Annotated in this window: 55 protein-coding genes (2 of these 55 only partly in view); 19 read left to right on the top strand and 36 right to left on the bottom strand. The window is 39.3% G+C overall.

Features of this window, described 5'->3' with window-relative positions:
* The 4 genes from GO593_RS10125 to GO593_RS10110 form a co-directional block, all read right to left on the bottom strand.
* A protein-coding gene (locus GO593_RS10125) for a hypothetical protein (protein ID WP_000209693.1) crosses the window boundary here: on the bottom strand, positions 1 to 955 show its 5' portion. 1,139 nt of this gene lie to the left of the window's left edge; 955 of the gene's 2,094 nt are visible here — the first part of the coding sequence; it begins with the start codon at positions 953 to 955; its stop codon lies off the left edge, out of view.
* 228 nt (positions 956 to 1,183) lie between these two features.
* Entirely contained in the window at positions 1,184 to 2,533 is a 1,350-nt protein-coding gene (locus GO593_RS10120; RefSeq protein WP_001248745.1) for a hypothetical protein, read from the bottom strand.
* Between the two features lie 296 nt (positions 2,534 to 2,829).
* The gene (gene dcd, locus GO593_RS10115) at positions 2,830 to 3,399 is read right to left on the bottom strand and encodes a dCTP deaminase (RefSeq protein WP_000985728.1); all 570 of its coding nucleotides are present in this window, start codon (positions 3,397 to 3,399) and stop codon (positions 2,830 to 2,832) included.
* Positions 3,400 to 3,513: 114 nt separating this feature from the next.
* Positions 3,514 to 4,107, bottom strand: coding sequence for a LysE family translocator (locus GO593_RS10110; RefSeq protein ID WP_000626777.1), 594 nt, complete (start codon positions 4,105 to 4,107; stop codon positions 3,514 to 3,516).
* Between the two features lie 355 nt (positions 4,108 to 4,462).
* Here GO593_RS10110 and GO593_RS10105 point away from each other — a divergent pair, with 355 nt between their 5' ends.
* Positions 4,463 to 5,029, top strand: a complete 567-nt coding sequence (locus GO593_RS10105; protein ID WP_000605097.1) for a DUF2062 domain-containing protein — start codon at positions 4,463 to 4,465, stop codon at positions 5,027 to 5,029.
* 30 nt (positions 5,030 to 5,059) lie between these two features.
* Here the strand turns inward: GO593_RS10105 and GO593_RS10100 are convergent, their stop codons facing one another.
* The 3 genes from GO593_RS10100 to GO593_RS10090 form a co-directional block, all read right to left on the bottom strand.
* A complete protein-coding gene (locus GO593_RS10100; protein WP_001159875.1) occupies positions 5,060 to 5,932 on the bottom strand; it encodes a 5'-methylthioadenosine/S-adenosylhomocysteine nucleosidase in 873 nt (290 codons plus the stop codon).
* A gap of 145 nt (positions 5,933 to 6,077) precedes the next feature.
* A complete protein-coding gene (apbC, locus tag GO593_RS10095; protein WP_000118710.1) occupies positions 6,078 to 7,307 on the bottom strand; it encodes an iron-sulfur cluster carrier protein ApbC in 1,230 nt (409 codons plus the stop codon).
* Between the two features lie 145 nt (positions 7,308 to 7,452).
* Positions 7,453 to 7,953, bottom strand: a complete 501-nt coding sequence (locus GO593_RS10090; RefSeq protein WP_000206133.1) for a hypothetical protein — start codon at positions 7,951 to 7,953, stop codon at positions 7,453 to 7,455.
* Positions 7,954 to 8,239: 286 nt separating this feature from the next.
* Here GO593_RS10090 and metG point away from each other — a divergent pair, with 286 nt between their 5' ends.
* Positions 8,240 to 10,303: a methionine--tRNA ligase gene (gene metG / locus GO593_RS10085; RefSeq protein ID WP_001226776.1), complete on the top strand. Its 2,064-nt coding sequence runs from the start codon at positions 8,240 to 8,242 to the stop codon at positions 10,301 to 10,303.
* Between the two features lie 127 nt (positions 10,304 to 10,430).
* On the opposite strand, the gene GO593_RS10080 is transcribed toward metG, so the two are convergent.
* On the bottom strand, positions 10,431 to 10,619 hold the full coding sequence (locus tag GO593_RS10080) for an NF038215 family lipoprotein (protein ID WP_000735804.1): 189 nt from the start codon (positions 10,617 to 10,619) through the stop codon (positions 10,431 to 10,433).
* Between the two features lie 162 nt (positions 10,620 to 10,781).
* Positions 10,782 to 11,405 carry a LysE family translocator gene (locus GO593_RS10075; protein WP_000463103.1) on the bottom strand — a complete coding sequence of 208 codons (624 nt, stop codon included), beginning with the start codon at positions 11,403 to 11,405 and terminating at the stop codon, positions 10,782 to 10,784.
* Between the two features lie 178 nt (positions 11,406 to 11,583).
* On the opposite strand from GO593_RS10075, the gene GO593_RS10070 reads away from it, so the two are divergent.
* From GO593_RS10070 to GO593_RS10050, 5 genes are all read left to right on the top strand, one after another.
* Positions 11,584 to 12,153: a TetR/AcrR family transcriptional regulator gene (locus GO593_RS10070; protein WP_000044601.1), complete on the top strand. Its 570-nt coding sequence runs from the start codon at positions 11,584 to 11,586 to the stop codon at positions 12,151 to 12,153.
* Positions 12,150 to 13,793: an MFS transporter gene (locus GO593_RS10065; protein ID WP_000047792.1), complete on the top strand. Its 1,644-nt coding sequence runs from the start codon at positions 12,150 to 12,152 to the stop codon at positions 13,791 to 13,793. Before GO593_RS10070 ends, GO593_RS10065 begins: the two co-directional genes overlap by 4 nt.
* 40 nt (positions 13,794 to 13,833) lie before the next feature.
* Positions 13,834 to 14,967 (top strand): HlyD family secretion protein, encoded by a 1,134-nt coding sequence (locus GO593_RS10060; RefSeq protein ID WP_001278635.1) that lies wholly within the window; start codon positions 13,834 to 13,836, stop codon positions 14,965 to 14,967.
* A gap of 65 nt (positions 14,968 to 15,032) precedes the next feature.
* Positions 15,033 to 15,914, top strand: a complete 882-nt coding sequence (locus GO593_RS10055; protein ID WP_000459530.1) for a 1-aminocyclopropane-1-carboxylate deaminase/D-cysteine desulfhydrase — start codon at positions 15,033 to 15,035, stop codon at positions 15,912 to 15,914.
* Between the two features lie 117 nt (positions 15,915 to 16,031).
* The gene (locus GO593_RS10050; RefSeq protein ID WP_000071496.1) at positions 16,032 to 17,231 is read left to right on the top strand and encodes a BaiN/RdsA family NAD(P)/FAD-dependent oxidoreductase; all 1,200 of its coding nucleotides are present in this window, start codon (positions 16,032 to 16,034) and stop codon (positions 17,229 to 17,231) included.
* Positions 17,232 to 17,243: 12 nt separating this feature from the next.
* On the opposite strand, the gene GO593_RS10045 is transcribed toward GO593_RS10050, so the two are convergent.
* The 3 genes from GO593_RS10045 to GO593_RS10035 form a co-directional block, all read right to left on the bottom strand.
* The gene (locus GO593_RS10045; protein WP_000742883.1) at positions 17,244 to 17,414 is read right to left on the bottom strand and encodes a hypothetical protein; all 171 of its coding nucleotides are present in this window, start codon (positions 17,412 to 17,414) and stop codon (positions 17,244 to 17,246) included.
* Positions 17,415 to 17,542: 128 nt separating this feature from the next.
* On the bottom strand, positions 17,543 to 19,219 hold the full coding sequence (locus tag GO593_RS10040) for a mechanosensitive ion channel (RefSeq protein ID WP_001001666.1): 1,677 nt from the start codon (positions 19,217 to 19,219) through the stop codon (positions 17,543 to 17,545).
* 227 nt (positions 19,220 to 19,446) lie between these two features.
* The gene (locus GO593_RS10035; RefSeq protein WP_000543705.1) at positions 19,447 to 19,674 is read right to left on the bottom strand and encodes a hypothetical protein; all 228 of its coding nucleotides are present in this window, start codon (positions 19,672 to 19,674) and stop codon (positions 19,447 to 19,449) included.
* Between the two features lie 292 nt (positions 19,675 to 19,966).
* On the opposite strand from GO593_RS10035, the gene GO593_RS10030 reads away from it, so the two are divergent.
* Entirely contained in the window at positions 19,967 to 20,386 is a 420-nt protein-coding gene (locus GO593_RS10030; RefSeq protein WP_002000170.1) for a hypothetical protein, read from the top strand.
* 46 nt (positions 20,387 to 20,432) lie between these two features.
* Here GO593_RS10030 and GO593_RS10025 read toward each other — a convergent pair whose 3' ends face one another.
* Positions 20,433 to 21,194, bottom strand: a complete 762-nt coding sequence (locus GO593_RS10025; protein WP_000021173.1) for a ferredoxin--NADP reductase — start codon at positions 21,192 to 21,194, stop codon at positions 20,433 to 20,435.
* Between the two features lie 86 nt (positions 21,195 to 21,280).
* Here GO593_RS10025 and gigC point away from each other — a divergent pair, with 86 nt between their 5' ends.
* Positions 21,281 to 22,168: a LysR family transcriptional regulator GigC gene (gigC, locus tag GO593_RS10020; protein ID WP_001242992.1), complete on the top strand. Its 888-nt coding sequence runs from the start codon at positions 21,281 to 21,283 to the stop codon at positions 22,166 to 22,168.
* A gap of 19 nt (positions 22,169 to 22,187) precedes the next feature.
* Here gigC and GO593_RS10015 read toward each other — a convergent pair whose 3' ends face one another.
* From GO593_RS10015 to ndhC, 15 genes are all read right to left on the bottom strand, one after another.
* Positions 22,188 to 22,481, bottom strand: coding sequence for a cold shock domain-containing protein (locus tag GO593_RS10015; RefSeq protein ID WP_000806835.1), 294 nt, complete (start codon positions 22,479 to 22,481; stop codon positions 22,188 to 22,190).
* A 116-nt stretch (positions 22,482 to 22,597) separates the two neighbouring features.
* Entirely contained in the window at positions 22,598 to 23,233 is a 636-nt protein-coding gene (upp, locus tag GO593_RS10010) for a uracil phosphoribosyltransferase (RefSeq protein ID WP_001007343.1), read from the bottom strand.
* Between the two features lie 100 nt (positions 23,234 to 23,333).
* Positions 23,334 to 24,830, bottom strand: coding sequence for an NADH-quinone oxidoreductase subunit NuoN (nuoN, locus tag GO593_RS10005; protein WP_001011955.1), 1,497 nt, complete (start codon positions 24,828 to 24,830; stop codon positions 23,334 to 23,336).
* A gap of 2 nt (positions 24,831 to 24,832) precedes the next feature.
* The gene (gene nuoM, locus GO593_RS10000) at positions 24,833 to 26,431 is read right to left on the bottom strand and encodes an NADH-quinone oxidoreductase subunit M (protein ID WP_000429844.1); all 1,599 of its coding nucleotides are present in this window, start codon (positions 26,429 to 26,431) and stop codon (positions 24,833 to 24,835) included.
* 1 nt (position 26,432) lies between these two features.
* Positions 26,433 to 28,322 carry an NADH-quinone oxidoreductase subunit L gene (gene nuoL, locus GO593_RS09995; RefSeq protein WP_000121135.1) on the bottom strand — a complete coding sequence of 630 codons (1,890 nt, stop codon included), beginning with the start codon at positions 28,320 to 28,322 and terminating at the stop codon, positions 26,433 to 26,435.
* The gene (gene nuoK / locus GO593_RS09990) at positions 28,319 to 28,627 is read right to left on the bottom strand and encodes an NADH-quinone oxidoreductase subunit NuoK (protein WP_000529822.1); all 309 of its coding nucleotides are present in this window, start codon (positions 28,625 to 28,627) and stop codon (positions 28,319 to 28,321) included. Before nuoK ends, nuoL begins: the two co-directional genes overlap by 4 nt.
* Positions 28,627 to 29,145, bottom strand: a complete 519-nt coding sequence (nuoJ, locus tag GO593_RS09985; RefSeq protein ID WP_014205902.1) for an NADH-quinone oxidoreductase subunit J — start codon at positions 29,143 to 29,145, stop codon at positions 28,627 to 28,629. Before nuoJ ends, nuoK begins: the two co-directional genes overlap by 1 nt.
* A complete protein-coding gene (gene nuoI, locus GO593_RS09980) occupies positions 29,145 to 29,687 on the bottom strand; it encodes an NADH-quinone oxidoreductase subunit NuoI (RefSeq protein ID WP_000276693.1) in 543 nt (180 codons plus the stop codon). The genes nuoJ and nuoI overlap by 1 nt, the downstream gene beginning before the upstream one ends.
* Positions 29,688 to 29,705: 18 nt before the next feature.
* Positions 29,706 to 30,722, bottom strand: coding sequence for an NADH-quinone oxidoreductase subunit NuoH (gene nuoH, locus GO593_RS09975; protein WP_001070989.1), 1,017 nt, complete (start codon positions 30,720 to 30,722; stop codon positions 29,706 to 29,708).
* Between the two features lie 3 nt (positions 30,723 to 30,725).
* Positions 30,726 to 33,410: an NADH-quinone oxidoreductase subunit NuoG gene (gene nuoG, locus GO593_RS09970; protein WP_000190957.1), complete on the bottom strand. Its 2,685-nt coding sequence runs from the start codon at positions 33,408 to 33,410 to the stop codon at positions 30,726 to 30,728.
* 11 nt (positions 33,411 to 33,421) lie between these two features.
* On the bottom strand, positions 33,422 to 34,753 hold the full coding sequence (gene nuoF, locus GO593_RS09965; RefSeq protein WP_001091095.1) for an NADH-quinone oxidoreductase subunit NuoF: 1,332 nt from the start codon (positions 34,751 to 34,753) through the stop codon (positions 33,422 to 33,424).
* Positions 34,750 to 35,259: an NADH-quinone oxidoreductase subunit NuoE gene (gene nuoE / locus GO593_RS09960; protein ID WP_000973142.1), complete on the bottom strand. Its 510-nt coding sequence runs from the start codon at positions 35,257 to 35,259 to the stop codon at positions 34,750 to 34,752. Before nuoE ends, nuoF begins: the two co-directional genes overlap by 4 nt.
* Positions 35,260 to 35,272: 13 nt before the next feature.
* Positions 35,273 to 37,060: an NADH-quinone oxidoreductase subunit C/D gene (gene nuoC, locus GO593_RS09955; protein WP_000852150.1), complete on the bottom strand. Its 1,788-nt coding sequence runs from the start codon at positions 37,058 to 37,060 to the stop codon at positions 35,273 to 35,275.
* Positions 37,061 to 37,144: 84 nt separating this feature from the next.
* Positions 37,145 to 37,822 (bottom strand): NuoB/complex I 20 kDa subunit family protein, encoded by a 678-nt coding sequence (locus tag GO593_RS09950; protein WP_000878003.1) that lies wholly within the window; start codon positions 37,820 to 37,822, stop codon positions 37,145 to 37,147.
* 6 nt (positions 37,823 to 37,828) lie between these two features.
* Complete coding sequence (ndhC, locus tag GO593_RS09945) at positions 37,829 to 38,380, bottom strand: NADH-quinone oxidoreductase subunit A (RefSeq protein ID WP_001274550.1); 552 nt, start codon at positions 38,378 to 38,380, stop codon at positions 37,829 to 37,831.
* Positions 38,381 to 38,807: 427 nt separating this feature from the next.
* On the opposite strand from ndhC, the gene GO593_RS09940 reads away from it, so the two are divergent.
* Both GO593_RS09940 and GO593_RS09935 read left to right on the top strand, forming a co-directional pair.
* On the top strand, positions 38,808 to 40,229 hold the full coding sequence (locus tag GO593_RS09940) for a GGDEF domain-containing protein (RefSeq protein ID WP_001147032.1): 1,422 nt from the start codon (positions 38,808 to 38,810) through the stop codon (positions 40,227 to 40,229).
* Positions 40,230 to 40,321: 92 nt separating this feature from the next.
* Positions 40,322 to 40,675 carry a hypothetical protein gene (locus GO593_RS09935; protein WP_001047855.1) on the top strand — a complete coding sequence of 118 codons (354 nt, stop codon included), beginning with the start codon at positions 40,322 to 40,324 and terminating at the stop codon, positions 40,673 to 40,675.
* Between the two features lie 21 nt (positions 40,676 to 40,696).
* Here GO593_RS09935 and bfmS read toward each other — a convergent pair whose 3' ends face one another.
* Genes bfmS through GO593_RS09920 form a run of 3 tightly spaced genes read right to left on the bottom strand, consistent with a single transcriptional unit; the run spans position 40,697 to position 43,298 of the window.
* Positions 40,697 to 42,346: a sensor histidine kinase BfmS gene (bfmS, locus tag GO593_RS09930; protein WP_000472465.1), complete on the bottom strand. Its 1,650-nt coding sequence runs from the start codon at positions 42,344 to 42,346 to the stop codon at positions 40,697 to 40,699.
* A gap of 32 nt (positions 42,347 to 42,378) precedes the next feature.
* Positions 42,379 to 43,095: a response regulator transcription factor BfmR gene (bfmR, locus tag GO593_RS09925; protein WP_000076440.1), complete on the bottom strand. Its 717-nt coding sequence runs from the start codon at positions 43,093 to 43,095 to the stop codon at positions 42,379 to 42,381.
* A complete protein-coding gene (locus GO593_RS09920) occupies positions 43,092 to 43,298 on the bottom strand; it encodes a hypothetical protein (RefSeq protein WP_000143214.1) in 207 nt (68 codons plus the stop codon). Before GO593_RS09920 ends, bfmR begins: the two co-directional genes overlap by 4 nt.
* A 329-nt stretch (positions 43,299 to 43,627) precedes the next feature.
* Between GO593_RS09920 and GO593_RS09915 the strand changes: the two genes are divergently transcribed.
* The 4 genes from GO593_RS09915 to GO593_RS09900 all read left to right on the top strand — a co-directional run bounded on the left by GO593_RS09915 (position 43,628) and on the right by GO593_RS09900 (position 51,832).
* Positions 43,628 to 46,462, top strand: coding sequence for a ribonucleoside-diphosphate reductase subunit alpha (locus GO593_RS09915; protein WP_000111540.1), 2,835 nt, complete (start codon positions 43,628 to 43,630; stop codon positions 46,460 to 46,462).
* Positions 46,463 to 46,517: 55 nt separating this feature from the next.
* Positions 46,518 to 46,652: a hypothetical protein gene (locus GO593_RS09910; RefSeq protein WP_000465010.1), complete on the top strand. Its 135-nt coding sequence runs from the start codon at positions 46,518 to 46,520 to the stop codon at positions 46,650 to 46,652.
* Positions 46,653 to 46,789: 137 nt separating this feature from the next.
* Entirely contained in the window at positions 46,790 to 48,073 is a 1,284-nt protein-coding gene (locus GO593_RS09905) for a ribonucleotide-diphosphate reductase subunit beta (protein ID WP_000025826.1), read from the top strand.
* A gap of 834 nt (positions 48,074 to 48,907) precedes the next feature.
* Positions 48,908 to 51,832 (top strand): beta strand repeat-containing protein, encoded by a 2,925-nt coding sequence (locus GO593_RS09900; RefSeq protein WP_000470108.1) that lies wholly within the window; start codon positions 48,908 to 48,910, stop codon positions 51,830 to 51,832.
* Between the two features lie 110 nt (positions 51,833 to 51,942).
* Here the strand turns inward: GO593_RS09900 and GO593_RS09895 are convergent, their stop codons facing one another.
* A complete protein-coding gene (locus GO593_RS09895; protein WP_000005239.1) occupies positions 51,943 to 52,542 on the bottom strand; it encodes a TetR/AcrR family transcriptional regulator in 600 nt (199 codons plus the stop codon).
* 121 nt (positions 52,543 to 52,663) lie between these two features.
* Here GO593_RS09895 and GO593_RS09890 point away from each other — a divergent pair, with 121 nt between their 5' ends.
* On the top strand, positions 52,664 to 52,993 hold the full coding sequence (locus GO593_RS09890; RefSeq protein WP_000091887.1) for a darcynin family protein: 330 nt from the start codon (positions 52,664 to 52,666) through the stop codon (positions 52,991 to 52,993).
* 107 nt (positions 52,994 to 53,100) lie between these two features.
* Here GO593_RS09890 and GO593_RS09885 read toward each other — a convergent pair whose 3' ends face one another.
* Positions 53,101 to 53,802 (bottom strand): hypothetical protein, encoded by a 702-nt coding sequence (locus GO593_RS09885; protein ID WP_000142788.1) that lies wholly within the window; start codon positions 53,800 to 53,802, stop codon positions 53,101 to 53,103.
* A 94-nt stretch (positions 53,803 to 53,896) separates the two neighbouring features.
* Here GO593_RS09885 and GO593_RS09880 point away from each other — a divergent pair, with 94 nt between their 5' ends.
* Genes GO593_RS09880 through GO593_RS09870 form a run of 3 tightly spaced genes read left to right on the top strand, consistent with a single transcriptional unit; the run spans position 53,897 to position 56,198 of the window.
* Positions 53,897 to 54,583 (top strand): type IV secretion protein Rhs, encoded by a 687-nt coding sequence (locus tag GO593_RS09880; protein ID WP_000897075.1) that lies wholly within the window; start codon positions 53,897 to 53,899, stop codon positions 54,581 to 54,583.
* Positions 54,584 to 54,604: 21 nt separating this feature from the next.
* A complete protein-coding gene (locus tag GO593_RS09875) occupies positions 54,605 to 55,378 on the top strand; it encodes a hypothetical protein (RefSeq protein WP_001279524.1) in 774 nt (257 codons plus the stop codon).
* Positions 55,379 to 55,397: 19 nt separating this feature from the next.
* A complete protein-coding gene (locus GO593_RS09870) occupies positions 55,398 to 56,198 on the top strand; it encodes a tetratricopeptide repeat protein (RefSeq protein ID WP_000837521.1) in 801 nt (266 codons plus the stop codon).
* Here the strand turns inward: GO593_RS09870 and GO593_RS09865 are convergent.
* The 3 genes from GO593_RS09865 to GO593_RS09855 all read right to left on the bottom strand — a co-directional run.
* Positions 56,181 to 56,720, bottom strand: coding sequence for a hypothetical protein (locus GO593_RS09865; protein ID WP_001031810.1), 540 nt, complete (start codon positions 56,718 to 56,720; stop codon positions 56,181 to 56,183). The two genes, GO593_RS09870 and GO593_RS09865, sit on opposite strands and share 18 nt — an antisense overlap.
* A gap of 77 nt (positions 56,721 to 56,797) precedes the next feature.
* On the bottom strand, positions 56,798 to 57,325 hold the full coding sequence (locus GO593_RS09860; RefSeq protein WP_000765187.1) for a hypothetical protein: 528 nt from the start codon (positions 57,323 to 57,325) through the stop codon (positions 56,798 to 56,800).
* A gap of 142 nt (positions 57,326 to 57,467) precedes the next feature.
* Positions 57,468 to 57,671: the final stretch of a TetR/AcrR family transcriptional regulator gene (locus GO593_RS09855; RefSeq protein ID WP_001142565.1), read on the bottom strand. 357 nt of this gene lie beyond the right edge of the window; 204 of the gene's 561 nt are visible here — the last part of the coding sequence; its start codon lies off the right edge, out of view; it ends in the stop codon at positions 57,468 to 57,470.

The following is a 57,671-nucleotide window of genomic DNA, read 5'->3' as shown; positions in this document are numbered from 1 at the left end:
ACGGAGAAGTAGTAGATCCTTCGGTTAGAGAACTTGTAGTAATAGCCTTAACATCCTTGCTGTCTCCGCTATTCAAACGTATAACTCCGGCAATCCCCAATGTATTATTATAAAAAGGACTCATGCCCCCACTAGTCGTCGCCCCACCTAAAGTTTGAAATACCTGTAGACGACTACCGTTTAAACTAAAATTATTCCAAATACCTTGCAAACGTAAACGATTCGCACGGCTCGCATCAGTACTTGTACCAATTAAACCATTAGAGTCACCATAGTTAAATTGATCTGCTGCCCCATTTATTTTATTAGGATTACGAACAAAAATATCTGACCATAAGCCTAATTTAAGCTTATATGCATCCAGACCTGCAGCATCTTTAGTCCCCATCTCATATAAAGGAGCTTCTAAAGCTAAATACGTCACCTGACAAGTTGGATCAGTAGCTCCAGTACAATTTGTTGCACTGAAGTTCGGTACTAAGTTTTCAGTTGCAACTTTAAATATCCACGGGTTAACAGCTGTACCCCAGCTTGATATTGCTGCTGCAGCCTCAGTGGGAGCTATACGTGTATTGGTATTATTATCAGATTTGGATAAAGCAAGGCCATAAAGATAAATATCAGCTTTACCCACTGCACGGTCACCCGAATCAATCGTACCGTTTTTATTGGTGTCTGCCGAAGTCATACTTAATGGACCAACAGGTACATAATTGATATAACCCGTATCTTTAGTGCGATCGGTTAAAATTTGGTTGGTGGTTTCATTCGCTCCAGCTCCACGAAATACCATATAAGTATTTTGAGGCAAAATAGCGATACCTTCACCAGTAGTTTCACTTAAACCTGCATCAGAAAGTTCTTCAAGAGCAAAACTTGGCTGGCTTATACAAAAGCCAATTAAACTTGCCAGAACGGTTTTTTGAAACCTTACCGTATAATTAAGTGTAGTCATCTTGACCTTCCTGTTTATACGATGCCGCGCACCATATTTATTTTTCTTTAACAATCCTTGATGCTAGGTGAACTTTTCCTTTTCACCCTAGACTAGAAGGCAAATCTAAATAGATATTGCCAACCCTTCCACATTTCCATTATGCGCAATATTTGCACAAATGCAAAAAAAAGAGCTTAAAAACTTACTTTTCCGATGAATGCAAAATTTAAAACTACACATTCATACTTAGCAAAACTTTAAACTTCCATAGCAGTTTGGAGCAAAAGACTGATTAGCTAATTGTAAATTCTGTAATTCTAATAATGCTGGTCTTGCATTTGATAAATCCCTTGTCCCAACATTAAAATCACCACCAATACAATTGACAGCCAAGAAACCACAATTTAATGGATTCTGGGTTAATTCTTTACTCACCTCAGTAAGTGCATCTCTAATAGTATCTGTTTTAATAACTACACTATTAGTCGGGTCAATTCGACCAATATCGATTGGATTTGATAACTCTAGCCACCAACCACGCATTGCTGTTGATACTGTTCCAGGCCAACGTATATCCTGTCCCTGCATCGATAATGATAATGGGCTACCACTCAAATTAATTTTATGGATATAACCTAAATTTTCTAACAATGGTACTGTTACCGGCAAATTATTAATGGTCCCACGAAGATTACCATTTAACGTAATTCCCCCAAGGATATCGACATCAGCTGCCAGTGTACCCGACAAATCAATACCATTAACTATAGCAGAGGCTAATAAATTTACACTGCTCATCCGTTGTCCGGATACAACTGATTGTGGTAATGATAACTGTGCTTTTTGTGTAGGAGTCAATGTTATATCATAGGACTTGGTCTGGAAATCAAGATTGAATCCAGCTCCTAATGCAATCTCGCCTCTAGCTTTACCTGTAATTGCTTGATTAACACCACAACCCGCAGGAGATGGATATACACCACAAGCAGGGCTACCCGTTTGCGTGATGCGTGCAGCATCAACAGTCGCCTCACCTACTTGCGGTGCTACTACCATATAACCACTTAAACTATTAATACCATTTGGTGTGGCTGAGTTTTCTGTACCAATAGTTAAAAGCCCTTCAACTGCTTCAGCACTTAAGCGAATACCAGCTACTTCACGAGTCGAAGCACTATTTGGATTCTTTATGGCAAATTCAAGAAAAGGATTTGTCAGCTTCGCATCGCTTGCTACGCGGCCCTCGCGTGTATCTGCTACACCACTTAAACTAACATTATCAAAATCTATATCACAGCCGCCTGCACCATTTACCCCACCACAACCTAGTTGGAGCTTACGAATATTGGCATTAATTTCTAACTCGGCCTCTAAACCTAATTTATAAAATCCTACATTACTACTACTATCACGCAATTTTTCCAGATTTGCCGAATCATTAGGCGCGATATAAGACATACTCATTAATGCCTGACCACGAGTAGCTGATAGCTCAGCATCTGACATTGGAACTAAAGTAGAATCAGCATAGGCTGTAGAAAAGCATAAACTTCCGAGTGCTAATATCGCAACCTGAAGAGACGTAAACTGTCGCATGACCGACCTCCGTATCCTTGGGGGCATAATCTAATTTCTTTTTATTTGGCTTCTTTTTCTTTAATGTACTCTTAAACTAAATACATAAGAAAAATACCGATATTTACGATTTCGCTTCTTTTTAATTTGTGTGATCCACATCAAAGAAAAAAATCAATTCTTGATCATTTTATATCATTTTTTACAAAAGAAAACGTACCTTATTAATATTCCGATAAACGTCACTTTTTAAGGTATATATAAAAAATAGGCCACTTAAAGTGACCCATTTTTAAAGCTCATCTATTTTTAACAATTTATGTCTTAGGAAGTGTAACCCCAGTTTGACCTTGGTATTTACCACCACGATCTTTATAAGAGGTTTCGCATACTTCATCACTTTCGAAGAATAGCATTTGTGCTACACCTTCACCCGCATAAATACGCGCAGGCAAGTTCGTGGTATTAGAAAATTCTAAAGTAACGTGCCCTTCCCATTCTGGCTCTAAAGGAGTGACATTTACAATAATACCGCAACGTGCATAAGTTGATTTACCAAGGCACACAGTCAAAACATTACGTGGAATACGGAAATATTCAATTGTACGCGCTAGAGCAAATGAGTTAGGCGGAATAATACAAACGTCAGACTCAATATCGATAAAACTTTTTTCATCGAAATTTTTTGGATCAACAATTGCAGAATGTACGTTAGTGAAAACTTTAAATTCGCGGGCACAGCGTACGTCATAACCATAGCTAGAGACCCCGTAGGAAATCAATTTTTCGCCATTCTTATCAAAACGGACTTGATTCTCTGCATAAGGTTCAATCATGCCGTGTTTTTCGCTCATCTCGCGAATCCAACGATCAGACTTAATAGCCATGTATTTTCTATCCAAAAGGTAATTTCATTGATTGCGACGTACTTTAACGTAAAAAAGCAATTATGAAAACAATGACGGCTACTCTTATCGCTAAGAATAGCCCGGAATAAATTTTTAAAGATTTAATAAAGCAGAATAGCTAATTGGAATTGAGAAACTAACTAAAACCAACGAGGCCGTTCTTTGTAAATTTGATTGATTTAACCAACGTACTTTATTTGCAGCCAAGACTGACCCTAAAAAAATCCAGAATAAGGCAATTGGGGTAATTAAAGCTAAATAAGCCAACATATGAATGAGATAAATATGAAAATTAGTCCACGCTGCAACAGGGAAAATCGCTGAAGCAAAAAGTAATGCCTTAGGATTTAGTAAAGTTGCACAAAATAATTCACGTGGGCGAATAGTTGGCTGATCTAGTTCAAGCTGTTGATTTGCCGTGTGCCATAATTTAATTGCTAAAAAAATAATATAACAAGCACTGAGCAATTTAAGTATAGGAGGTAATAAAGGAAGCGTTGCAGAAACTTTCCCGATTAACATTCCCCAAGCTGAAATCGAAATCACATACCCTAGAACTTCTGCCGGAATTAATTTAGCAGATTTTTTGAGGCCTACTTGTACTCCTGATGATGCAAGTAAAGTATTTGTTGGGCCAGGGGTAAGTAAAATAGTGGCAACCAAGCCAATAAAAAGCCATGAAATCATTGAATGACCTCACAATGTAGTCATCTCAGATTAATAGATATTATTCTAGAAGGCAAAATCTAATTGTAAGACAATTTTTTAACCTCTTAAGAAATAAAATTTAAAAATTATTTATAAACAATAATTTATTAAAATTTTATTAATTCTAAGCTAAAAAACTACAGAGTCAGTCACAGCGTTTTAGTACCAAATTGTATTTAAGTAATATAAGTATTTTTATTTTAAATCTATTTTTACATTAAAAAGGCCTATAATAAATTATTACCGTAGTAAGTTTAATTTTTAAGCTTTTAATAAGTTTCAATTAATATATTGTTTCTTTGTGTTTATATGAGCCCCTAAGCTCTACTATCCTATGATTATGGCAAAGCAATTTTTTCAATCTTGGCTTCCTTCTCCAGAGAAAGTTTCAAATATGAAATTTTTAAGGATTTTCGGGCAAAAAACCCTTAATCCTGTGCTTTGGTATGTCAACCGTAAATCTATTACTCGCGCTATTTTTGTAGGGACTTTTTTCGGTTTACTGCCTATACCCTTTCATAGTGTATTTATTGTTATGGCAGTTTTACTGTTTGAAGTTAATTTACCTATTAGCTTAATGCTTGCTTGGCTCAGCAATCCTCTTACATTAGCGCCTATTTTGTATATTGGTTTCTGGTTTGGTGCCCATATTTATCATGTGCATATGATAAATAAGAAAATGCTTTTAGGGGTGCTTCACCAGATTTCACGTTGGATTACGCATTTTGGTCATGGTCATATCGATTTGAGCCTCGCTAAAATTTTAATATCAGGTCTCATTGTCGAAGCGTTTGTATTTGCAACCATACTATATATAGTGACTGAGGTTTTCTGGCGTTGGATGGTCATTCGAAACTGGAAAAATAGAACAGGTCATAAAAAACAAGAAGACGCTCTATAAGAATTCATCTTCTTGCCTAAAATTAAATTGTTATTTTGGTAGTTTAGATTTCATATATACTTCAGCTACGTTAAGCACGTAGTCTTGGCAAGCTTCTCCTGTACCAGGGTCATAAGCCCCGTTATTTGTAATATTATTAGATAAAATTCGAATTCCTAAAAACGGAACATTAAACTGGCTTGCGATTTGCGCAACAGAAGCCGCTTCCATTTCTTCAACTGAGGTACCATAACGCTCATGGAAAAATTGAATTCGGTCAAGTTCATTATTCCACACATCTGCCGAGCCAATCGTTCCTTCAACCACTTCACCTTTATCATAACGTACTTTATGTGCCGCCATTAATAGCTCTTGGTCACCTTCAAATTTACGAATTGCAATAGGCTCAGGGTCAGATTCATCTGTTGGTAAAACATCAAAAGCCTCAACCCATGTAAGTGAGTTTGAACCTCCACCTAATGGCTGTTTAGGCGTTCTAAACGCACCAATATTGGTTGCATATTTTCCTAAAACAATATCATAAACATGAAGATCAGGATCGTGCCCCCCTGCTGTTCCCTGGTTAATAATGGCAATCGGTTTATACCGTTCAATTGCCAAAGCAGTCGCGGCAGCAGAGTTACTCATCCCCATCCGTGTTTTAGAAATAATCATTGGATAACCATTGTAGGTTCCTTTCCAAAAGGTCCAGCCACCTACTGTTTCAACAGTTTTATTTTCTAACTTTGAAGCTATTCTTTCTGACTCTACGGGTAAAGCCCCCTGAATAATAATCGGCTGTAACTTCTGTTTTTGCTCCTGAACGGTTGGTGTTTGTGAAACTGATGAGTTGTCATCATTACATCCAACTAAAAATAAAGCGCTACATAAACTAATTACGCCCAAACTATACTTAAATTGCATTTTCCACCTGTTTCTTTGAAAAAGAAGCGTAAAGTAGCAATCTGCATGCCAATTTCAAGTTTAGCTTTGTTATTTAGATTCAGTAATTTAAATTTTTCTTTTAACCAGCCAATAAAAAACCCGACTTAAAGTCGGGTCAGATGAATCAAAAGATTCGTTTGTCATCTCGTGTGCGCTGAGGAATTTTTTCAATCTGTTGCCAGACTGCTTTCGCAATATCGATATAACTATCAGCTGCATCATCCATTGCAATCACACTCGGTTTACCTTGATCAGCATGCTCACGTATTTGAGCATTTAGAGGTAAGCGTCCTAATAATGGAATATGGTATTGCTCGGAAAGCTTATCACCACCACCGATACCAAAAATTTGCTCTTCATGACCACAGTTTGAACAAATGTGGGTCGACATGTTCTCAACGACACCTAATACCGGAATACCAACTTTATTAAACAACTCGATTCCTTTAGTCGCATCAAGCAAAGCAACATTTTGTGGAGTAGTCACAATGATGGAGCCAGTCACTGAAATACGCTGAGCAAGTGTCAGCTGAATATCGCCTGTACCCGGCGGCATATCAATCATGAGTACATCTAAATCTGGCCAAAGCGTTTGGTTAAATAATTGCATTAGAGCGCCTGTAGCCTTCGGTCCACGCCATGCAACAGGTGTGTTGTTATCACCTGTTAAATGTCCAATAGAAAGCACTGCCATACCGTAAGCATCTAAAGGCACAAAATTTTCACTTTCAATCAGAGGAGTTTTACCAGCATTACCTAGCATGGTCGGGATACTTGGTCCATAGATATCAGCATCTAATACTCCAACCTTAAGTCCCATTTTTTGTAAGGCAAGCGCTAAATTGACCGTAGTTGTCGATTTACCAACACCACCTTTACCTGATGAAACTAAAATAACATTCTTGATTCGAGGATGAAGTGGCACATCTCTCTGTTGCGGCGCCGCTTTCTGAATTGGTGGGTTATTTGGATCCGGTTCAGACTTAGGTGAAGCATCAAGCACAGGAGGTAAATTCGAATTCTCTTTCGGTGCTTTAGATGAACAACCTTGACCTGAACTCTCTTGTGTAGGGCGCTTTTGTTGAACTACATGTAAATTAAGTTCTTCAATACCGCACTTTTGCAAAGCGCCAGCTAAATCATCATGAATTTGCTGCAAGTATTCTTTTTCGTCTGGGAAAGTATTAATGGTGAGTTGTAAAACACGACCTTGCACTTGAAGCTGACTAATGCGCTCTTTTAAAGCATCTTTTGAATGTGGCAATAAATAATTTTGGAGTACGGTTTGGATTTCCTCTTCTTTCACTTCTTGTGCGGGTGAAAAAACGGATTTTAATGAAGAAAGCCAAGACATATTGTTTACTCCAAAAACAGATCATTACAGCTTAATGGAGATAGTGTAACAGTATTGCTCCGCACTCGCTCACCTTGGGATGAATAATTACTAACTTCAGAACTCATCTTTTAGGTAAGGAGTACGGATTTTAGTTTAAATCAACTTATTCAGCAGAATCATGATTTTTCAATTTATTAAGTTTTTCGGTAGCTGTTTTCTTCAACTCATCAAATTTCGCAGTTGCTTGAGTTTTTAACTCATCAAATTTTGTAGCCGCCTCTTCCTTTAATTCTGCAGCTTTGGCTTTAGCATCATCAAGTTTATGCGCTGCTTCAGTACGTAAATGATCAAACTTGTCTTGCAGGCTATGCTGAGCATCATCAAGTTTGCCTTTCAAATCATTAGCTTTATCTTCAACTGCCTCTTTTGCAGCAGCTTGTTTTTCTTTTACATTTTCCTTTAAATCTTCCAAGGCTTTTTCACCTTGTACTTTTGCATCGGCCGCTTTGGTCTTTAGCTCATCTACTTTATCTGCAACTGCTTCTTTACCCGCAGTTTGTTTCTCTTTTACATTTTCTTTTAAATCGTCCAAAGCTTTTTCACCTTGTACTTTTGCATCAGCCGCTTTTGCCTTTAATTCACCTAATTTATTTTCAGTAGTCATCGTTGTTATCCTCATCGTTAATTAAAAAAATTACCTGAATAAGTTATTAGTTATACATCGTTATGGCTTATTTTCTGACCGTAACTGCAATTTGAAACAAAGACAATACAGGAAGATTCAAATACTTTTTGATTTGTTTATCTGTTCTAAAGAGAAATAACTTCTGGCTTTAAGTCCATTTTTGTAGATACCTCTTATATTTAGTCAAAGATTATTAATCTTTGCTTATCTCCCTGCATCAGTTAAAATCTTCCACCTTATAAATACGAATGAGAGAATGAGATCCGTGCGTAAAATTTTAGTCACCAATGCCCTCCCTTATGCCAATGGTCCAATTCATATGGGTCATTTACTCGGTTATATCCAGGCAGACATCTGGGTTCGTGCCATGCGGGCAATGGGTCATGACGTGACTTATGTATGTGCGGATGATGCTCACGGTACAGCAATTATGCTACGTGCCGAAGCAAATGGTATTAGCCCAGAAGAGCAAATCGCGAATGTTCAAAAAGAACACATCCGTGATTTTGATGGTTTTGGCGTACATTTCGATCATTATGATTCAACTCATAGTGATGCAAACAAAGCTCGTTCAACAGATATCTATATTAAAAACCGTGAAGCCGGAAATATTGCAGTTCGACCTGTAACTCAATTATTTGATCCGGAAAAAGGTATGTTCTTATCTGACCGTTTCATTAAGGGTACTTGCCCAAAATGTAAGTCAGAAGATCAATACGGCGACTCATGTGAAGTGTGTGGTACAACTTATAATGCGACTGAGTTACTTAACCCACGTTCGACTTTAAGTGGTGCAACACCAGTTGAAAAATCATCAGACCATTATTTCTTCAAGCTCCCAAACTTTGCTGAATATTTGCAAAAATGGACCCGCGATGAAGGTCGCTTACCTCTTTCAATTGCTAACAAATTGGATGAATGGTTTGAAGCAGGTTTAGCAGACTGGGATATTTCTCGTGATGCTCCTTATTTTGGTTTTGAAATTCCGGATGCACCGAATAAATATTTCTATGTGTGGGTAGATGCCCCAATCGGTTATATGTCTAGTTTTGAAAACTACATCAAAACTAAGCGCCCAGACTTAAACTTTGATGATTTCTGGAAGAAAGATAGTCAAAATGAGGTTTACCACTTTATTGGTAAAGACATTGTTTACTTCCATGCTTTATTCTGGCCTGCGATGCTTGAAGGGGCGAACTATCGCACTCCAACAGGCTTATTCGTAAATGGTTTCTTGACTGTAAATGGACAAAAAATGTCTAAGTCTCGCGGTACTTTCATTAAAGCCGAGACGTACTTACAACATCTAAACCCAGAGTATTTACGCTATTACTTTGCTTCTAAACTTTCAGATAAAGTTGAAGACTCTGACTTGAACCTTGACGACTTTGTTCAGAAAGTAAATTCAGATTTAGTCGGTAAAGTGGTTAATATTGCTAGTCGCTGTGCTAAGTTCATTAACAGCAGCTTTAACAATACGCTATCAAGTACATGTGCTGAATCTGACTTAGTACAAAGCTTTATTGATGCTGGTGATTCAATTGCTGCTGCATATGAAGCGCGTGAATTCTCTACGGCGATCCGTGAAATTATGGCGCTTGCTGACCGCGCAAACCAATATATTGATGAGAAAAAACCTTGGGCTCTTGCTAAACAAGAAGGTCAAGAACAACAAGTTCTTGATGTATGCTCTGTCGGTATCAACTTATTCCGTCAATTAGCAGTGTACTTAGCTCCAGTACTGCCAACTTTAGCTCAGCAAGTTCAAGATTTCTTAAAACTTGAAAGCTTCGATTTCGAGTCACGTAAACAAATTCTTGTAAGCCATGAGATTGCACAGTTCCAACCTCTTATGCAGCGTGTTGATCCAAAAGCTGTTGCAGCCATGGTTGATGCTTCTAAAGAGTCTTTAGGTGCTCCTGCTCCACAAGCGACTAAAGCAGCGAAAAAAGAGAAATCTGCCGAGAAAAAAGCAGCCCCTACTCCAGCAGTTGGTGAAGCTGAAATTATCGGTATTGAAGATTTCTTAAAAGTTGACTTACGTGTTGCTCAGGTCGTTGAGGCAGGTACAGTTGAGGGTTCAGATAAATTACTTCAACTTACTTTAGACGTAGGTGAAGCTGAACCACGTAATGTATTTAGTGGTATTCGTAGTCAATATGCGCCAGAAGACCTAAAAGGTAAATTGGTCGTGATGGTGGCTAACCTTGCACCACGTAAAATGCGTTTTGGTGTTTCAAACGGTATGGTACTTGCTGCCGGAAATGGTGAAGGCATTTTCATTATTTCACCAGATAGCGGTGCAAAACCTGGCGATAAAGTTTCTTAATCTAGATTCATAAAAAAAGCTCCCTACATTGGGAGCTTTTTTATTTCTAACCTACTTTTTAAAATAAGCAGGCTTATCTGCACTGAGTACATTTAAAGTGCTATATGTGAGATATTCTATCCATCAATTAATAATTAGATTGCTCATGATTATTGGCTTGTAAATCGGGAATTTTGTAGTCTTTTTCATAAACCGGAGAACCAGCAATACTCATCGCCCGTTCATTTGAAGGTTGCTGTTTACTTGTTGTTCTCATCTCACATCCTGTAGTTAAGATGAAAAAAACAACCGAAATGCTCACCATTAGTTTTTTCATAACGTGATCCTCATTTCTTTTTGTTTTATTAATTAAGTTACCACTTTTTAAATATTTAAGTGCTAAAAAAGATATTTCAATTTGTATATATTTTGCGCAAAAATAAAGCCAGACTACAAAGAGTTGGCTTTATATTTTTTAGATATTTTAATTAAAGATTTATCATTTGAAGAAGATTAACTTTAAGCCCAATACACTAACAATGCTTCCAGCCACTCGGTCAACACCCGTTTTTGCTTTTAAATACATTTTTCGAGGCTTCTCTGAAGATAAAAGCATTGCTACACATGAGTACCAACCTGCATCAATCATAAAACAAATGAGCGGTAATGCGACGTAGTAATAATTTGGAATTTCTTTTGGCAGTAAAGCAGTAAAAACACTCGCTAGTACAACAGCAATTTTTGGATTACTTAACTGAGTAATCAAACCATATCGGTAGGCTTGTTTATAAGTCATTTTCGATTTGGCATCATTTTCCATGGCAATTGGTTCTTTGGCATGTTTAATAATTTTAAAAGCAAGCCAAAGCAAATACAGCCCACCACCAATTTTTAAAATTAGATAAGCTGAAGGCACTGCCAATAAAACTGCCTGTAACCCCATAACCGCTAAAAAGCCAAAAAGAGCTGCACCTGTGCCCGTTCCTAAAGCCGTAAATAAGCCATGTTTACGTGATTTAGATATTGAATTTTGCGCTACATAAATAAAGCTTGGCCCAGGACTTATTGCTCCAAGCATCAATGCCATCGCAATTGAAAAAAGAGGAATAAGGGACTCAAACATTGTATTGACCTAGCATCATGCAATTGCGCGATATTCTAGCAGCTTTTTATGGCACATATAAAAATGGAAAAGAGATAAATTATAAAAATTGAATTTTCATGTTTTTACAATTTAGCTATTCACAACGGACAAAAATGTCCGTTAAATATATCATCTTTAAACCTCCCAAATCAGTGACATGAGTAAACGTCAAAAAATTGCAGCCCATAATCGGGATGAATTACTCAATGCAGCCGAGGAATGCTTTCGTATTCATGGTATTAATGTCCCTCTACAAGTCGTGATTGACCATGCAGGTGTAGGTAGAGCGACGTTCTATCGCAACTTTTGTGACCGAAAGGCTTTAATTAGCGCCCTTTTAGAGCGTGCGATTACACAGCTAGAGCAAAAAGCAGCTCATTTTCAACAGTTCGAAGATGGTTTATTTCGTTTAATTGAAGGACATATTGCACAACTTCCCAAGCTCGCAATTTTGCAAGATTTTTGGAGAGTGATTGATCGACAAGATCCAATTATGCTAAAAATTTATGAACGGCGGAATAATGCACTTAAGCCACTGATTGAAAATGCAATAGAACAAAAACTGTGCCGAGCTGATCTAACTGCTGATGACTATGCAATGGTCACAGCAATGTTGGGTTCTTCATTTCAAGGACATGAACCTGAAGAACAGACCCGCTTAGCGAAACGAGCAATTGAATTACTATTTCATGGTATTCAAGTACAAAAAATTCGAGGGATAGAATGAGTAAAACGCCTCGTTATTTAGAAACGCCACCTGATTGGACACCAGAAGAACAACCGACTTTACCTGGTTCGCCAGCAGCGATTGCGCATTCTGTACCTAAGCGATTTCTTTATTTTTTTATTGGTCTGTTTGTCGCTATTTCAGCAAGCTTAAGTAATGGTTTCATTACGGCAAATTTACCCTTAATTCAAGGTGAGTATGGCCTGACGCCTTCTGAAGCCGCTTGGCTTCCTGCTGCTTATGTAATGGCCAATGTCAGTTCGAATCTGATTTTGTTTAAAGCTAGGCAACAATATGGTCTGAGAGTCTTTTCAGAAATAGGACTTGTTATTTTTATTGCCGTGCTGGTTTTGCACATTTTTGTGCATACCTATGAAATGGCCTTGTTCGCTCGGGTTGTGGCAGGTTTAGCTGGTGCACCACTCAGCTCTTTAGGTATGTATTACACCATGCAAGCTTTTAAAAAAGCCGACATGGCAAAAGGTATATATATTGCCTTTGGCTTTCAGCAGTTAGGTGTACCCCTCGCCTGGATTATTTCTCCTTTTCTTGTGAGCACAGATAGTTGGTCTGTTCTTTACACCTTTGAACTCGGCTTAGCACTTTGTTGTTTAACGATGGTGGTTTCGTTGAAATTACCACGTAGCTTACGAATCTATGTTTTCGAAAAACAGGATTTCTTCACCTTTGCTTTATTGGCACCAGGTTTTGCATGTCTATGTATTGTGCTGACACAAGGCCCAATCTTATGGTGGTTTAACAGTGAATGGCTTGCTTATGTATTAATTGCAGGTTTTAGCTTAGTTGTTTTAGGTTTGCTCTATGAACATTATCGTGCCAATCCATTAATTATGACACGTTGGTTAGGCGCCTCCTCAACCCTACGCTTTATCTTTGGTGCTTTTGCCATTCGTCTTTTAATGTCAGAACAAAGCTATGCAGCCGTTAACTTCCTAAAAACTATGGGAATGGGTCCAGACCAATTTGTTCCACTCTATGTGGTCATATTGGTGGGGATTTTAAGCGGAACTTTATTCAGTGCGCTTACTTTCTCGCGTGAACGAATTATTTTTCACTTACTTTTTGCAGAGTTTTTGATTCTCATTGCCTGTGGACTAGATTATCACCTTACGAGCGATGTACGGCCTTCAAACTTCTTTGCAAGCCAGTTTTTAGTAGGCTTTGCCGGCGGCCTGTTTATCGGTCCATTACTTCTAATTGGATTTGCACAAACTTTGGCTAAAGGTCCTTCGTATGTAGTGACTTTTATTGTCTTATTCTCTGCAACCCAAACATTTGGTGGCCTTGTTGGCTCATCTTTCTTCTCGACCTATCAACAACATCGTACACAAAACTATCAAGTCGAGATTATTAAAGATTTGGAACAAGCTGACCCATTAGTTGCTCAAAGGCTTTCTAGCTATCAACGTAGTGCAGCCATCACAACAAATGACCCCGCATTACAAACAGCTCAGTCTATGCGCTCACTTAATCAAGTGGTTACTCGTGAAGCTCAGGTCCGTGCCTACAATGATGTGATTGCATTAAACGGTATTTTTGCCGTCGCCTTACTCTTATGGGGCGGGTTTAATATTGCACGTAGTAAATACCTACAACGCAGAGGAATTAGCCGCCCTTAACGGCTTTTGTTATTGATGAAATAGAAATTGAGATTGATATATGTCAGATGATCAAAATAAACCGGAACAAACACCTGCTCAAACATCTAATAATGAGCCAACGCCTGCACCTGCACCTGCACCTGCACCTGCAAGTAAACTGATTCCGACAAAACGCTCAACCCTATTATGGATGTTGGGTGTGCTTATTATCGGTATTTTAGTAATTTTGTGGGCATGGAGAATTGGGCCTTTTGCCACGAGTGTGCAGCAAACTGACAATAGTTATGTCAAAGGTAAAACTACCATTTTATCGTCGCAAATTAATGGCTACGTTAAAGATGTATTAGTGAAAGACTTTGACCATGTTAAAAAGGGTCAAGTATTAATGCATATTGATGCCACCACTTATGACCAAAAAGTAGCACAAGCGGCTTCGGGGGTAGAACAGGCCAAAAATACTTTAGCCAATCAAACTCAGTCAATTGCTCAAAAACAAGCGGATATTGTGGCTGCGCAGGCTAAAGTAGAACAAGTTAAGGCTCAATATGAACTTTCTTTAGCACAGCTTAGACGCTATCAACAGCTAGGGAATAGTGGAGCAGCTTCTAAATCTGAGCAAGATAAAGCCGCTGCTGATGCCGAAAATAATCTTGCAGCCCTTAAACAGGCGGAGGCCAATGTTCTAGTTGCCAAAGAAGCACTTAAAACAGCTCAAGTCGCAGAAGCTGGCTTAGAAGCACAAGTTTCCAGTGCTAAAGCACAGTTAGATCAAGCACAAACCACCAAAGACTATAGTGTTATTGTTGCTCCAATGGATGGACAACTTGGTGAAGTAAACCCTCGTGTTGGGCAATATGTGGCCGCAGGATCACAGTTACTCTATCTGATTCCACAGCAAACTTGGGTGATTGCCAACTTTAAAGAAACCCAAATTGCCAATATGCGAATTGGACAAAAAGCGTGGTTTACAGTCGATGCAATGAAACATAAAAAATTTACAGGTCATGTTGAACAAATCTCTCCAGCCGCGGGTTCCGAGTTCAGTGTACTAAAACCGGATAATGCGACAGGAAACTTTACCAAAGTCGTTCAACGGATTGCCGTGCGTATTACCATTGACCCAAATCAGGAAGGAATAGAACACTTACGCCCTGGTATGTCAGTGATTACTTCTGTCGACACAAGCTCTTAATCAGCTTTTTAAAAACCTCTTTAAAAAGCTACAATGTGATCAATCATTATTTTTCTCAATTTCTAATGTTTGATCACATTACCCAACCTATCTCCTATCAGCACATTGAACTATCCTTCCCTGTTCATCTCGACATTAAACGTTTAGATTTAGTTCATCCTCAAATTTCGGGTAATAAGTTTTTCAAATTAAAATACAATTTACTTGCTGCAAAAAAACAAGGTTTATCAAGCATTTTGACTTTTGGTGGGGCTTACTCAAATCATATTGCTGCAACGGCTTATGCAGCTCATCTTTTTGGTTTAAAAAGTATAGGAATTATTCGTGGTGAAGAGTTAGCTGGTAAACCACTTAATCCCACCTTGGCAAAAGCTCAAAGTTTAGGAATGCAGCTACATTTTGTCTCTCGCCATGAATATCGCTTACGAGATGACGCAAATTATCTTCAACAATTACAGCAACAATTTCCGCAGACCTATATCATTCCCGAAGGTGGTTCCAATGAACTGGCAGTTCAAGGTTGTCAGGAAATCCTGAGCCAATATGACTTAGATCAATATGATGTGATTTGCTGTGCAGTCGGAACTGGCGGAACGATTTCAGGTCTGATTGAAAGAAGTGCAGTTCATCAGAAAGTCTTAGGATTTTCGGCTTTAAAAGGTGATTTCTTACAACAAGCGATTAGGCAATGGACTAAAAAACAAAATTGGTCTTTGACAGATGTATACTGCTGGGGCGGTTATGCGAAAACCTCACCTGAACTATTCGCATTTATTGAAAATTTTGAAGAGCAATATACGGTCCCCCTTGAACCGATCTATACCGGAAAAATGATGTTTGGTCTGTTTGATCTTATAAAAAACAATTATTTTCCAGCGAATACACGCATTTTGGCAATTCATTCCGGTGGTTTACAAGCCGATATTAGAAATAGACCTCACGCATAAGTCACCCGCTTTTAGAAGGCCTTATCCCTTACCTGTATAAATGTCCTTAGCATGAGTAAGTGCTGGCATGATAGTATATGCCCCTTTTTAATTTTCAAGATTAATCGAGAACTTCTTATGTCTAACAGTCATGTCGATGTCATTGTCTTAGGTGCAGGTGCTTCTGGACTCATGTTGGCTGCACATGCTGCTAAACGGGGACGTTCGGTCTTAATTTTAGAAAAAGCCAATAAAATTGGTAAAAAGATTTTAATGTCAGGCGGTGGGAAATGTAACTTTACCAACCTCTATGTAGAACCTGAAAACTATATTTCTCATAATCCGCACTTTGTTATTTCTGCCCTATCACGCTATAGCAACTGGGACTTTATTGGTCTGGTCTGTGATTATGGAATTGCCTATGAAGAACGTAAACACGGGCAATTATTTACGCTAAACGGCGCTAAAGAAATTTTAGAGATGTTGGTAAGTGAGTGTAACAAAACAAACAAGGTCGAAATCCAGACCCATTGTGAGGTTAGACAAGTCGATCCATTAGAACAAGGTGGTTTTTCAGTACACACAAATCAGGGCCGTTTTAGCTGTGAATCATTAGTGGTGGCTACAGGTGGATTATCCATCCCAACTTTAGGTGGCTCTGGTTTTGGCTATGAATTGGCACAAAAATTTGGACATACAGTTTTCCCAACCCGTGCTGGTTTAGTACCATTTACTTTTTCGGATCATATTAAAGAAGTCACTACACGCCTAAGTGGTAATGCTTTAGATGTGACTCTAACTAACTCGAAGAATAGCTTTACTGAAGCATTATTATTTACGCATCGTGGTTTGAGTGGTCCAAGTTCTTTACAGCTTTCAAACTATTGGAATACAGGTGAAAGTTTTAAAATCGACTTTTTCCCGAGCCAAGATTTAGAAACTTATTTAAAAGATAAAAAGAAAGCCCAACCTAAAGTTTTACTGCGTACTCTTCTGAACGAATTTACGGCAAAAAGTATTGTACAAGAGTTACAACAACTTATATGGCCAGAGCAAAGCGAGACAGCAATTGGTAATATCAGTGATGCACAGCTAGAGCATATTGCCGAGCAGCTACATGGTTTTACCGTTAAACCATCAGGCACAGAAGGATATCGTACTGCTGAAGTTACCTTAGGTGGAATTGATACAACTGAAGTTTCATCTAAAACACTCGAAAGCAAAAAGCAGAAAGGACTATTCTTTATTGGAGAAGTACTTGATGTGACTGGCCACTTAGGAGGCTATAACTTCCAATGGGCTTGGTCTTCGGCTTATGCAGCAGCACAATATGTTTAAATGATGAATAAGCTAATTTGATGCTTTTGAATCATTGGATGATTTTTCAGAATCATGCTTATGGCTTGTTGTCTGTTTTGATGATTCAGATTTGCTAAATACAAATTTATAAGCACTTGCTAAAAAACCAACGGTAATCCCAGCAATTACAACAGGTGCTAAAAAACGACCAGGTTTTTTCATCGTATTTTCCTCACTTATTTGTTTTTATAGCTGTCAAAGACAGAACGACCACTCAATATAGAGTGGTCGAACTTATCACAAAAATCAAAGATTTTTTGTACTGTTTATCTGAAAATTAGTTACACCTATTAAATTTCATCATTTTCGCCAGTAGAACCAAACGGTTTATTTACTGGTGGTTGTGATGGATTTACTTGTGCAGAATCAGCTGGTTTTGCATCAGATGAAACTGTTGTTGATGGTGCAGTTGTAGTCGTTGACGGAGTTGAAGCCGTAGACGAACTACCTGTTGTATTATTAGTAGTAGGCGGTTGATATAAAGGATTTGGTTGATTTGCCTCTTTCTTAGCTTTATCAAGTAAATCAGATAAAAGTCTTTCTGCTGGTTGACGACCACCCAAACCAAATGCAAGAGCGAAAGCAACTGCAACTGCGCCTAGCGTTAAGCCGAACGCAAGGTTTACGATCGAATCGGCAATACCCATCGCCCTTAAACCAAGTGCAAGGACTAAACCAATAATCAAGACACGAACCAAACTACCTAACCAACGCGAACTATTATATTCACCGCGTTGAACAACGTTCGCCACAACATTTGCAAGCCAGAAACCAATCACCAAGATTACAGCGCCCAATAGAATGTTTGCACCGAAATGGATAAACATTGCGATTAGACCACTAATCTGATCGAAACCAAGACGGTCAGCAGCTTCAGAAACTGCAAACAACATGGTAAAGAACACGATTAGCCAACCAACGGCATTAGAAACTTTAGTTTGACCTAAAAAGCGTTGTACATCTAATTTTGCTGGAATTTCATCAACACCAGTTCCTGCAATTAACTCAGCAACCAAGCGACCAACAAAACGTGAAACAATATAAGCAACCAGTAAAATTAAACCAGCAGCAATAATGTTTGGAATAGCTTGTAAAATTTCATTGAGCATTGCTGTTGCTGGCTGAGAAATAGTCTCAATACCTAAAGCTTCAAATGCTACAATCAATGTCGTAATAATAATGATGGCAAAAACAAATGAACCTAAGAATTTGCCTACATTTGAATTTTTGAAAAGACCAATTTTTTCCGCTTGAGATTGCACACCTAAGCTATTAATTAATCCTTCAACAATACCGCGTACAATTTTTGCCAAAATATAACCAACAAAAACGATAACGCCAGCAATAAAGATATTTGGTAAGAATGCTACAGCATCATTTACCATATTTTGAACTGGAATCAGTAAGCCTGTTAATCCTAAGATTGAAAGAACAATCGGAAGGAAAAGTAACAATACAAGCCAGTAAAGAATTTCACCAATATTCTGGCTAATTCCCCCTACACCCACTTCGCTGCTTAACTTATCATCAAGTTGAGTTCGGGATAAAACATTGGTCACCCCCGCCCGCACCAGTCGAGCAACGATCCAGCCAATAAAGCCCACCACTACAGCAGCAATGATATTTGGTATATAGACGAGTACCTGATTAACCATGTTGCTAAATGGACCGCTCACTCCACTAATGTTGAGCACATTTAAAGCAGCAACAACGGCGAGAATCAGAATAAACCAGAATACGACTTTGGAGATCAGGCCTTCTATATTGGGTGTACGTCCAGTCGCTGAAGATAATTTCGCATTGGTATTTACTTTTTGCAGAAGTTTTTTTACACCTGCCGCCACCAATAAAGCGATGATCCAGCCTACCAGTAAGATGACAATTGCAGCTAAAATAGGATGAAACTGATCCCAGTAATACATCGCATCAAACTGAGCGCCGCGAGGCCCATTAAAAAATTCATTCATATTGTTATGTCCTCAATTGTTATGTTCTTTTCAGTGTTATCACTAAATGAAAAACACCAGTTCGTTATAAAAAATGACGATAAATGCGGTCTATGTCACCTTATGTTTTGAATATTTTTCAATCAACAACCTTCTGCATAAATACAACAAATTGATGCAAAAGATTGCAAAAAAAGCCTTCAGGTCACATCCTAAAGGCTTTTTATCACGATATACTGGTTAGCTTATTACCCTTCATAGGTCTTCAAATCAGAAGTACCACTGATGACTTGTGGTATGGTCTCATGTTGAAATGCGGCTTCCTCTTTTGGCGTTTTGCTGTGATCAGCAACCATATAAACCACAAGTGCGAGAAGAAAAAGCCCAACAATAATTAAAATATAAACTGGCAATCTTCTTTTTTTTGCAGTCTCTTCCGGACTCGTCACATGAGGCGGTTTTGAAAAATCATGCATCTTCTTTCCCCTCTTCTATTATCATTAACTTTATATTCATCATAACAATTTGATTTGTTGCATTGTGTGAAAAAGCATTATGAGAAGGTGTCTACGGTTGCAAAACTCTACTTTTAAAAATATTAATTTAGTATAAAATTTAGCCACTTTAATTATAACGTTTTAGAATCTAACTTCTCGATATTCAGAATCTTCGCTAAAGTCCGATTTGTAATACAATATGTTTTAGCCCTTACTTTTTATAAAATAGGCTATAATAAGCCCCCTTGTTTTAAAGCTACTCAATTTTATGATGTATCGTCAGCAAAGCGTAACTCTTGATCTCGACACTGACGTCACACATCAATGTTATTTGCATCAGACAAGAGATGACCATCTCATTGGTATTATTGAATTTAATAAACCAAGTTATGAACTCAAATGGGGTGATCTTGAATATTTCCGTCGCCGCACCGAAGAGTTCTCGGTCATGCCATTTCCTGAATGCATTAATGCGATGATTGTTGATATTCGTAATATCAATGTATTTCTGGACAATGAAGTTCCAATTTTACCGTGGCGTTTACTCGAAGAAGATTGTCCTGTTCGCCTAGTTGTTCCTCAAGACCGCCTTGAACACTATGCGGGATTATTTGAACCAACATGGCTTTCAACAGATGTCGACAGTGCGATTGCAGAGATCCGTGAGTTTATGGATATGTTTGTCCATTAATAAACATATCCATAAAAAATTTTCTTAAAATATTTTACTTCCAGTTTTACCAGTAATTTTCTACCGCAATATTTCCTTCACCGCGACGATTCATTGTGAGACCACGGCGTTTTAGAGCCTCTTTCGTATCATCAACCATTTGTGGGTTTCCACAAAGCATGACATGACTTGATGCTGGGCTGAGTTCTAAGCCTGCTACTTTTTCTAGCTCACCATTTTCGATTAATACAGGTAAGCGCTCATGCAACGGCGCAGATGGATCTCGGGTAATGATAGGAATAAATTTAAAACCGCTATGCCCTTCCCCAAACGTTTCAGCAATCTCTTGAATACGGTCAACATAAGCCAGCTCAGCCGCAGTACGAACACTGTAGACCAAGTTTATTTTCTGGTAATTAGACCAAGTTTCAAAGTCTTGTAGCATCGACAAAAATGGAGCCAAGCCTGTACCTGTTGCCAGTAACCACAGATCATGCGGTAAAGGCTGTTGATAGCGTGCCAACGTCAGGTAACCATATGGAATTTTTTCCAAATAAAGCTCATCACCCACTTTCAAATGCTGTAGATTCGAAGTGAAGGCACCGTCTGGTACTACAATTGAGAAAAACTCTAGCGTTTCATCAAATGGAGAAGACACCACCGAATACGCACGGACAACCAGCTCATCTCCTACCTTTAAACCAATACGCGCAAATTGCCCTGCCGTAAATTTAAAATGCGAAGGACGCGTCATGGTAAAACTGAAAAGTGTTGGGGTCCAACGATGAACAGATAAAACTTTTTCTACGCTAAATTTTTCAATTGACATGATTTCAACGTGGCATGAAATAGTGCGCTCATGTTAGCATGACAGCCGAAATAATGAATACTTTTAAACGTTAAGGCTTTTTAAACATGCGGATGACATTACGCCAGTTGGCTGTTTTTGTAGCAGTCGCCCAAGAAGGAACCGTTACTAAAGCCAGTGATGCGGTCAGACTGACGCAAAGTGCAGCAAGTATGGCTTTAGCCGATTTAGAAGACGGCTTAGGTGCTCCTTTATTTGATCGTTTAGGTAAGCGCTTGCAGCTAAATGATCTTGGACGTTTTCTGCTTCCCCAAGCATTAGAAATTTTAGGCCGCTGTGAAGCCTTTGAACAAGCAGCCAAGGGTGAGTTACAGAGTATTGACCTTCGTATCGGGGCTACTTTAACCATCAGTGATTATCTAATGCCAGATTTAATGGCTAACTTCTTACAACGTCATCCACAAGCGCATTTACAACTTCAAGTTGGTAACACACGCCAAATGATTGAAGCTGTAAATCAGTTTCAGCTTGATTTAGCTTTAATTGAAGGGTCTTGTCACTTACCTCAACTCCAATGTATTCACTGGCGTGACGATGAGCTAGCAGTGTGCTGCTCACCTGACCATCCGTTAACACGTTTAAATCGCCCACTTACCCCTCAAGATTTTCATGACGTAGAATGGATCTTACGTGAAGAAGGTTCAGGTACTCGTGAAGTCTTTGATAATGCAATTTTGCAAGATTTACCAGATGCAAACATCCGTTTGACGCTTGGACATAACGAAGCGATCTTAAAAATAGTGGCTGGCGGTTTAGGAATGTCGTGTATTTCAAAGTTAGCGATTGAACCTTTAAGTGAAAAAGGTCAACTTGTTATTTTAGATACTCCATTTTGGCAACTTACCCGCCCTCTTTATATGCTAGTGCACCGCCAAAAATATCAAGGTCCGGGCCTTAAAGCATTTTTAAAATTTTGCGATGAAGATCAGGCTTAAAGCTTGATCTTCACATTCATTAGCGGCGGAAATTAGACAATAACTCACTTGTGATCGCTTTATTGTGATCAGCAATTTTAGTTTTCTTAGTCTTCGCAGGGTTAGGATCAATACGCTCAATTTTAATTGCTTTAAATTTTCCTCGATTATCTGCAGCAAGAAATCTCACTTTTTCATTTCTTTTCGGTTCACCTTCGGATGCAGGGAAATCAGAAATATGAAAGAAAATATCTCCTTCAGTCGTCGAAATAAAACCAAATCCTTTATCGGCGTTATATTGTTTTATCCTTCCAGTATAAAACTCTTGCTTCATGATTTTTCACCCTACTTTCCCAATGCAATTACTGTAGTAAATAAAAAGAGACTTTCATTTCCGCTATTAAAAGTTATACGGCTTAATGAAGTCTCTTTTTATCGTTATTTCAAAAATTAGTCTTTTTGAACACTACCAAAAATCTTGTCACCAGCATCGCCTAAACCTGGAACAATATAACCATGTTCATTTAAGCCATTATCAATAGATGCAGTATAAAGCTGAATATCAGGATGTGCTGCCTCTACTTTCGCGATTCCTTCAGGTGCTGCAACTAACACCATAACACGGATATCTTTACATCCACTTGCCTTTAATACATCAATAGCAGCAACTAAAGAATTACCTGTTGCCAACATTGGATCAATAATCATGGCAATACGGTTAGCGACATCAGGAACTAACTTTTTATAGTAAGTACGTACTTCTAGAGTTGCTTCATCACGCTCAAGCCCTAACACACTTACTTTTGCACTTGGAATTAGGTTAAGCACACCATCAAGCATACCGATACCTGCACGCAAAATCGGTACAATCGTTATTTTTTTACCCGCGATACGCTGAGTAGTAACATTGCCAGCCCAACCTTCAATCTCACAATCCACAACTGGTAAGTCTTTCGTCGCTTCATATGTCAATAACATAGTCACTTCCTGAGCAAGCTCACGGAAATTCTTGGTACTGATGTCAGCACGACGTAATAAACCTAATTTATGACGAATAAGTGGGTGACGAATTTCTTGAATGGCCACAGATGTTACCTAAAAATATAAAAACGTATTTATTATAATCTTTTTTTAACTATCAATAAAAAAAAGCCTCCATATTTGGAGGCTTTTTTGTACACAAGAATTATTGTTGCTGAGAAAGCATGAAATGTAATGGAGATAAAATTTCTGCTTTTAATGCCAAATTAATCATTGGATCTGGATAAACACCCAAAATAATAACTAATGCAGCAGCAGCCAATACCATTAAACCACCCACTTTTTGTCCCCAATGTGCATCAGCATCAATACGAGGAGTTTCAGGTGGAGTCATATACATAACAACCATCACACGTAAGTAGTAATACAAACCAATACCACTACCCACAATAATCATTGCAGCTAAGAACCAGTGTTGAGTTGTTACAGCAGCCATAACAACCAAGAACTTACCAATGAAGCCTGCTGTTAATGGAATACCAGCCAAAGATAACATCATGACTGTTAATGTTGCTGTAAGTACTGGACGGCGCCAGAACAAACCACGGTAGTCTGCAAGGCTTTGCGCTTCATCTACGTTGTTATATGGGCTAGACATTAACGCTACTGCACCAAAAGCACCAATAGTCGTTAATACATAAGTCACCACATACACAGTTACGCTGCCCAAGCTTGCATATGTCATGCTGATTAAAGCAATTAACAAATAACCAAAGTGAGCAATAGATGAATAACCCAAAATACGCTTTAAGTTGACCTGACGAACAGCGAGCAAGTTACCGACTAAAATTGACAATACGGCAATGATTGTCAAAACAGTCACTAGCGAGTTCACCATGATTGCGCCAGAAGCAAGCAAATAACGTACGAACAAACCAATTGTTGCAACTTTAGCAGCAGTCGCCAAGAACGTTGCCATTGGAGCTGGTGCACCTGCATATACATCTGGTGTCCATTTATGGAACGGTGCAAGCGACAATTTGAATGCAACAGCAAAAATAATGAGTGCTAAACCTAATAACACCATTGGCTGTTTGATTGCGCCAAATAAAGCTTGTACAGAATCATAGAATGAAAGTGAACCAGTATAAGCGTAGATATACGCCATACCCATCAACAACATTGCAGAAGCTGTTGCAGAAAGCACAAGATACTTAATCCCTGCTTCAAGCGACTGACTACGTTGATATGTATAAGCAAGTAAGCCGTATACAGGAATCGACATTAACTCAAGGCTAATGAAGAATGATGCATAGTGTGAACTTGCAACCATCAACATTGCACCTGCTACAGAAGCAAGTAACAGAAGATAGAGTTCTTCGCGGTTGTCTTTATAAGTCTCAATATATGCATGAGACAAAGTACAGCAAGCCAATGATGCAACTAAAATCATGAATTGATAGAACATGGTAAATGGATCAACCATAAACATGCCCATCACATTTGCCGGCACAAATTTACCGCCAAATAATTCTAACAAGATATAAAGTGCAGCAAGGTTTAAACCGACAACAGAGGTTGTTGCGATTAAATTATGGTTACGCTTAATTGAAATTAACAGCATGACGACGACTGCTGTCAAAGCAACAATCATCACCGGTGCTAAAGGCATAAGCGTAGAAAATGATACTGTGAAGTTCATGATTATTGGATCTCCACATGGTCAAGTTGAGTAGCTGTTTGCTGAACAGTTTCAACGACTTCTTGTACTGGTACATAACTATTGACCAACCACTGCATGCTTGAATGAGATACATCCAAGAATGTTTGTGGATAGATACCAAGCCAAACGAGACCAATCGCACAAATCATCAAAATACTAACTTCACGAGCAGATAAGTCTTTTAACGGACTAGTGTAGTGTTGCTTTTGTTCAGAGTTTGGTTCACCAAACAAAGCACGGTGAATCAAGATCAAACCATACAAACCTGCAAATACAAGGCTGATAGAAGCAATGATCGTGAATACAGGATATTTATTAAATGAACCCATCAAAATCAGGAATTCACCAATAAAGTTACCTAAACCTGGCACACCAACAAGAGCTGCGACGAAGAACATTAAGAAGAACGGTAAATACTGGAGCTGACCACGAAGACCACCCATCAAACGTAAATCACGTGTATGTAAGCGCTCGTAGATTTGACCAGACATAATGAACAATGCAGCTGATGACAAACCATGTGCCAACATCATGATCATTAGACCTTGGAAGGTCAAAATATTACCTGCATAAATAGCAAGTAAAACGAAGCCCATATGTGAAATCGACGTATACGCAAGTAAACGTTTCATATCAGTTTGCTGGTAAGCACACCACGCGCCGTAGAAAATACCAATCAAACCGAAAATAATTGCAATATCTGCAAACTGTGCAGAAGCTGCCGGGAAGAATGGAATTACAAAACGAAGCAAACCGTACGCTGCTGTTTTAATCAAGATACCAGCCAAGTCTACAGAACCCGCTGTAGGTGCTTGAGCATGGGCATCCGGTAACCAGCCATGCAATGGGAAAACTGGTAACTTCACTGCAAAACCAATAAAGAAGCAGATCATGAAACCATACGCGAAGCCAGCAGGTAAACGATTCGCTACAGCTAATAAATAGTTGTAATCAAAACCGATCATACCAGTCATCATGTAACCATAAACCACAAGGCCAAGGATACCGATTAACATTACTAAACCAGCGATTTGCGTATATAAGAAGAACTTGGTTGCAGCGTAAACACGTGAACGACCGTTTGAACCCTTATGACCCCATAACGCAATCAAGAAGTAGATTGGTACAAGCATCATCTCCCAGAAGAAGAAGAATAGGAACAAATCAATTGCCAAGAACACGCCGATAACGCCCCCTAAACTCCATAACAAGTTTAAGTGGAAGAAACCAACATTCTTTTGGATCTCACCCCATGAACAACCAACAGCAAGTACACCAAGTAAAGCTGTTAATAACACCATGAGTAAAGACAAGCCATCCACTGCTAGGTGAATGCCAATACCGAGAGATTGAATCCACGGTAAGTAAAACTCAGCTGTCCAAGTTGGGACTTTTGAGCCTAACTCGTAGCTATAAGTACCACTTTGCCAAAGTGCAAGACCTAAGCCCAACGTGATGAGCATACCAATTAAGGCGATCCAGCGTGGCAAAGTTTTGTCGAGTTTATCGACTAACCAACAAGTAAAACCTGCAATGAACGGAACAAGGATCAGCGCGGGTAAAATTAAATTGTTTTCCATTTTATTTCCCCACTACCTGAATAACGATCAAGATCATCAATAACACCACTACACCGAGTGACATGCTTGATGCGTATTCACGCAATGAACCTGTTTGACGTGAGCTTGTGAAACTGTTTCCGCCTTTAACAAGCGCAGGAAGAACAAGCCATAAGCTGTCAATCGGATCACGACCAAATAGTTTGGCGAAGAATAAATAAGGTTTAACAAAAACGATGTCATACAACGCATCAAAACCAAATGCAGTACGACAAATATGAGCTAAGCCAGCACCAAGACTTGTTTTTGCAAACGATTTTACTGCACCGTAAGCAAATGCAAATAGACCAATACCAACAGCTAAACCAACAAGCGCGATACCTACTGCTAAATGCTCTGCCCCATGCATGCCTTCAACAAATTGTTCAGCAACATGGAATTCAGGAATTTTTGCTGTATTCAAAATATTTGCTACTGGAGCTTTTAATGCAGCACCGACAAAAGTAGACAATACAGCCAAGATACCTAATGGAGCCCAGTAAGTAGCACCTTTAATCTCATGGTAATGTGTATTTTCTTTACCGAAGAATACAACCCAGATTAAACGGAAGGTATAGATTGAAGTCAGGAATGCACCTGCTACACCAGCCCAATATAAGCTGTTATATAAAGCAATCGATTGACCTTGTACCCAAACCTCACCGAGAATCGCGTCTTTAGAGAAGAAGCCGATTGTTAAGAATGGGATAGCTGCTAATGCACCGCCACCAATCGCAAAACATGCAAATAGGAATTTGTTTTTGTAGAACAAACCACCCATTTTGAAAATATTTTGTTCGTGATGGTAAGCAAGAATAACTGCACCAGAAGACAAGAATAATAATGCTTTGAAGAATGCGTGAGCCAACATGTGGAACAAGCCAGCTTGATACGCTTCTGCACCTACAGCCATAAACATATAACCAAGCTGACTCATAGTTGAGTAAGCTAAAATACGTTTGATGTCTGTTTGTACGAGAGCAGCAAAGCCTGCAACTAATAAAGTTACAGCACCAGTTACCGAAATGAATTGCATCACTTCAGGTGCAAGTTCAAATACGCTGAATAGACGGCAGCACAAGTACACACCAGCTGTTACCATTGTTGCTGCGTGGATTAATGCAGAAACAGGTGTAGGACCTGCCATCGCATCTGCTAACCATGTTTGCAATGGAATTTGTGCAGATTTACCAGCAGCACCCAAGAACAACATTAATGCAGTCCAGATAGTAAGTGACGAACTCTTCGTCATTACTTCTGCTGCGTGTTCAACGATGTACTGAGTATTAAGCGTACCAAATTGTTGGTAAAGCAAGAATAAAGCGATAAGTAAGAATACGTCACCTACACGGGTAACTGTAAATGCTTTGATCGCTGCCCAACCATTTGCAGGGTTTGCATAATAGAAACCAATCAGCAAGTAAGAGCATAGACCTACGCCTTCCCAACCTAAGAATAACAACGCTAAGTTGTCACCCAACACAAGCAAAAGCATGCTTGCAACGAACAGGTTGAAGTAAGAGAAGAAGCGCGCATACCCTTCTTCACCACGCATGTACCATGATGCAAAGATGTGGATTAGGAAACCAACACCCGTGATCATGCCCATCATGAGTAAAGATAAGCCATCTAAATGTAAGCTAATGCCAGGCGCGAAACCACCAACATTGAACCATATCCAAAGATTTTGAACAAAAACTTGCTGGCCGCTACTGGTAAATGCCATACCAGCAATCAATGCAAATAATGCAGATAAACCTACAGAACCTACACCAATAATTGCTGCAACATTTTCAGAGAGCTTATCACGCCCAGCCGCCAATAAAATAAAACCGATTAGCGGAAATAATACTGTTAGATATAAATAACTCATCCGCGCATCTCACTAGCAGCATCCACATCCAAATGATGGAAGCGATGATAGAACTGAAGGACAATCGCAAGACCGATACACGCCTCTGCCGCAGCAAGGGTTAAAATCAGAATGAACATGACTTGTCCATCTGGTTGTGCCCATACGCTACCCGCAAGAACGAATGCTAACGCTGCAGCATTCATCATGATCTCAAGGCTCATTAACATAAATAGTAGGTTGCGTCGCACCATTACACCGTAAAAACCGAGTGCAAAAAGAATGGTCGCAACAATCAAACCATGTTCTAAAGGGATCTGGCCCATTATTCTTTTTCCTCTTCTGCACCTGGTTCACGTTTACCTAAGTGGTATGCTGCAACAAGGGCTGCTAGCAATAACATCGCGGCAACTTCAACCAACAATAAATAGTGTGTAAAGAGCGCTTGACCAACAACTTTTGGTCCAATTACTTGTGCTCCAAGTGGTGCAGAGATGGTTGTATATTCACCACCAAGCATCCAAACTAAAAGTAAGCCAAGTAAAAAGCTCATGAGTGCTGGATATGCCCAAGCATCCGAAGAAAGCCATTTACGCTCTTGTTCAACTGTGTGTTGCCCTAAGTTAAGCATCATCACAACGAATACGAACAAGACCATAATCGCACCAGCATAAACAATGATTTCGAGGGCGCCGGCAAACGGCGCACCTACGATCATGAAAATACCAGCAACAGCAAGCAATGAAACAATCAGACTAAGCAATGCATGTACAGGGTTCGTGTTAGTCACTACACGAACCGTAGAAACGATGGCCACGAGCGCCATCAAATAAAACGGCCACATCATGGTAATAGACTCCGTACATCGATTGGTGCACTTTCTTTTTGTGCTTGACCTTTCTCTTTACCGTTAATTGCCATACCAGTTACACGGTAGAAGTTATAGTCTGGGTATTTACCTGGACCTGAAATGAGCAAGTTTTCTTTCTCATATACGAGGTCTTGACGTACGTATTCGCCCAACTCGAAATCTGGAGTTAGCTGAATCGCTGTAGTTGGACATGCTTCTTCACACATACCGCAGAAGATACAACGAGAGAAGTTGATACGGAAAAATTCCGGATACCAACGTCCGTCTTCTTTTTCAGCTTTTTGCAGTGAAATACAGCCAACCGGACATGCAACCGCACAAAGGTTACATGCCACACAACGCTCTTCCCCATCCGGGTCACGTGTCAAGATAATACGACCACGATAGCGAGGTGGTACAATTTCCTCTGCTGGTACTTCTGGATAAAGAATTGTGTCACGTTTACGGAAACCATGGGTAAATACCATGAATAACGTCCGAACGATTGACCCAACTCCAGCTAGAATTTTATACATTTTGTACTCCCTGCTGTCTTAGGCCTGATTCATCAGAATCACAGCACCAGTTACCAATAGGTTAACCAACGCCAGCGGCAAACAAATTTTCCAACCGAAGTTCATGACTTGGTCGTAACGTGGACGCATTAAAGAACCACGTGCCAATACAAACATCATTACGAAGAATGCTGTTTTAATCACAAACCAGAACACTGGTGGAACAAATGGAATTTCTAAATTGAATGGAGCTAACCAGCCACCAAAGAATAAAGTCACGATCAATGCAGAGATAAGTACAACGTTTACATATTCAGCAACGAAGAACATACCCCATTTCATACCGCCATATTCAACATGGTAACCTTCGGCCAATTCTTGTTCTGCTTCAGGTTGGTCAAATGGGTGACGGTGAGTTACCGCAACACCTGCAACAACGAAAATCAAGAAACCTAAGAACTGTGGAATGATGAACCAAACATCACGTTGAGCTTCAACAATTTCACGAAGGTTAAATGAACCAGCGATTGCAACCACACCCATTAGCGAGATACCCAAGAACACTTCATAAGAAATTGTTTGAGCAGCTGAACGCAAACCACCGAGTAATGAATATTTGTTATTTGATGACCAACCACCGAATAACACTGCATAAACCGCAATACCAGCCATTGCCATAAAGAACAACAAACCGATGCTCATGTCCGCAACACCCAATGCAGGGCTTACAGGAATAACCATGAACGAAAGCACCGCAGTTGCCATCGCAACTGCCGGAGCTAAACGGAAAGTTAATTTATCAGCAAATTTTGGTGTCCAGTCTTCTTTGAACATGATCTTAAGCATGTCGGCAACGATCTGGAACATACCACCAGGACCAACACGGTTTGGACCATAACGGTCTTGCCACCAAGCAAGCAAACGACGCTCAATGAAAGACATCAACGCTGCAACAAGAACAACAACAAGCAAAATCACAACTGCTTGAACAACAGCGTAAGCAATTGGCCAGTTCTCAGCCCAAAGTGGCGTTTGACGTATAATTTCTTGATTCATGAATTACACTCCTAATGCCACTGAAACAGGTTCAGCTAAAGATACTGTCGGAGCTAAACCAACTGGGTAACCAATATAACCTGTAGGTAAATATTCGATTACTTGTACAGGTAAGCTCACAGTTGTTTCGCCTGCTTTTACTGTAATACGTTGGCCTTCTTGTAGATTCAAACGTGTTGCGTCTTGTTCGCCCACAGCAAACACAGCTTCAGGAATACGAGTTTCCATTGCAGGTGTTTTAATTGTGAATTCACCAGAACCAAAGATATGGTGCATTGGTACAAGACGGAAGCTTTCAGGATTTGCAACTACAGCTGTTGGAGCAACATAGCTACGTGCTGGACGTTTTGCTAAACGGTCGAATAAACGAACGCCTGAATCACCACCTTTTAAGTGACCACCCACTTCATCTTGGTATTTGTTCCAAGATTGTGGAGAGTTCCAACCTGGCGCCCACGCAAATGGTACAAGTGAAGAAGCTTTTTGCGGACCTACATAACCTTCCATAGAGAATGTTAATGCTGAGTCTGGATCTGTCGGTTGTTTAGGTTCATGAACCGATAAAGGCGCACGCATTGCTGTACGACCAGAATAACGACGTGGTTCACGAGCAATTTTCAAACCATGTACACGGTAGCCAGCGTCTGGTGCAACATCTTGAATTGCTTCAAGTACCGGAACATTCTTCACGATTGTTTCGATTACGTCGTCAAGTACTGTCCAATCAATTGGTTTGCCTTTAAGGCCAGTTTCAATGGCATGCAACCAACGCCAAGATTCTTTAATCGCGTATTCAGGTTTGTAGTAGCTTGGATCGTAAACTTGGTAGAAGCGTTGTGCACGACCTTCTTGGCTTACGACAGTACCATCACCTTCGGCAAAGCTTGCTGCTGAAAGTACAATATCAGCCTGTTTCACAGTTTCAGTTTCACTATGATCAAGCACGATTACTGTTTCAGCTTTATCAAGTGCTGCTTTAACTTGAGCGGCCGGTAAACGACGGAATAAGTCATTTTCAACAATAACAAGTGTGTCGTAGTCTTGAGCAAATGCTTGTTCAAGGCTTAAGCCACCAAATAATGCCAAGCCCATAGAGTTCACTTCAGGAACAACAAGGCTTAAACCAGCTTTTGAGCCAAGGTTTTGCGTTAACTCTGCTGCCGCTTCCATAATTGAAGCATCTTGCAAGCTCGTACCCGCAATAATTAACGGTTTGTTTGCTGCTTTTAAAGTGTCGGCAATAGTTTGAGCAAATGCTTTTGCATCTTCATCTAAACCATTAACTGTTTCACCTTTAACTGCCGCAGCAACTGCAAAACCTAAACGCGCAATATCATTTGGAGATGCAACAACTTCACCTGTCGCAACATCTGCAAGACGAGTTTGAGTTGCAGCCAAGATATAGATCGGAGATTTCGCTTCCTGACCAATACGTTGTACAGGCTCAGCCAACCAGTCCGGTGTACGTGTTTTTGCAGCCATTTCGCGAGCTTTGTTTTTTGCAGCTTGACGAACTGACAATGCCATACGTGGAGCAGTTTGAGTTAAATCTTCACCCAAAATTAATACTGCATCGTAGCTTTCAATTTCACGCATGTTCGGGTTGTAAATACCCTCTGTTTGCATGATTGAAGCAGCAAGTTCAACGAGGCTTTGCTCTTTTTGTGCAACACCTGTTGAGTAGTTTGCTTGGCCCACTAGTTCACGCAATGCGTAATTTGATTCTAAGCTTGCACGTGGCGAACCAATACCTAGAACTTTTTTACCTTCAAGTTTCGCAATTGTTTGGTCCAACGCTTGGTCAACAGAAACAGTAGCTACTGTTTCGCCATTACGGAACTGAGGTTGACGTGGACGATCTGCACGGTTTACATAACCTGTGCCAAAACGGCCTTTGTCACAAAGGAAGTATTGGTTAACCGAACCATTGAAACGGTTTTCTACACGACGGATTTCGCCATAACGCTCACCCGGAGAGATGTTACAACCTGAAGAACAGCCATGACACACGCTTGGTGCATATTGCATATCCCATTTACGGTTATAGCGCTCTGAATGAGTCTTATCGGTAAATACACCAGTTGGACATACTTCAGTCAAGTTACCAGAGAATTCAGACTCTAAAGTACCTGATTCTGGACGACCAAAGTAAACACGTGATGCATTGGCATATACACCAAAGTCTGTACCGCCTGCATAATCTTTGTAGTAACGAACACAACGATAACAAGCAATACAACGGTTCATTTCATGTGCAATGAATGAGCCTAGTTCTTGGTTGTAATGTGTACGCTTAGTAAAACGATAGCGACGACGGTCATGACCTGTCATTACAGTCATATCTTGTAAATGACAGTGACCACCCTCTTCACACACTGGACAGTCGTGTGGGTGATTGGTCATTAAGAACTCAACAATAGATTCACGGAAATCTACTGCTTCTTTGTCTTCAATCGAAATATAGGTATTGTCAGATGCTGGTGTCATACATGACATCACAAGACGTCCGCGCGTATCTTCAGGATTTGCATACTGAGTTACGGCACATTGACGACATGAACCAACAGAACCTAAGGATGGGTGCCAACAAAAATACGGAATATCAATGCCAAGGGATAAACATGCTTGTAGCAAGTTTTCTGATCCATTGACTTCGTACGATTTTCCATCGACATGAATTGTAGCCATAGTCGAATCCCTTAAGCTTGTTCTACGTTGCTAGTTTGCACGACAGGACGATCAGTCACTTTCGCTTCAAACTCGCTACGGAAATGTTTGAGTGCGCCCATAAGCGGCTCCATCGCACCTGGTGCGTGGGCACAGAAAGTTTTACCAATCCACAATTTACGAGTAAGTTCTTGTAAGTGGTCGATATCCTCTTTCTTACCTTCACCTGTCTCAAGTGCTTTAAGCGCTTTAACAGCCCATGGCAAACCATCACGACAAGGTGTACACCAGCCACATGATTCACGCGCAAAGAATTCTTCCAGATTACGGGTCAACGACACCATACATTGGGTCTCGTCTACCACCATTAATAAACATGTTCCTAAACGCGAACCTGCTTTCATAATGGTTTCAGCATCCATTGGTAAATCAATGGTATCTGCCGGTAAAAAGTCAGTAGACGCACCGCCTGGTAACCATGCTTTAAGCTTCAAGCCATCACGCATACCACCAGCATGTTCTTCGATTACTTCACGTGCAGTCGTACCAAATGGTAGTTCCCAAAGACCAGGGAATTTTACTTTACCTGACGCACCATAAATCTTTGTGCCCGGATCTTTTGATTTACCTGCTGATAAACCGATATACCATTCTGGACCACGAAGCATGATTGCTGGCAAGTTGTTATAAGTTTCAACGTTGTTCACAATCGTTGGGCGACCCCATGCACCAGCAACTTGCGGGAATGGTGGTTTAGTACGTGGGTTAGCACGGCGACCTTCAAGTGAGTTAATCAATGCAGTTTCTTCACCACAAATATAACGACCTGCACCAGTGTGCACGTGTAACTCGAAGTTCCAGCCAGAACCTAAAATATTGTCACCTAAGTAACCTTTAGCGCGGATTTGCTCAAGCGCTTCATTTAGGTATTGTGCAGCCTCGATATATTCACCACGAATAAAGATATAACCCTGAGTTGCTTCTAGGGTATAACCTGCAATCAACATACCTTCGATCAATTGGTGAGGAAGTTTTTCCATCAACAAACGGTCTTTAAAGGTACCTGGTTCCATCTCATCGGCGTTACAGATCAAGTAACGTGGACCGCCATCATTTGGCGCCATAAGAGACCATTTGATCCCTGCAGGGAAGCCTGCACCACCACGACCTTTTACAGTTGCAGCTTTAATGACCTCAAGCACTTCAGCAGGTTTCATACCTAATGCTTTTTTAAAGCCGGCATAACCTTCAAGTGCTTCGTAATCGTCAGCACTACGTACCGATTCTTGTTTGCTTAAACGCCAAGTCAGTGGATGAGTTTCCGGATTACCGTCGCCATAAATTGGTTTTGGTTCAGTATTCATACATACTTCTCCAATAACTGTTTGATTGATGTCACTTCTACTAAACCGTGAGTATCTTCATCAATCATTAACGTTGGGCCTTTGTCACAGTTGCCTAGACAGCAAATTGGAAGCAGCGTAAAACGACCATCTTGTGTCGTTTGACCAAACTGAATACCTAATTCGCGTTGGAATGCTTCAGCAAGTGTTTCAGCACCCATCAAGAAGCAAGCAATTGAGTCACAAAGCAAAATTACGTGGCGACCTACAGGTTGGCGATAGATACGGTTGTAGAACGTTGCTACACCTTCCAAATCTGCAACACTGATCGTTAATAATTGTGCGATGGCGTTCATTTGAGCATCATCTACCCAGCCATTACGGCGCTGTACGCACTTTAATGCATCTAAAGAAGCTGCACGTGGGTATGGATAGTGACCAATGTGATGTTCAATTTCGTGGATTTCTTCAGCAGTCAAAATCCCTTCAACATTCACACGTGGTTTTTTATCAGTCAGAATCATCATTTTGCGTTACCTCTTAGCGATCCACGTCAGCCATAACCACGTCAATGGTCGCCAGATAAATGATTAAGTCAGATACTAAACTGCCGTTAATCACTGAAGGAATTTGCTGTAAGTGAGTAAACGTCGGTGTACGGATACGAGTACGATAACTCATCGTTGCCTTATCCGAAGTCAAGTAATAAGTACTTGCACCTTTCACAACTTCAGTCATGAATGACGCTTCACCAGCAGGCATGACAGGACCCCATGACACGCTCAAGAAGTGCGTAATCAAAGTTTCAATATCTTGTAACGTCTTATCTTTTGGTGGTGGAACAGCCAATGGGTGATCCGCTTTATATGGACCAGAAGGCATGTTATCCAAACACTGTTTGATAATTTTGAGTGATTGTTCAATTTCACGGAAGTGAACAAGTACACGAGCGTACGCATCGCCTTCATACTCAACCGGAACTTCGAAGTCGAAGTTTTCATAGCCACTGTATGGACGATATTTACGAACGTCGAAATCAATACCTGTTGCACGTAAACCAGTACCGGTTACACCCCATGCAAGCGCAGATTTGGCATCGTATTGAGCAACATTACGTGTACGACCAATAAACACAGAGTTTTTGAACGCCGCTGTGTAGTATTCGTTCAAACGTTTTGGCATCCAATCTAGCAACTCTTTAACAAGTTTTTGCCAGTTGTTTGGAAGGTCATGTGCTGTACCACCAATACGGAACCATGCTGGGTGCATACGGTAACCCGTAATTGCTTCAACGATGTCGTATACTTTTTGACGGTCTGCGAACATATAGAATACTGGTGTCATACCACCGGCATCCTGAATTGCCGTACCACAGTAAAGTAAGTGGTTATTAATACGGAACAATTCGTTCAACATGACACGAATCACTTGTGCACGCTCAGGAACTTTGATTCCAGCAAGCTGTTCAACAGCCATGACATATGGCATGTTTTGCGCACAACCACCCAAGTAGTCAACACGGTCAGTATAAGGAATGAAAGAGTGCCATGTTTGACGCTCAGCCATCTTTTCCACACCGCGGTGGTGATAACCGATATCAGGAACACAGTCCTTCACTTCTTCACCGTCTAACTGCAATACAATACGGAATGCACCGTGCGCAGATGGATGGTTAGGACCCAAGTTCAAGAACATGAAGTCTTCGTCAGCGTTACCACGCTTAAGACCCCAGTCTTCTGGTACAAAGCGTAAGTGTTCCTGTTCGAAATCTTGCTTCGCTTTGTCTTGCATGTACGGCGTATATTCTGTCGCACGTGCTGAATATTCTTTACGAAGCGGGTGACCTTCCCAATAAGTTGGTAACAAGATACGACGAAGCATTGGATGCCCTTCGAAATTGATACCGAACATATCGTAAGCTTCACGTTCATACCAGTTGGCATTTGGCCAGATATTTGTCGCTGTCGGGAGGTTAAGATCGTTTTCGTTCAAGGCAACCTTGATACGAATGTCACTATTACGCTCAAGCGATAATAAATGATAGAACACAGTGAAGTCAGATGCTGGCAAACCATCACGATGTTGACGTAAACGCTCATCCATCGCTGATAAGTCAAACAGCATTACATAAGGACGTTCCACTTTACGCAGGAACATGAGGACTTCTTGCACGCGTGCGCGCTCAACCCAGACTGTTGGAAACTCTTCAAAAGTCGCCTGCACATAGAAATTCTCACCAAATTTGGTTTTGAGCTCTTCTACGATTGCAAATGCTGGGCGTGAATCAACTGGTGTTGATTCTGGCATAGCAATGTCAGTTTCAGCCATTGGCTTGGCTTCCTATTTAATACAAATTCTGTCAATTTTCTCGATGAACATATCGGTTAGATATGTCAAAACACCGTCAAAAAATTATTTAATCTCATCCATAGAGCGTAAGTTTTTAACGGCAATACGCTGCGCATTCTTACGATCACGTTCTGGCATCATCTTTGGCTTATACACTGGCTGAAGATCATCACCAATCACGGCAGAAAGCGGGCGTCGCTCTAATTGAATCTGGTCTTGTAAAAGCATTAATGCTTGGATTAATGCTTCAGGACGAGGCGGACAACCTGGGACGTACACGTCAACAGGAATAATTTTGTCTACACCTTGTACTACTGAATAGATGTCGTACATACCTCCAGAGTTTGCACAAGCACCCATTGAAATAACCCATTTAGGTTCTAACATTTGTTCATACAAACGTTGGATAACCGGAGCCATTTTTACAAAGCAGGTACCTGCAACAATCATCAAGTCAGCCTGACGAGGTGAAGCACGAATAACCTCTGCACCGAAACGGGACAAGTCATGCACGCCTGTTAAGGTCGTTGCATATTCAACGTAACAACATGATGTACCAAAGTTAAATGGCCACAAAGAGTTTTTACGTCCCCAGTTTACTGCTGTATGCAAGACATCCTCTAAACGAGTCATGAATACGTTTTTATTCACTTCCTCTTCAAGTGGATCAGTCACAATTTGACGATCTTGCAATGGATATTGATCAGCATCCGGATTCGCGCGGGTCAGAGTATATTTCATCCCGACTTACTCCTTTTCAGATGACAATGCAGGTGTAGTTTTTGACTTAACACGACCTGATGATTGGGCTGGAATCTGGCCTGTAGGGTCAGTTACGAGCTCTTCAATAGAGTTAAAGCGTGTAATTTCAGCAATGTTCATTGTTGGTGAACCGACTTTAATCTTCTCACCTGCTAATTTACGGCGATCTGCCGGTGCCCAACTTAAAGCACCTACAGAGAAGGCATAAACAAGCGCAATTAATAGGTCAACGACAAAGATTACGACAGTGGTATAACCCAACCATCCTACTTCACGCACTGAAGTAGACCATGCATAGAGGTAAAGTGCCTCTAAGTCGAAAACAACGAAGAAAATTGCAACTAGATAGAACTTTGCAGACAGGCGAATGCGAGCGCCACCAGCACTCACGACACCTGATTCAAACTGCTCTTGCTTAGCACGTCCCCACGATTTCCCCCCGAGGAGTAAGGGAACTGTGAGCATAAAGACGCAAAGAAATGTAACGCCGATCACGAAGGCGATAATCGCCCAGTCGTATGGAGTAATGGCACTCATGCGGGGATAACTCCTGGCAGGCCTATTATTTAACAAAGAATGTATGTATTGGCCTTCAAATACACCAAACACAAAATTAATCCCGCCAATTGTACCTGATTTCTAATTTCCCTTGCTAGTTGAAGCGTCTTAGTCTTTTGGATGATTTTCCAATCAAAAGTAATCATCTATGTCTTGTAGAGGGGGTTTCACCGCTTATAATCGGTTTATTTGATAGTTTTCGCACTTGTAATGATTTTTTTCATTTTCTGATTTTTAATATTATTTGCACAATTGCTCAATCGGTCAAATTAAACACCTTACTTTTTTATAATATTAATCGGTTTTTTATTGTATTCATCTTCCCCTCTGAATTATGATGAATGTTTAATCATGCATTAATATTTTATTACTCTTGGATAAGAGTGTTTATCATTAAGGGCAGCTGATGCCATACTCACTTCGTGAATTTTCATTTTCTACCTCCCTGAAATTTTTTCTCTTATTTACCATCATTATTACGCTATGTTGCTTTATTGGAATTGCATCTCGCCCTCTTAGTTTTCTTGCTTTTTTCTGGCCTGCTAATTCGGTATTTCTAGGCCTATTGCTTCGTTTTCCACAAACACGCCAAATAGGTAGTTTTGCTGGTGCTTTTACCGGTTACATGATTGCCGATTTAGTTAATGGCACACCTCTTTTTCTCACCCTTATTTTAACGATATCCAACTACCTGTATGTAGTAACGACTTTAGCACTCGCAATATTGTTTAATCGCCATATAAAAGCAGCTTATCAAGGCTATTCTTATTTACTCTTATTCGCACTATGCGGGATTGGCAGCATAACTGGTGCTTTGTTTGCAGCAACTTTTGTGCCTATGTTTAACACCAAATTTATGATTGGTAGTTTTTGGGCCGAATTTGGTTATTGGGTTACATCAGAGCTTCAAAATGCTTTATTGTTGTTGCCCATTATTTTAAACATCCCCCCTTACCTTAAAATAAAAAACCACCTTAAGGGTAATCGTATATATATCAAAGCGATTGATTTTTTGCCTTTATTCGCTGTTTTAATTTCGATAGGAGTGAGTTATTACGACTCGGGTCCAGGTTCCCTACTCTACCCCATCGCCGCATTAATCTGGTGCGCTATCCGCTATAAACCCATTATTGTTGCTCTCATTACATCCTTTACCAGTGCATATATTATTTATCATGTCTCAGGGCATTATTTATTACTGTATCCGCAAGACTATTTAGGTAATACGATTTCTATACGTATAGGGCTGATCATGATGACGGTTGCGCCACTTACCGTTTCCAGTATTAGCGCACTCCATTCTGAATTAATTCAGAAGTTACAACATGCAATTGCCCATGATGAACTCACCTCAAGTTTAACTCGACGCCAATTTTTACAGTCAGTCCGCCTACTCCAAGAAAAAGTACAAAAGGAAAATAAGACCTCTGCATTTTTTATGTTGGACGTCGATCATTTTAAAAAAGTGAATGATAGTTATGGCCACTTAATTGGGGATAGAGCCTTACAGACCTGTGTAACGACCATACAAAATATTTTACATCCTCATGACTTACTAGGACGTTTTGGTGGAGAAGAATTCGCAATTTTTATTCCGGATACCACCAGAGAGGCTGCCTTTGAACTCGCGGAAAGAATACGCATTCAAATTAGTCAGCAACCGATTTATGTATATGGCAAATTACCTATCTTTGTGCAGGTAAGTATTGGTATTAGCTTATATTCTCCAAGCTATCACCGTTCTATTGAAAGTTTGTTTAAAGAAGCAGACGATGCGCTCTATCAAGCAAAGCGCCAAGGGCGTAATAGAGTTTTTATTTCTTTGTAATATTTCCAAGTCATCATCTAGTGTAATGAATTTTATACAATATCTTCTGTTTTGCCATGTATGCTAATAACAGATAATAAGGAGAAAAATGCATGAATCTAGAATATACGCATAAACCAGACTATTACTTGTTTGCACAATTACTGGTGCGACATATAGAAAGCTATATTCATAAACACCCAGATGCAGATAATGCCATTTTTGACTTGCGAGATGTCTATGAAATTTTTAGGCAAGATTTCGCATCAACCACAACAAACCTAGAAGGCATTTTACATATTGCAGACTCATATAGGGTTGAGACTTTGAATGGGGATCAGCCTCTTATTCAAAAATATCAAATTGATGCTAAAAATAATTCGCTCTTGATTGACTTTAATACAGATGCACTCAATAGCCTGAGAAGCGGCAAACCTATTTTGGAACCTGATGCAACTCAATTATAAATAAACCAATAAAAAAGCACCTTATGCAGGTGCTTTTTTATTGGTCTTTAATGGCGGTTGTTTAAAGCGATGTGCTGGCCAAGTCATAATAAAGCGTGCGCCTCCCAAACTTGGACTTTCATCTACCTTAATTTCCCCACCAAACCAGTAAGCAATACGACTTACGATAGAGAGACCCAAACCATAACCGCCAGATGCACGTGTACGGCTATCATCTAAACGGGCAAAGGCTTCAAATACACGCTTGCGGTCTTGCTCAGGAATACCCGGTCCGTCGTCTTCGACACAGACAAAAGCCATGCCATCATTATGAATACCGCCCGTAATCCGAACTTTGTTATCACAATAACGAACTGCATTACCTACCAGATTTTGCACGACACGGTGAAGGTAACGACGCTCTGCATCTACTTTCACATATAAAGGCGGTGGAATAAGTTCAATTTCTTTCTGTGTTTTTAAAGCCTCAGTTTCAACTGCAACCTGATCCAACACTTCAAAGAGTACAATTTCTGCAAAGTCTAATGAAGGTGTACCCTGCTCTAGTTTTGCATAAGTCATGATTTCATCAATTAAGGTATTGAGTGCTTCAATATCTTTATCAATCATGTCGACCTGATGCATACGATGATTGTAATCATCTTCTTCGGCTAACATTTCTGTACCAAAGCGAATACGTGCCACAGGCGTTCTCAGCTCATGAGATACCGCCCTCATTAACTCACGTTGAGCCTCAATCAAACGCTGAATGTGATCAGACATATTGTTATAACTTGAAGCCAAGTTTGCCATTTCATCGCTTCCCTCAATAGGAACACGTAATGACAAATCACCCGATTTCATACGGTTTAATGCATAACGCACCTGTCGGATTTTGCGCTCTAACGGCAAAATCAAACCGTAAACACCTAGACTTAATAAGAATAAGCTAAATAAGGTAATACCCGCCGAAAGCTGTAAAGGCATCCAGTTAAACATTGGAACCGGACCCAGCACTAACACTTGCGCAGGATGATTCGGTATTGGAGACACAATCGAAATGGTTGTACCGCGCACTGTTGCACTATCTTTGTACAACATGACACTTTGGTCTTGGCGCAAACGTCCAATCTGTTCAGAATCCAGATTTACATCTTGAATGTTTTGAATATTGATCGGATATGAGAAATGCTTTTGAATCTTGGCAAGATATTCTTGTTCCTGCCCCGGATAAAACATTAAATAGTCGAGCACAAAAATAGGAAGAGCCTTCATTTGGCGTTCAGTGATTTTGTCGACTTTTATAGATAAGTAATGTTGTGGGTCGTCACGTAAGCCAATAATGACATATGCAATGCTATTGCTTGCATCGTAACGAACTACAGATTTTTGTGCTTCTATCCGCTTTTTCTCGGTCCGAGACAGCTCAACCTTACTTGCATCGGTATAATAAATTGGAAGTTCGAGCAAATCAGATGCGTCAGAAATCCAATCTATTTTTTGCTGCTTCCCAGGTTGTCGAGCGACTCCTTCACTAATGACATAAGAAATACCATCAGTTAAAGATTCTCGGTATTCTTGTGCGCGTTGGTAGTTGATAATTTGTACCAGTAAATACCCAAAAACAGCCACCAAAACAACAAGAATTACCAGCCCCGCATATATTCGCAGGAATATACTGTGTTTAAACACTCGACCAACCTTATAGGAAGTTTAATCAGATTTTACAATCCATTGGTTTCTTTAACAAACAAGTAACCTTTACTACGTACAGTTTTAATACGTTTTGGATTTTCAGGATCATCGCCAATTTTTGGACGAATACGTGAAATACGTACGTCAATTGAACGGTCTTGACCATCGTATTCGATACCACGTAAACGTTCGAAGATATCTTCACGCGATAAAATACGGCCAGCGTTTGATGCAAGCAACCATAACAAGTCATATTCAGCACTTGTAAAGTCAACAAGCTCACCGTTCAACGTTACAGAACGGCCACCATTGTCGATGACAAGGTCGTCAAACTCAATACGTTGAGCAACTTCATCTTCAACAGTTTTATCGGTACGGCGTAACAAAGCACGAATACGCGCTAATAATACACGTGGTTGAACTGGTTTCGCGACATAATCGTCTGCACCCATTTCCAGACCAAGTACCTGATCCATATCTTCAGTACGCGCAGTCAACATTAAGATTGGTTGATGATAGTGTGGGCGAACTTCACGACAAACGGTTAAACCATCTGCACCCGGCAACATGACATCCAAGACCACAAGATCCGGTTGCTCACTAATAATACGACGAATTGCACGGTTACCATCGGTTTCTACACCAACTTCCAAACCGTTACGGATTAAATATTCTTGAGTTAATCGCGCTAAACGCTCGTCGTCTTCAACGATCAGAATCTTTGGTAACTTTTCTTCTTGGCTCATATCATTGCCCCTATAAATCTCATTACATGTATCTTAAAAATCTTGCAGATACATTCGTTTATCATTTGCAATATACACACGTTTACATTGTAAACAAGTAGGCGTTCACCAAACTGATACATGACAACCATGTTTTGTTGCATTTTATTAATCTTTGAATTTTCAGGTATTTTTATTATCTGTTTATTGTTCTTAAATGTCATAATCTATTCATATTTCCTATGTATGAATATTAAACAAATTATTTCTTCACTAAATTTAAATTCACTCAAGTGTTTGTTTTTTGAGTTATCCACAAAGTTATCTATAAGTGTTTTTTCACAGCTTTGGTATGCTATCTCCCGACAAATCATACAGATAAAAAATTACTAAAAAGTCAAGATTGATCTACCGTAAAAAATCCCGTATCTTGTGTTGAAAATAAACTTTAACTACTAAGTCTTGTGTTTATCCCTCAAATATCGTGGCATGTTTTTTGCTCGGTTCAAACGGTCTATGAACATAACAAAAGTGACAATGGAGCTATGCTGGCATGAGCGTAATTACTTCGACTCCCGGTCAAATTCAGGTGATTAAACGCACCGGAGATGTTGCTGCATTTGATGCAGAGAAAATTTCTGTTGCGATTGGTAAAGCTTTTCTTGCTGTGGAAGGTCAACAAAGTGCGGATTCGAGCCGTATTCACGACCGTATTACCCAACTGACGGAAATGGTACTGAACACTTTCACTCGCCGTTTACCTTCTGGCGGTACCATTCATATTGAAGAGATTCAAGATCAAGTTGAACTTGCACTGATGCGTACTGGGGAGCACAAAGTCGCTCGTGCTTACGTTATCTATCGCGATCAACGCGCAAGTGCCCGTAAAGACACAAATTCTAATCATCACCCTACCTTGCAAGTTACCGATGCAAACGGTCAGCTTCAACCACTTGATTTAAGTGCACTGCAAGCAACTGTAAATCGAGCTGCTGAAGGCTTAGAAGGTATTGATGTTCAAGCAATTATCGATGAAACCGTTAAAAACTTATATAACGGCGTAAAAGAAAGCGATATTGCTACCACCATGATGATGGCAACACGTACACGTATTGAACAAGAACCTAACTATACATACGTAACTGCACGTTTGCTTCGTGATGAGTTGGTAAGCACTGGCTTAGCATTCTTAGGTTTACCGGCCGATACAGCTGAAAACAATGCACTTGAAGCATTCTTGAAAAAAGGTGTAGAGCTTGATTTGCTTTCACCGGACTTGCTTAAGTTCGATCTAGAAAAACTAGCAGCAGCGATTCAACCGGAACGTTCTAACCAGTTTACCTATTTAGGTTTACAGACTCTATTTGACCGTTACTTCATCCATTCAAATGGCGTTCGCTTTGAATTACCACAATTATTCTTCATGCGTGTGTCAATGGGTCTTGCACTTAATGAGCAAGACAAAGAAGAGCGTGCAATCGAGTTCTATAACTTGTTGTCTAGCTTTGACTACATGGCCTCTACGCCTACCCTGTTTAACTCAGGTACATTACGTCCACAGCTTTCAAGCTGTTACTTAACAACGATTGGCGATGACCTTTATGACATTTATGGTGCAATGCGTGACAACGCGATGCTCTCTAAATGGGCAGGTGGTTTAGGTAACGACTGGACACCTGTACGTGCCTTGAACTCTTATATTAAAGGTACAAACGGTAAATCTCAGGGTGTTGTTCCGTTCCTTAAAGTTGCGAACGATACAGCCGTTGCGGTAAACCAAGGTGGTAAGCGTAAAGGTGCGGTATGTGCGTACTTAGAAACTTGGCACTTAGACATCGAAGAATTTTTAGAACTTCGTAAAAACACGGGTGATGACCGTCGTCGTACTCACGACATGAACACTGCAAACTGGGTTCCTGACCTATTTATGCAACGTGTGTTTGAAGATGGCGAATGGACGCTATTCACTCCGTCTGAAACTCCAGACCTACACGATTTAACTGGTGCTGAGTTTGCTGAACGCTATGCATACTATGAGTCTGTTGCGAAAGAACAGAACATGTTGCACAAGAAAGTACGTGCGAAAGACTTATGGCGCAAAATGCTTTCTATGTTGTTCGAAACTGGTCACCCTTGGATCACGTTTAAAGATGTTTGTAACTTACGTTCCCCACAACAACACGTTGGCGTAGTTCACTCATCTAACCTATGTACTGAAATTACGTTAAACACCAACCAAGACGAAATTGCAGTATGTAACTTAGGTTCGATCAACCTTGTTCAACACGTTAAAGGCGGCGTATTAGACCGTGAGAAGTTAGCGCGCACTGTTAAAACAGCAGTTCGTATGCTCGATAACGTTATCGACATTAACTACTACGCTGTACCACAAGCGAAGAACTCTAACTTGAAACACCGCCCTGTTGGTATGGGTATCATGGGCTTCCAAGATGCGCTTTACGAAATGGGTATGGCTTACGGTTCTGATGAAGCTGTGAACTTTGCTGACGAGTCAATGGAAGTGATTAGCTACTATGCAATCCAAACTTCAAGTGACTTGGCTGTTGAACGTGGTGCTTACTCAACATTTAAGGGTTCATTGTGGGATCAAGGTATCCTTCCAATCGACTCTTTAGAAATTGTTGCGAAATCTCGTCCAGAACGTATGTTTGAAGTTGACCGTACTCAACGTTTAGATTGGGACAGTTTACGTGCCAAAGTTCAAAAAGACGGTATGCGTAACTCAAACGTAATGGCGATTGCTCCAACTGCAACCATTTCGAACATTTGTGGTGTTTCTCAGTCTATTGAGCCAACATTCCAAAACTTATATGTGAAATCTAACTTGTCTGGTGAGTTCACTGTAATTAACCCTTACCTTGTTCGCGCATTAAAAGAACGTGGTCTTTGGGACACAGTGATGGTTAATGACCTCAAACACTTTGAAGGTTCAGTACAAAAAATTGCTCGTATTCCTGAAGAATTAAAAGCAATCTTTGCAACTGCGTTTGAAGTTGAGCCACGCTGGATTGTTGATGCTGCATCACGCCGCCAAAAATGGATTGATCAAGCACAATCTCTTAACCTTTACATCTCTGGTGCAAACGGTAAGAAACTTGACATCACTTATAAGATGGCATGGTTACGTGGTCTTAAGACGACTTATTACCTCCGTGCGTTAGGCGCAACATCTGCTGAAAAATCTACAATTAACACAGGTGCGTTAAACGCGGTTAAACCTGCAACTGTAGAAGCAGCAGCACCTGCGGCAGCTCCAGTCGTAGAAGCGAAGAAGCCTGAAGCAGTTGAAGAAGACGGCTTCACTCAAGCAGCTCCGGTTCCTATGGCTTGTTCAATCGACAACCCAGATTGTGAAGCTTGCCAATAACATTCAATAAAGTTGCTCTTTAATAAAAAGAGCAACTTTAAACGAGGTAAAGATTATGTTTTTTCATCTCAGCCATAACTATATGCTTGGTGTTGGAATCTTAATCTTTGCCTTTATTTTCTTTTATACGCCTATGGTTTACGCCTTTTTTAAAATCCGTAAACAACAGCGTAAGCAAAATAAGTTGTAGGGATAATGGACCAAAGGCCCAAAATTTGGTCATACATCAATAAAACTTAATTTTGTTTACACATTATGAGCGTATAGTAGTGACATCTTCGTTTAGAGATGTCGAACATAGATATATACAACGAAGAGAGAACAACAATGTCTATCCTTAGTTGGGACGATTTTGAAGATGATTCGCAAAAACCGGCTGCACCTGAACACAAGTCTGCGCCCGTCAACCCGGAAAAAACGCCTGATTCGCAGAATGTATCTGCTGCGCAGCCATCATCGCAGAGCGTGGCAGCTCCACAATCCGCTGGAACCCATTCCGTGCGATCAACAAATCCAACCGATTCAATGGCTCGAGCATCTGAAGCCTTAGAACATTTGGATGTTGCTCCTGGCCTTGAAGAGTTAGAAATGGGCGCGCAACGCGTTCAGGTTGACGACAAAGCCATGATTAACTGTCGCGCTGACTTGAACCAGCTTGTTCCATTTAAATATGAGTGGGCTTGGCAAAAATATCTAGATGGTTGTGCAAACCACTGGATGCCTCAAGAAGTGAACATGAACCACGATATCGCACTTTGGAAGTCTGAAAATGGCTTAACTGAAGATGAGCGTACGATCGTTATGCGTTCTTTAGGTTTCTTCTCGACTGCGGACTCTTTGGTTGCGAACAACCTCGTATTGGCAATTTACCGTCACATCACGAACCCTGAATGCCGTCAGTACATTTTGCGTCAAGCGTTTGAAGAAGCAATTCACACTCACGCTTACCAATACTGTATCGAATCTTTAGGTATGGACGAAGGCGAAGTCTTCAACATGTACCGCGAAATTCCATCGGTTGCGCGTAAAGCAGCTTGGGGCTTGAAGTACACTCAATCGTTAAGTGATCCTACTTTCCACACAGGTACGCCTGAAAACGACCAACGTTTACTTCGTAACTTGATCGCGTTCTACTGTGTTCTTGAAGGGATCTTCTTCTACTGTGGCTTTACTCAAATTTTGAGTATGGGTCGCCGTAACAAGATGAATGGTGTTGCTGAGCAGTTCCAATACATTTTGCGTGATGAGTCTATGCACTTGAACTTTGGTATCGACATGATTAACCAAATCAAGATTGAGAATCCTCACCTTTGGACTGCCGAGTTCCAACAAGAAGTGATTCAAATGATTCTTGAAGGTACGATGCTTGAAATCGAATACGCACGTGACACAATGCCACGCGGTGTATTGGGTATGAACGCGAGCATGATGGAAGAATATTTGAAATTCATCTGTAACCGTCGTTTATCTCAGTTAGGTTTACCAGAGCAATTTGCTGGTGTAACTAACCCATTTGCGTGGATGTCGGAGATGATGGACTTACGTAAAGAGAAGAACTTCTTTGAAACTCGCGTAACTGACTACCAAACTGGTGGTGCGTTAAGCTGGTAAGTTTTACTGCTTTCCCAAAAAGCCGCTCATCTAGAGTGGCTTTTTTATTACCAGAATTATTTAGGCTCAGCTCAAGCCTCATTTATTTATTCTTTATTCAATAAATATTTAATAATTTATATAAGACTGTTCTAACCTTAATCATATATAAGTTATATTCTTTTAATTTAAAAATAAATAATATAAAAATCTAAATAATTTATAAAAACAATTTAAAATACCAAAATAAAAATTATTGTTTTAAAAAGAATTTTAGCAAATAAATAAAATAAGGTGTCGGCTGACCCACTCTGGCTTTTAAACGAACGAAAACTCAGCCGACGGCTTAGATATACCAAATTATTATTACAAAAACTTATACCCCTACTATTATTTTACAAATCCGAATAAATACTCAAGTAAAAATATCACAAAATCTATCTATATTATTTTTGTCACTCTCTTTATTTAAAGCCATAGCTTTAAACCCTATAAATAAATTAAATTTATTTTAAAAACAAAAAGTTATAAAAATAGATATTTTAATTTTAAATAAAAATTATTTTATTTCAAAAAGATAAATCATTTTTTAAATACATATATTATTTTAATCTTAAAAATTTTTTATTAACTCAGCCCATTTTTTATGTTTAAAAATGTTATTAAAAATAATCGTATTTTTTATTTTGTTGATTTTGAATATATTTACAAACCTGCTATATCAGCCGTGACAAATTACACAACTTGACACCAAATAGCAAAAAATTAAATACTCTTTCTCAATTATGTGCTCTAAAACACATAATCAATAAATAGTAATAACAACATCTCAAACAAATCACATGGAAATAGATTATGTTTATTAAAAGTATTTTATCTTCGATTACTAGTATTATCCCACTTCCTGAAAATAGTAACACAAGCAGTAATTTAGGTAACGGCTCTGGTGACGGCCTACTTAATGGAATATCTTCCGGAAATGGTGAACACAACTATGGTATTGGCAATGGTATTGCCGATGACGCAAGCATTACCGCCCCAATTACCATTCCCCTCAACCTCTCTGGTAACTCAATTACTCTCATAGGCAATTCATCTTCAAATTCGGTGAATAGCTCTCCAACCACCACTTCAAATAACGTTAATGACAATGATGTAACAAATAATGGTAACGGCTCTACCATTGGTAGCGGTACAGGCAATGGCTCTGGTGACGGGCTTTTAAATGGCGCCGCTTCTGGTAATGGTGAACACAACTATGGAATCGGTAATGGTATTGCCGATGACGCAAGCATTACTGCCCCACTTTCAATTCCAATTAACCTTGCGGGTAACTCTATTACCCTAATTGGTGACTCATCTTCTAGTTCGGTCAACAACTCTGCAACCAATACATCAAATACCGTGAATGATAACGACACCACCTATAACGGCAATGGCTCAGGTGCTGGTAATGGTTCGGGCGATGGCTTGTTAAATGGAATTGGCTCTGGCAATGGCGAGCAAAACTACGGTATCGGAAATGGGATTGCGGATGACGCAAGTATTACAGCCCCAATTACGCTTCCTATTAACTTGTCTGGTAACTCAATTACTCTAATTGGCAATTCATCTGCAAGTTCTGTTAATTCCTCGCCAACTACAACGTCAAATACTGTGAATGACAACGACACCACCTATAACGGCAATGGTACTGGTGATAGCGGCGTGAGCGCTCTGGGTGATTCTGGCAATGGTTCAGGTGATGGCGCAGGTAATGGTATCGCTTCTGGCAATGGTGAACATAACTATGGTATTGGCAATGGCAACGGTGACGATGTTGATATTACTGCTCCGATTACCGGCGTTCTAAACTTTTCAGGGAACTCATTTACTCTCATTGGTAATTCTTCCTCAAGTTCAGTCAATACTGCGCCAACCACCACATCAAATACAGTGAACGACAATGACACCATTGATAATGGTAATAGCGGCGGCACAGGTAGTGGTTCAGGCAATGGCTCTGGTGATGGTTTACTTAATGGCGCTGCTTCTGGCAATGGCGAGCATAACTACGGCATTGGCAACGGAAATGGTGATGATGTAGATATTACAGCACCAATTACAGGTGTTTTTAATTTCTCTGGTAACTCTTTCTCGCTCATTGGCAATTCATCTTCTAGTTCAATTAATACTGCCCCAACTACAACGACTAATACAGTTAATGACAATGACGTGACTGTTAATGGAAATGATGGAGGTGGACTTCTTGGTGGAAGTTCTGGAAATGGCTCTGGTGATGGCCTGTTAAACGGCGCTGCTTCTGGCAATGGCGAACACAACTACGGTATTGGTAACGGAAACGGTGATGATGCAGATTTCACCTTCCCTCTTACTGGTGTACTTAACTTTTCCGGCAACTCGCTTTCAGGCTTTGGCAGTTCATCTAGTGACTCGGTAAATGTTGCCCCTACCACAGCAACTAATACCGTCAATGATAATGACACCATTGATAATGCCAATACAGGCGGCTTTGGTGACGGTTCGGGCAATGGCTCTGGCGATGGAATTTTAAATGGTGCAGCGTCTGGTAATGGCGAGCATAACTATGGCATTGGTAACGGAAACGGTGACGATGCAGACTTTACGCTTCCATTTACTCGCGGTTTAAATATTCTGGGCAATGCTTTATCTGGTATCGGCGGCTCTTCGACCGACTCTATTAATATTTCACCAACAACTACTTCAAACACAGTCAATGACAATGACACTACCAACAACGGTAACACTTCAGGTGGTGTGATTGGTTCTGGTGACTCAGGCAACGGTTCTGGTGATGGCTTATTAAATGGTATTTCATCAGGTAACGGTGAACATAATTATGGCATTGGCAACGGTAATGGCGATGATGTTGACGTTGTTGCCCCTATCACTACACCACTTAATGTATTAGGCAACTCTTTCTCATTTATTGGTGGTGAAGGTACAGGCGATATCTTAGGTCCGATTACTGGCGTTATTGGTGGTATTGGCGGTGATGGAGATATCCTAAGTCCAATTACTGGCATTATCGGTGGCATTGGTGGTGATGGAGATATCCTAAGCCCGATTACTGGCATTATCGGTAGCATTGGCGGCATCGGTGGGGATCTGGGCGATAACCCACTTACAGGTATTATTCAAAGCGGTATTGACGTTCTACAAAATTTAGAAAGTTTAAAAACAGGTTTGATTAATACAGGTATTGATACGATTGCCGGAACAATTATTGGTGTGTTCCCTGATGTAGAGCATCCTGTCGGTGATTTTGCAGACCTTGGAAAACTACTTTTCGAGACTTCACGCGATAGTGTTAACGGTACGCTTGAGGCTATTTCTGACCTTGCAGGCGCTGATCTTGAGGGCGCAAGTGGCTCGATCACTGGTGTAATTGATACCCTTATTACCAATGGTTCAACGGCATCTACCATTATTCAGCATATTGTAGGTGATGACCTAGTCACTGAAAACGGTGGCCTCTTGGGTTCAATCACCACGATTATTGGTGGCGTTGACAGCGGCGACGGTGGTTTACTGGGTGGCCTAGATGGCTTAATTAGCATTAACTATGGCGACTCAGACAATAGTAATTCTGTAGATGTAGAAGATATTTTAGGAAATATCCTCGGCTCGGTAGGTTCAAATCAAGGTATTGCTGTTGGTGAACCTGATCCAACGGGCGGTAGTTTGATTCATACGATTTCACTTAACACAGTAAATCAGTTAACTGACCAACTTTTACATGCTTTACCAACTGTCTAATGTGTTCGTAAAGATATAACCCCCTATAAAAGCACCTTTCAAATCTTGAGTTTGGAAGGTGTTTTTTATTAAAGAGCTTTTGACAGTAATACGCTCATGCTTATAGGTTATTAATCCAGATCTAAATAACCAAATACAGCCTTTTCAACTCGCTGTTGTAAATGATTTAAATCACTTTCCCCTACTATGCCTGCTGCGTTAATCATTCCTTTGCTTAAAGCAATTACATCTTGTGCGGCTGTCTGCGCATGTGAAACGCCAGAACGTTTAAACAGATCAGAAATTATGGTTTCAAGCTCGTGCTGATGCTCACTTTCCTCAATGTCTTTGCCAATGAGTTCAGAAGCAAATTCTAAGGTTCGTGCCAACTGTGGGCGGCTCAATTGATGTTGCACAGCGGCTTGTATAATGAGTTTTAGTTTATCTTTTAAGTCTGCGGCATCACTTTGCTGTATGACTTCAACAATATGATTTGAAAGTTTGGCGCGTTCACGTCGAATTAGCTCGACGATTAAAGCATCTTTAGAAGGAAAGTATTGATATAGGCTACCAATGCTTACGCCAGCAAGTTCAGCCACGGCATTTGTGTTAAATCCAGCAAAGCCTAAAGACTCCAGAATGCGAGCAGCCGCTTCTAAAATAGCTTCAAAGGTAGCCACTGATCGTGCTTGACGTGGGCGTTTGCGTGGATCTGGAAGTGTTTCTGACATGGCCCGAAATGCGAGTATTTAATGTGAGTAATCACTCATATACTGACTGAGTCATATTGGTATGACAAGTAAATGCTGTCGTTTCAGTTGAACTACAACTCGGCTCAGTCATGGAGTGGTTATGTCTAGAACCTATACTTTTTTTATTCATTTAAAAGCATTGCCTGCTTGGTTGGCTTTAGCTCGTGAAAAGCGGGCTGAGTTTAGTGCACAAAAGCTTGAACCTATTTTTGAGAAGTACCCAACTGTAAAAGTTCGATGGTATGACGTTGAAGCGTTTAGCACTAAAGCCAGTGATATTGCTGTGTTTGAGACAACATGTTTGCAAGATTATTATTTTGTGATTGATGCGATTCGAGACTCTGAGTTTTGTACAGTGCCCTACTTTGAGTTTGTAGAAATTATTCCTGCAATTGAAGATGGGTATGTGGAGTATGAGAGTTCTTTATAAAATACACATAACTTTTTATCAAACAAGTAATGCATTAAGCCAGTAATTTTATGGCTATGCATAGTAATAGCCATCGTAAAATCTAACTTTATTTTGTTCTTTTATATCTATTTAATATAGCTATTCTTTTTAAAAACTTGTTGAAAACTTAAAGGAATATTTTGTGTATTAGGAATATGCCCAAAGAAATGCTCATCTTTCGTTTGAAAAAAGATATCAAAGCTTTGACTCATATATGGATCGACCTCACTTTGTTTTTGATAAATTGGTGAAAGTCTATTGATATAATAATTGATCCAATCAACTTGTGTTGAAAATAGAGAATAATCTCTGAGATCAGAATAAAGCCTCTTCAAATTATCTGCAATCAAGTCTACATTTGGATGAAACAACCAAATAATAATCTCCATGGGAGAAACCTTTTTCAGTGTATGCTGAGATGTTTTATCAAATCTTTCAATTTTATATAATTGCGCACCTTCTTGACCATAACTAGAGCAAAGTAGTTTTCCATTATGAACTTGATCAAGGTTTTGACCTAATTCTAAGATACGTATTCTCTTAGAAATATCTAGACATTCAGGTAAAGTCTTTAGTTTAGACTTTGCTATATTTTTAAATATATCAACTGCTTGCTGAACAACATATGATTCTCCAGTACCAGTAATAATACCTTGTTCCCAAGCATATAATTTAGAATCATTCGTAGTAGAAAATTCTATATTTGAATCTTTATTCAAAGTTACTCTTTTATTGTCAGCTGCAACAATAATGCTATCGTTTAATTGAATAGCTATGATGAAAGTCATATTTTACGTAAAATAACGAGACATTTGATATACATTTATTTTAGGCTATATCAATGCAAAATTCTGAATATTTTTATAAAAATTGAGGTTATTAATGGCTGGTGGTTCTCAAATCATTATTAATAAAGATGGTATTACCCTGATTACGCCAGGGAAATTTGAGCCGAAAGCTGGACAACACCTTTTTAAAGGCGGTGAAAAAGCTAATTATTCTTTACCAGAGATCCCTAACGTTCAATCTCCTTTTAGTAATAAATTAGATGTTTATAATTTATTTCCTGATATATCTAATATCGAATATTCTGTTTTACATTCAAATGGACAAGTAAAAACTGGCTTCCTTGACCAGTATGGTAGGACTGGACGCATCAAATCTAATGAAAAAGAAAAGGTTAAAGTTCTGATCGGAGGCGATGACTGGCATTATTATATCGACAAACTAGGTGGAACTAAGAATGATGAAACATATATAAAATTCTTAGATTTCTTAGGGAATCCAATAAGTAATTTAGAGTTCCAAATCACTAATGACAACAATAAATTAATAACATCTTGTCGAACTGACCAAAATGGAGAAGCGAAATTTAGTAGCCCTAATGATGACTTTCCTATTTTATCTATTAAAAATTTTATAGATCAAACATATAAACCCATGATGCGTATTGAAAATAATTTTGTTCGAGAAATTATTTTAATTAGTCCTAAAATATTAAAAGAAATAGAATTATTGCCTGAAACAGAAGAAAAAGGCGATTATTTAAGAAGTAATTATTCAGAATAAGTTATATAGGAAAATTGAATCATGAGTGATGGAAATCAAAAAGTAAATCAAAATGGCAGACCTGTTTATTTATTCTCGCCAAGTCAAAAAGAAGCAGCTAGTACGGCCCAAGATACTTCAACATATATTGGTGTGTTAACTAACTCAACTAAACTGATCGAGAAAAATAACTTTGCTTGGGGACTTCTACATTCAAAAAATACTCCTCCGTTCAGCTTAGAACGTATTAAAAAATCTACCAATGCGCGTATGTATTTTTATAAACCCGATAATGTAGGAAATAAGGTATTTCGAGGAAACCCTAACACAAGTGTATCTAATGTAGGCGAAGTAGCAAAAAAGTTTGACAAAATAGGAGGTAAATTAGGAAAAGCAGGAGATATTGTAGAAATTGGAATATTGACCAGAGAACGTGATTCCAAAGGTTTAGTTGTAAAAGCGGCAACAATGACAGGCTCAACTTATGGAGAAGCAGGCGGATTAGCATTAGCAGGAAAAATATGTCCTAAACTAGCAAAAGGTACACCACAAAAAGCTGCACTTGTTGGTGCATCATGTTTTGGAGCACTGTTTTATTTAGGAAATAAAGCTGGAGATGCAATTGGAAAAGGAGCTGGAGAATCAAAAGTAGGACAAAGGCTTGGAGATTCGCAAGCTGTAGTGAGTGTTGTTAATGGTTTAGCAGACGCAGCAGATATATTGGAAGCACAAGAAAAGGCAAATGCCGAAGCGGAAAGACAAAAACAGCTTGAAAAAGATCCTATGTTAGAATGGCACATAATGGGAGCTGATTAACAATTAATTTGGACTAAAGATGAAATCGAAATTATTGATTATTGCTGGGTGTTTAATTTTATCTAATAGTTTTTTACTATCTGGATGTATCAAGCAACCTACGTCACAAAATCTTGTACAAGAAAAATCTTCAGAAGCTCTGAGATTATATGAGGAAGGACAAAAATATTTTTTAGGTAAAGATGTTAAGCAGAATTATCAAAAAGCTTTAGAATTATTTCAAAAAGCATCTGATCAAGGATTAGCTGAAGCACAAAATGATCTGGGGGGAATGTATTTCGAAGGTCTAGGAACAACCCAAGATTATCAAAAAGCTTTTAAATATTTTGATAGTGCAGCTAACCAAAAATTAGCAGCAGCTCAATATAATCTTGGCCTCATGTATGATAAAGGTCTTTATATTCAAAAAGATAGAAAAAAAGCCCTAGAGCTTTATGAATTATCAACTGAACAAGGTTACGCTAAGGCTCAATATAATTTAGGTAATGCTTATGCAAATGGAGATGGTGTCCCACAAAATAATACGAAAGCTTTAGAACTTTTCTCAAAAGCAGCACAGCAAAATCTTCCTCAAGCATCCTATAATTTAGGTAATATGTATGCAGACGGTGAAGGGGTTACCCAAGACAATAAGAAAGCTTTAGAGTATTTTACTAAAGCAGCTCAGCAAGGCTTTCCTCAAGCACAATATAATTTAGCTTATATGTATGAAAATATTTTCCCTGATTTGGAAAAGGCTAAATTTTGGTATATGGAAGCTTCAAAAAACCATATCCCTGAGGCTGATCAAGCATTAGAAAGGTTATCTACGGTTAAATAACATATAAATACTATAAAGAGTAACAATCACAAGTAAAGTCAATAGAATTCCTTGTATTTCTGAAAAGAAAATACTTAACCATGATAATCTATAGTTAAATTCTTTATTTGAAAGAAATAACTTAGCTTTATTAGGGGAATTCTTATTTATAAATAATTTTATTGTCTGATCTTTTACAGCCTTATTAAAAAGCTGTTTATTTTTTTCTTTAAAAGAATCACAACGTTCAAAAATATATATTTTATATATTCTAAAAAAAACTTGGTCTTGTTGAAAATAGCTTTTATTTCCATAATTATATTGATATGAAACTGCTAGATTTGCCATTTTATCCCCGCCTCGTCCCCAAGGGCTTGAGCACTTAATTTCATAATTTAAGATCTGAAATTTTTCTAGCCGCACCCAAGTTGGATGAGTTACATTAAAGATTTTTAACTTAGCAGCAGGAATACTTGTGCATAAAAAAATTAAAACAAGTAAAAACAATACAAGATAGAGACTACTATAGAAAAATTTATTCATAACTCAAAACTATAATAGATTAATTTTTAGCAAATGACTGATAATTATATACTATTAACATACAAATTAGTCCTCTATTATTTTTTAGACGTGACAGTAAGATATATAATTAAACCAATTAATACTAAAATTATTAGTTGGATTTCCAACATAAGACTGATCATCCAAGAGTTTCTAAATGATAAACCCTTTTTGGTTATTAATATTTTCGATTTCTTTGTGTCTGGTGAAATAAAAACTTTTAATTCATTATTTTTCTTTATCTTATTAAATATAGATAAATTTTGGCCTTTCATCTCATCACAGTTTTCAGAAATAAATAATCTATATACAACCAAAAAATCTTTTTCCTCTGATTTATAAACTTTATTTTGATATGTATATTGATACCTTATATCTCCGCGTGCACTTCTATCCATTCCTTTATGCCAATATTTTCTTTTACAATAGACGCTATAATCTAAAATTTTATAACCTTTTACTTCAACCCAATCAGGATGAAATAATTTAAAAACTTTTAATTTCAGATTAAAAGATGAAGTTAAAACTAATAGAATAAGAAAAACAGCTAATAAGGATAAAATAATTTTTATAAATAATTTCATTATTAATATATCTCAACCTAAATAATGACCCGCAAATTAATGTATAAAATAATATATAAATATATTGTATACATTCTTAGCGAGTAAATATTAGCATGAAAATAAAATTTTATTGAATAACTTTAAGTATAGTCACCGTATACTATTTTATTATTCCCCTCCCCCAAAACCTCTCCAACACCACATCTCTTTCATCCAAACGATTTGAGCTTAAAACCTGTAGCATCAGGCCATCTATAAGGTTTAAAACCATATCTGCATCGAATTTAAAAGTACGATTCTCACAGCTAAAAATCAGGTCAAAAAGTTCCCGATGTAGCCATTTTCGGTATTCAACTGCCATACG

Origin of the sequence: Acinetobacter baumannii, assembly GCF_009759685.1 — a bacterium.
Classification (GTDB): domain Bacteria; phylum Pseudomonadota; class Gammaproteobacteria; order Pseudomonadales; family Moraxellaceae; genus Acinetobacter; species Acinetobacter baumannii.
Note: the sequence above shows the minus strand (reverse complement) of the source record. Positions and strands in the feature narration are given on the sequence as shown.

Bases quoted from the DNA above. Each gene is read 5' to 3' on its own strand.
- GO593_RS10120 (WP_001248745.1), bottom strand. From the start codon at position 2,533: ATGCGACAGTTTACGTCTCTTCAGGTTGCGATATTAGCACTCGGAAGT.
- dcd (WP_000985728.1), bottom strand. From the start codon at position 3,399: ATGGCTATTAAGTCTGATCGTTGGATTCGCGAGATGAGCGAAAAACAC.
- GO593_RS10110 (WP_000626777.1), bottom strand. From the start codon at position 4,107: ATGATTTCATGGCTTTTTATTGGCTTGGTTGCCACTATTTTACTTACC.
- GO593_RS10105 (WP_000605097.1), top strand. From the start codon at position 4,463: ATGATTATGGCAAAGCAATTTTTTCAATCTTGGCTTCCTTCTCCAGAG.
- GO593_RS10100 (WP_001159875.1), bottom strand. From the start codon at position 5,932: ATGCAATTTAAGTATAGTTTGGGCGTAATTAGTTTATGTAGCGCTTTA.
- apbC (WP_000118710.1), bottom strand. From the start codon at position 7,307: ATGTCTTGGCTTTCTTCATTAAAATCCGTTTTTTCACCCGCACAAGAA.
- GO593_RS10090 (WP_000206133.1), bottom strand. From the start codon at position 7,953: ATGACTACTGAAAATAAATTAGGTGAATTAAAGGCAAAAGCGGCTGAT.
- GO593_RS10080 (WP_000735804.1), bottom strand. From the start codon at position 10,619: ATGAAAAAACTAATGGTGAGCATTTCGGTTGTTTTTTTCATCTTAACT.
- GO593_RS10075 (WP_000463103.1), bottom strand. From the start codon at position 11,405: ATGTTTGAGTCCCTTATTCCTCTTTTTTCAATTGCGATGGCATTGATG.
- GO593_RS10070 (WP_000044601.1), top strand. From the start codon at position 11,584: ATGAGTAAACGTCAAAAAATTGCAGCCCATAATCGGGATGAATTACTC.
- GO593_RS10065 (WP_000047792.1), top strand. From the start codon at position 12,150: ATGAGTAAAACGCCTCGTTATTTAGAAACGCCACCTGATTGGACACCA.
- GO593_RS10060 (WP_001278635.1), top strand. From the start codon at position 13,834: ATGTCAGATGATCAAAATAAACCGGAACAAACACCTGCTCAAACATCT.
- GO593_RS10055 (WP_000459530.1), top strand. From the start codon at position 15,033: ATGTTTGATCACATTACCCAACCTATCTCCTATCAGCACATTGAACTA.
- GO593_RS10050 (WP_000071496.1), top strand. From the start codon at position 16,032: ATGTCTAACAGTCATGTCGATGTCATTGTCTTAGGTGCAGGTGCTTCT.
- GO593_RS10045 (WP_000742883.1), bottom strand. From the start codon at position 17,414: ATGAAAAAACCTGGTCGTTTTTTAGCACCTGTTGTAATTGCTGGGATT.
- GO593_RS10040 (WP_001001666.1), bottom strand. From the start codon at position 19,219: ATGAATGAATTTTTTAATGGGCCTCGCGGCGCTCAGTTTGATGCGATG.
- GO593_RS10035 (WP_000543705.1), bottom strand. From the start codon at position 19,674: ATGCATGATTTTTCAAAACCGCCTCATGTGACGAGTCCGGAAGAGACT.
- GO593_RS10030 (WP_002000170.1), top strand. From the start codon at position 19,967: ATGTATCGTCAGCAAAGCGTAACTCTTGATCTCGACACTGACGTCACA.
- GO593_RS10025 (WP_000021173.1), bottom strand. From the start codon at position 21,194: ATGTCAATTGAAAAATTTAGCGTAGAAAAAGTTTTATCTGTTCATCGT.
- gigC (WP_001242992.1), top strand. From the start codon at position 21,281: ATGCGGATGACATTACGCCAGTTGGCTGTTTTTGTAGCAGTCGCCCAA.
- GO593_RS10015 (WP_000806835.1), bottom strand. From the start codon at position 22,481: ATGAAGCAAGAGTTTTATACTGGAAGGATAAAACAATATAACGCCGAT.
- nuoN (WP_001011955.1), bottom strand. From the start codon at position 24,830: ATGAACTTCACAGTATCATTTTCTACGCTTATGCCTTTAGCACCGGTG.
- nuoM (WP_000429844.1), bottom strand. From the start codon at position 26,431: ATGGAAAACAATTTAATTTTACCCGCGCTGATCCTTGTTCCGTTCATT.
- nuoL (WP_000121135.1), bottom strand. From the start codon at position 28,322: ATGAGTTATTTATATCTAACAGTATTATTTCCGCTAATCGGTTTTATT.
- nuoK (WP_000529822.1), bottom strand. From the start codon at position 28,627: ATGGGCCAGATCCCTTTAGAACATGGTTTGATTGTTGCGACCATTCTT.
- nuoJ (WP_014205902.1), bottom strand. From the start codon at position 29,145: ATGTGGCCGTTTTATTTGATGGCGCTCGTGGCCATCGTTTCTACGGTT.
- nuoI (WP_000276693.1), bottom strand. From the start codon at position 29,687: ATGTATAAAATTCTAGCTGGAGTTGGGTCAATCGTTCGGACGTTATTC.
- nuoH (WP_001070989.1), bottom strand. From the start codon at position 30,722: ATGAATCAAGAAATTATACGTCAAACGCCACTTTGGGCTGAGAACTGG.
- nuoG (WP_000190957.1), bottom strand. From the start codon at position 33,410: ATGGCTACAATTCATGTCGATGGAAAATCGTACGAAGTCAATGGATCA.
- nuoF (WP_001091095.1), bottom strand. From the start codon at position 34,753: ATGAATACTGAACCAAAACCAATTTATGGCGACGGTAATCCGGAAACT.
- nuoE (WP_000973142.1), bottom strand. From the start codon at position 35,259: ATGATGATTCTGACTGATAAAAAACCACGTGTGAATGTTGAAGGGATT.
- nuoC (WP_000852150.1), bottom strand. From the start codon at position 37,060: ATGGCTGAAACTGACATTGCTATGCCAGAATCAACACCAGTTGATTCA.
- GO593_RS09950 (WP_000878003.1), bottom strand. From the start codon at position 37,822: ATGAAATATACTCTGACCCGCGCGAATCCGGATGCTGATCAATATCCA.
- ndhC (WP_001274550.1), bottom strand. From the start codon at position 38,380: ATGAGTGCCATTACTCCATACGACTGGGCGATTATCGCCTTCGTGATC.
- GO593_RS09940 (WP_001147032.1), top strand. From the start codon at position 38,808: ATGCCATACTCACTTCGTGAATTTTCATTTTCTACCTCCCTGAAATTT.
- GO593_RS09935 (WP_001047855.1), top strand. From the start codon at position 40,322: ATGAATCTAGAATATACGCATAAACCAGACTATTACTTGTTTGCACAA.
- bfmR (WP_000076440.1), bottom strand. From the start codon at position 43,095: ATGAGCCAAGAAGAAAAGTTACCAAAGATTCTGATCGTTGAAGACGAC.
- GO593_RS09920 (WP_000143214.1), bottom strand. From the start codon at position 43,298: ATGACATTTAAGAACAATAAACAGATAATAAAAATACCTGAAAATTCA.
- GO593_RS09915 (WP_000111540.1), top strand. From the start codon at position 43,628: ATGAGCGTAATTACTTCGACTCCCGGTCAAATTCAGGTGATTAAACGC.
- GO593_RS09910 (WP_000465010.1), top strand. From the start codon at position 46,518: ATGTTTTTTCATCTCAGCCATAACTATATGCTTGGTGTTGGAATCTTA.
- GO593_RS09905 (WP_000025826.1), top strand. From the start codon at position 46,790: ATGTCTATCCTTAGTTGGGACGATTTTGAAGATGATTCGCAAAAACCG.
- GO593_RS09900 (WP_000470108.1), top strand. From the start codon at position 48,908: ATGTTTATTAAAAGTATTTTATCTTCGATTACTAGTATTATCCCACTT.
- GO593_RS09895 (WP_000005239.1), bottom strand. From the start codon at position 52,542: ATGTCAGAAACACTTCCAGATCCACGCAAACGCCCACGTCAAGCACGA.
- GO593_RS09890 (WP_000091887.1), top strand. From the start codon at position 52,664: ATGTCTAGAACCTATACTTTTTTTATTCATTTAAAAGCATTGCCTGCT.
- GO593_RS09885 (WP_000142788.1), bottom strand. From the start codon at position 53,802: ATGACTTTCATCATAGCTATTCAATTAAACGATAGCATTATTGTTGCA.
- GO593_RS09880 (WP_000897075.1), top strand. From the start codon at position 53,897: ATGGCTGGTGGTTCTCAAATCATTATTAATAAAGATGGTATTACCCTG.
- GO593_RS09875 (WP_001279524.1), top strand. From the start codon at position 54,605: ATGAGTGATGGAAATCAAAAAGTAAATCAAAATGGCAGACCTGTTTAT.
- GO593_RS09870 (WP_000837521.1), top strand. From the start codon at position 55,398: ATGAAATCGAAATTATTGATTATTGCTGGGTGTTTAATTTTATCTAAT.
- GO593_RS09865 (WP_001031810.1), bottom strand. From the start codon at position 56,720: ATGAATAAATTTTTCTATAGTAGTCTCTATCTTGTATTGTTTTTACTT.
- GO593_RS09860 (WP_000765187.1), bottom strand. From the start codon at position 57,325: ATGAAATTATTTATAAAAATTATTTTATCCTTATTAGCTGTTTTTCTT.